This window comes from Caldimonas sp. KR1-144 (assembly GCF_049446155.1).
GTDB lineage: Bacteria > Pseudomonadota > Gammaproteobacteria > Burkholderiales > Burkholderiaceae_C > Rivibacter.
Genome location: NZ_JBMSEE010000001.1, coordinates 1 through 54,270, shown reverse-complemented (window position 1 = coordinate 54,270; position 54,270 = coordinate 1). Strand labels below are relative to the sequence as shown.

The following is a 54,270-nucleotide window of genomic DNA, read 5'->3' as shown; positions in this document are numbered from 1 at the left end:
GATCGACGCCGGCAACATGCTCAAGCCGGCGCTGGCGCGCGGCGAGCTGCACTGCATCGGCGCGACCACGCTCGACGAGTACCGCAAGTACATCGAGAAGGACGCCGCGCTCGAGCGCCGCTTCCAGAAGATCCTGGTCGACGAGCCCAGCGTCGAGGCCACGATCGCGATCCTGCGCGGCCTGCAGGAGAAGTACGAGGTGCACCACGGCGTCGAGATCACCGACCCGGCGATCGTCGCCGCGGCCGAGCTCTCGCACCGCTACATCACCGACCGCTTCCTGCCCGACAAGGCCATCGATCTCATCGACGAGGCCGCGGCCAAGATCAAGATCGAGATCGACTCCAAGCCCGAGGCGATGGACCGGCTCGACCGCCGGCTGATCCAGCTCAAGATCGAGCGCGAGGCGGTCAAGAAGGAGAAGGACGAGGCTTCGCAGAAGCGCCTCGGCCTGATCGAGGAAGAGATCGCCAAGCTCGAGCGCGAAGCGGCCGACCTCGAGGAGATCTGGAAGGCCGAGAAGGCCCAGGCCCAGGGCTCGGCGCACGTGAAGGAAGAGATCGACCGCGCGCGCACGCAGATCGAGGAGTTCAAGCGCAAGGGCGACTTCAACAAGGTCGCCGAGCTGCAGTACGGCAAGCTGCCCGAGCTCGAGAAGAAGCTCAAGGAGGCGCAGGCCACCGAGTCCGGCAAGGACGCCGCGGGCAAGCCGCAGCTGCTGCGCACGCAAGTCGGCGCCGAGGAGATCGCCGAGGTGGTCGCGCGCGCGACCGGCATCCCGGTGTCCAAGCTGATGCAAGGCGAGCGCGACAAGCTGCTGCAGATGGAAACCCGCCTGCACGAGCGCGTGGTCGGGCAGGACGAGGCGATCCGCGCCGTGGCCGACGCGATCCGCCGCTCGCGCGCCGGCCTGTCGGACCCGAACCGTCCGACCGGCTCGTTCCTCTTCCTCGGGCCCACGGGCGTCGGCAAGACCGAGCTGTGCAAGGCGCTGGCCGCGTTCCTGTTCGACACCGAGGAGGCCATGATCCGCATCGACATGAGCGAGTTCATGGAGAAGCACTCGGTCAGCCGCCTGATCGGCGCGCCACCGGGCTACGTGGGCTACGACGAGGGCGGCTACCTGACGGAAGCGGTGCGCCGCAAGCCGTATGCGGTGATCCTGCTCGACGAGGTCGAGAAGGCCCACCCGGACGTCTTCAACGTGCTGCTGCAGGTGCTCGACGACGGGCGGCTCACCGATGGCCAGGGCCGCACGGTCGACTTCAAGAACACGGTCGTCGTGATGACCAGCAACCTCGGCTCGCACATGATCATGCAGATGGCGGGGCAGGACCCGGAGCTGATCCGCGAGGCGGTGTGGGGCGAGGTCAAGCAGCACTTCCGCCCCGAGTTCCTCAACCGCATCGACGAGACGGTGGTGTTCCACGCGCTCGACGCGCAGCATATCGAGGGCATCGCGAAGATCCAGCTGCGTGCGCTCGAGCAGCGCCTGGCCAAGCTCGACCTCGCGCTCGACGTGACGCCGGCGGCGCTGGCGGAGCTGGCCAAGGTGGGCTTCGATCCGGTGTTCGGCGCGCGACCGCTCAAGCGCGCGATCCAGCAGCGCATCGAGAACCCGTTGTCGAAGCTGCTGCTCGAAGGGCGCTTCGTGCCCAAGGACACGGTCCCGGTCGACGTCGATCCGATCCGCGCGCCGGGCGAGTTCCGCTTCGAGAGGATCTGAGCCCCCCACGCTTGCGGCTGCGCCGCTGCGCTGCCCCCGGAGGGGGGCTGGCCGGCCTTGGGGCGGTCCGGCGGCCGGCCGTTGGTTCTCGCTCAGCGCGCGGCGGGGCCGGCGTCGAGCTTGCGCAGCTGATCGCGCAGCGTGTCGATCGGCGGTGCGTGCAGCTTGTCGATCACGAGGTGCAGCATCGCGCCGACCGGCAGGCCGGTCAGCGCGGGCAGCGCGCGCAGCAGCAGGTGGTGCTGGCCCAGGGTGACCAGGCAGTCCGGTGGCGCCGCGCCCAGCCCCATCGCGCGGCTGGCGTTGGCCAGCGCGCCGACGATCGTGGTGCCGTGGCGTGCCAGGTCCTCGGCGCTCGGGCGCGCGCCGGCGTGGCCGAGCGGGCGGCCGCTGCCGGGCTCGAAGGCGCAGGCACTGACGACGCCTTGCAGATGGGCCACCGCGCCGAGGTAGCGCGCCAGCGGCGAGTGGTCGGCCGGCGCCGCGGCGCCGATGGTCGGCATCGGGATCGGCGCGACGGGTGCCGGCGCCGCGGCTGGCACGGCAGGGGTGGCGGGCGTGGCGGGTGTGGCCGGCTTCTGGCTGCTGGTCAGCAACGGCAGCCTGGAGGCGTCGACGCCCGGCTGGCTGCGCCGCTGCAGGTCGTTCCAGGCCACCGCGAGCTGCTGCCAGACGTCGGCCGGCCGCGAGACCGGCGGCGTGACCGAGGCCTCGATCGCGGTGGCGGTGCGAAAAGCCGCGACCTGCGTCGCCAGCGCCGGGTTGGACTGCAGCGGCAGGAAAAGGATTCGCCGGCAGGTCCAGCCGCGCTGCAGCACGGCGCGGTGCCAGGGCTCGAGATGGGTCTGGATCACGTGGCCCGGCAGGTTGCCGACCATCACGATGCCCAGCCGGCTGCGGCTGAACAGCACCTGCGCCATCGCATGGCGCGACGCGGTATCGGCGTCGATCTCGGTGGCGTACAGCCGCACCGTGCTGCCGTTGGCCGCCGGGCAGTCGACGAACTGCAGCGTGGCCAGCGGCGTGCCGACGCCCGAGCGGCGGATCACGAGCTGCTGCACCGAGCGCTGCGCCGCGGCCGCGATGCCGGTCAGGAGCTGGCGCGCCACGCCCGCGGTGCCGAGGTCGTGCACCGCCACGAAGCTGGGCTGCAGGAAGTCGAACTGCTGGACCAGGGCCTCGGCCGGGTCACAGGAGACGAACAGCTCGCGCATGCCGTTGCCGACCGCGCGGCCGATGTCGCGCGCCTCGCCGTCTTCGGTGCTGCCGGCGACCTGCGTCTGGACGCGCGTCGACTCCCAGTTCGCGGCAGGCGTGTTCGGCGGGCGGGAGGTGATCGGGTTCATCGTGCAGCCAGGGTTGGCGGGCCGAAGGCCCGGCGTCGTGCGAGTGTAGGAGCCCGCAGCCGGCGCCGGATCAGGCTCGCTCCCTAGAATGGCCCCATGACCACGACTTCCCGCAACGCCGGCTCATCCGCGCCGGTCGTGATCGTCGGTGCCGGCCTGGCCGGGCTGACGGTAGCCTTGCAGCTGGCCGCCGAGCGGCCCGTCACCGTGCTTGCCAAGCGCCGCCTCGACGAGGGCGCCACCGCCTGGGCCCAAGGCGGCATCGTCGGCGTGCTCGGCGACGACGACAGCGTCGAAAGCCATGTGCGCGACACGCAGGACGCCGGGGCCGGGCTGGTCGACGAGCACACCGCGCGCTTCATCGCCGAGCACAGTGCGCAGGCGATCGAGTGGCTGGTCAAGCGCGGCGTGCCGTTCTCGCCCGACCCGCAAGGACCGCTGGGCCTGCACCTGACGCGCGAGGGCGGCCATGCGGTGCGCCGCATCGCCCACGCGGCCGACGCCACCGGGCGCGCGATCCACGAGGTGCTGCTGGCCGAAGCCCGTGCCCATCCGAACATCACGCTGCGCGAGCGCTGGATGGCGGTCGACCTGATCACCTCGCGCCACCTCAAGCGCGACGAGCTGTCGCGCTGCTACGGCGTCTATGCGCTGGACATCGACTCGGGCCGCGTCGAGACGCTGCCCGCCGCGGCCGTGGTGCTGGCCACCGGCGGTGCCGGCAAGGTCTACCGCTACACCACCAATCCCGACACCGCGACCGGCGACGGCATCGCGATGGCGTGGCGCGCCGGCTGCCGGGTCGGGAACATGGAGTTCATCCAGTTCCATCCGACCTGCCTGTACCACCCGCAGGAGCGCAGCTTCCTGATCACGGAGGCCTTGCGCGGCGAGGGCGCACAACTCAAGCTGCCCAATCACAACGGCGAGGGCACGCGCTTCATGGCCGCGCACGACGAGCGGCTCGAGCTTGCGCCGCGCGACATCGTCGCGCGCGCGATCGACTTCGAGATGAAGAAGCATGGCGTCGACTACGTGCTGCTCGACGCCACCCATCTCGGCGAAGCTTTCCTGAAGGAACACTTCCCGACCATCCATGCGCGCTGCCTGGCGCTGGGCATCGACATCGCCCGCCAGCCGATCCCGGTGGTGCCCGCGGCGCACTACACCTGCGGCGGCGTGGTGACCGACCTCGACGGCCGCACCGACCTGCCGGGCCTCTACGCGGTGGGCGAGACCACCTACACCGGCCTGCACGGCGCCAACCGGCTCGCGAGCAACTCTCTGCTCGAGTGCGTGGTGTTCGGCCAGACCTGCGCGGCGAGCATCCTGCAGGCGCAGTCCGAGCCGCTGCCGTCGCCGCCGGCCTGGGACGAGAGCCAGGTCGAGAACGCCGACGAGCAGGTCGTGATCTCGCACAACTGGGACGAATTGCGCCTGGTGATGTGGAACTACGTCGGCATCGTGCGCACGACCAAGCGGCTGGAGCGGGCCTTGCACCGCATCAAGCTGCTCAAGAGCGAGATCGACGACTACTACGCAGCCTTCCGCGTGACGCGCGATTTGCTCGAGCTGCGCAACCTGGTCGACTGCGCCGAGCTGATCGTGCGCTCGGCACTCGCGCGGCACGAAAGCCGCGGGCTGCACTTCAGCCGCGACTTCCCGCGCACGCTGCCGGTGAGCTTTCCGACGATCCTGTCGAGAAAGCCAAAGAAGAGGGATGCCTGGTTGCCCTAGCGTTTACGACCGCGCATGCATGGCTTCACGGGCCTGCACGAATTCAAAGGCGTAACGTACGGCGGCGTCCAGTTCCTTCTGGGAGCGATCCCGCTCTGTCCCCGACTGGTAGAACGCCAGGTCGGCCATGTGGCGGATGTAGCGCGGCGGCAGGCGGTTGAGCGCGACGCAGGCCACGTCGGGCAGCAGCTCGGGGCGCATCTGGCCGTACTGCGGCGCCAGCGCGGACACGGCCGCGAACACCAGGCGCTCCTGGTGGTTGTGGATCGACGAGAAGTCCGCGCTCATGACATCGGTTTCCTGGCAGGGATGGGCCAGTGTCGACGTGCCGCGCGCGCGGCGATGGGCCGAAGAAGCGCCGTCGGGCGGCGCAGTTCGGCGTTTCCGTGCGTCAGATCGTGTCCAGCACGCGCATCGAGAAGTCGACCGCGCGCACGTCCTTGGTCAGCTTGCCGACCGAGATGCGGTCGACGCCTGTCTCGGCGATCGCGCGCAGCGCGTCGAGCGTGACGCCGCCCGATGTCTCGAGCAGCGCGCGATGTGCGGTGATCGCCACCGCCTCGCGCATCATCTCGAGGCTGAAGTTGTCGATCAGGATGCTGGTCGCGCCGCTGTCCAGCGCCTCCTTCAGCTGCTCGATCGACTCCACCTCGATCTGGATGCCGATGCCTGGCGCCTGCGCCTGCACCAGCGTCTGCGCGGCGCGCAGCGCGGCGGTCACGCCGCCGGCCGAGGCGATGTGGTTCTCCTTGATCAGGATACCGTCGTAGAGCGCCAGCCGCTGGTTGTGGCCGCCGCCGACGCGCACCGCGTACTTCTGCGCCAGGCGCAGGCCGGGCAGGGTCTTGCGCGTGTCGAGCACGGCGCAGCCCTTGGGGTTGGGCGAGGCGCCGTCGATCGCGCGCGCGTACTGGCGCGTGACCGTGGCGGTGCCGGACAGCAACTGCAGGAAGTTGAGTGCCGGGCGCTCGGAGGTCAGCAGCGCACGGGCGTCGGCCTCGATCGTGCAGACGATGTCGTCGGGCTTGAGGTCGCTGCCTTCGGCGTGCAGCCACTCGATGCGGGAACGCGCATCGACGGCGGCGAACACACCGTCGAACCAGTCGCGCCCGGCCAGCACCGCGTGCTCGCGCACGATCACGCGGGCGCGCACGCGCCGTTCGGCCGGCACCAGGCGCGCGGTCCAGTCGGCGACGCCGATGTCTTCCTCGAGCGCGTCGCGCACGTTGCGCGCGCGGGCCTCGGCGAGGCTCTCGTTGTGGTCAAAGCTCAGGCTCATGTTCTGGTTCAGGCGGCGCCGATGTTCTTGACGAAGCCGCGCTGCGGCGTCGCGAGCGAAGACGGGTTCGCCTTCACGAAGTCGAGCATGCGCTCGATGCAGCCCAGCGCCTGGCCGCGCGTCGGCTCGGGCACGAGAATCTCGCCCGTGCCCTGCTCAAGGCAGTCGACCACGCCTTGCAGCGCATTCATCGCCATCCACGGGCAGTGCGCGCAGCTCTTGCAGGTGGCGCTGTTGCCGGCGGTGGGCGCCTCGAGCAGCCGCTTGCCCGGCGCGAGCTGGCGCATGCGGTGCAGGATGCCGTTGTCGGTGGCGACGATGAACTCGTGCCGGTCGCTCTCCACCACGGCCTTGATCAGCTGCGAGGTCGAGCCCACCACGTCGGCGAGCTCGACGACGCGCTTGGGAGACTCGGGATGCACGAGCACCAGCGCATCGGGGTGGTCGCGCTTCATCAGCTCGAGCTCGAGGCCCTTGAACTCGTCGTGCACGATGCACTCGCCGTTCCACAGCAGCATGTCGGCGCCGGTCTCGTCGGCGATGTAGCGGCCGAGGTGGCGGTCGGGCGCCCACAGGATCTTCTCGCCGCGCTCGTGCAGGTGGCGCACGATGGCCAGGGCGCAGGAGCTGGTGACCATCCAGTCGGCGCGGGCCTTCACGGCGGCGCTGGTGTTGGCGTAGACGACGACGGTGCGGTCCGGGTGGGCGTCGCAGAACCTGGCGAAGTCGTCGGGCGGGCAGCCGAGGTCGAGCGAGCAGGTCGCATCGAGGTCGGGCATCAGCACGCGCTTGTCGGGCGACAGGATCTTGGCCGACTCGCCCATGAAGCGCACGCCGGCGACGACCAGGGTCTTGGCTTCGTGGTCGCGGCCGAAGCGCGCCATCTCGAGCGAGTCGGACACGCAGCCGCCGGTCTCGAGCGCGAGGTCTTGCAGGTCGCCGTCGACGTAGTAGTGCGCGACGAGCACGGCGTTGTGCTTCTTGAGCAGCGCCTTGGCGCGCGCCTTCGCGGCCTCGCGTTCGCTGGGCGAGAGCGCCCGGGGCACCTTGGCCCACGCATGCGCGGTGCAGCTCGCGCCGCTGGCGTCCTGGCGGGTGAAGTCGTAGAGAACTTGCTGGGACATGGAAGGCTCCTGAGGGCAATTTTCGCCTGTTCGCCGGAGTGCGCCCCGAACGGGGCCATCCGCGCGCGACCGCGGCCGAATTGCTCCTGGCCGGCCCGGCCATTGAGATCCGCGGCCGAACGCCGCGCAGCGCGCCGATCGCATGCGAACCTCGCCGGCCGGCGTGGAGCGGGGCGGAGGATGCAGTGGTTCGACGAACGACGGTGTGTTGGATGCTGGCCGCGATCGTGGCGTTCGCGGGCTGCGCCCGCCACGAACGGGCGGGAACCGCGCACCCGCTGGGCGCCGAGGTCGCGAGCGCGCAGAAGGCTCTGCTCGACATGCTGGCGACCGACGCTGCCGCGCTTGTCGCCTTCGAATCCGAGCGCGATCGCTTGTTGGCCCTGCGGGCGCAGTTGTGTGCAAGCGAGCATCCCCTCGGCGCCTTGGCGTCGGTCGAGAACCTGCGAGGAACGTCCAGCCCCGAGCGCTGCTTCGCCGAGCAGGACGCGCGGCTGCTGAGCTTCATCCGCTCGCGCGCCATCGAGGCGCGCCTGGCGCCGGGCCAGGCCGTGGCGGCCCCCACGCGCCGGTCCGGGCGGACTGAGCCTCAGCCGGCCGACGCGAAGAAGCGGCTCGGCGGCGCGCCCACCGAGCGCCGCACCATCGCCGAGAAGGCGCTCGGGCTCGCATAGCCCAGCTCGGCCGCGATCTGCGCCATCGGCTGCTTGCGCGCGGCCATCGCGAGCGCGCGGGCCAGCAGCACCTGCTGGCGCCACTGGACGAAGCTGGTGCCGAGGTCCTGGCGGAACAGGCGCGCGACCGTGCGCTCGCTGGCGCCGACGTCGCGCGACCAGTCGGCCAGCGTGGCGTGGCGCGTGGGATCGTCAAGCACCGCTTCGCACAGCGCGCGCAGGCGCTTGTCGCGCGGCAGGTCGACGCCCAGGCGCACCGGGCGGGCGCGCCGCAGCTCGTCGCGCAGCAGGTCGGCGATCAGGCGTTCGCGCTGCAACTCGGCGGCGTCGGGCGGCTCGCCGCCGTCAGGTGCGGTCGGCAGCGCCAGCACCAAGGCGCGCAGCAGGTCGGACACCTCGAGCACGCGGCAGCCGCGCCACGCGGCCTCGTCGGCGCGCGGCACCGCGGGGCCGCAGCGGCCCGCGGCCTGGTGCAGGTAGAGCGTGCGCAGGTGGCAGGTCTCGACCACGGTGATCGCGTGCTCGACCCCCGGCGGGATCCACACCGCGCGCGACGGCGGCACGAGGTAGGTGCCGCGGTCGGCGGTCAGGCGCATCACGCCGGTGGCCGAGAACGCGAGCTGGGCCCAGGGGTGCGAATGCGGCTCGACCTGGGTGTCGGCCTCCAGCCAGTGCGACTTGGCGCGCAGCGGCCGCTCGCGCGTCGGTGCGAACAGCATCGGCGTCAGCGGGCCGATCACCGGGCCGCGCGCGGCCGTCTGGGGGCGTCTTGGCATGATCTCGACAGTGTTTGACGTTCTATCGTAAGCCCGCCGACCGGCCCACGCCTACGATAAGGGCATGAGTTCCACCGCCCCCGCGACCACCCCGGCCATCGCCGTGCCGCTGAAGCAGGATGCCCGCACGATCGGCCTGATCGGCCTCGCGCACGGCACCTCGCACTTCTTCCACATGCTGCTGCCGCCGCTGTTTCCGGCCTTCATCCGGGACTTCGGCCTGAGCTATTCGGAGCTGGGCCTGCTGGTCACGATCTTCTTCGTGATCTCGGGCATCGGCCAGGCGCTGTCGGGCTTCCTGGTCGACCGCGTCGGCGCGCGGCCGGTGCTGTTCGTGGCGCTGTCGTGCTTCGTGTTCGCCGCGCTGGCGGCGGCCAGCGCGAACGGCTTCGCGGGCCTGTTGCTGGCGGCCTCGCTCGCGGGCCTGGGCAACGCGCCGTTCCACCCGGTCGACTTCACCATCCTCAACAAGCGCGTTTCGCAGCCGCGCCTGGGCCATGCGTTCTCGGTGCACGGCATCACTGGCAACCTCGGCTGGGCGGCGGCGCCGGTGTTCTACACCGCGCTCACGGCGGCGACCGGCTCGTGGCGGCTGGCCTACGTCGGCGGCGCCATCGTCGCGGCGGTCGTGCTGCTCACGATGCTGCTGCATCGCGACGCCCTCGACGATCGCCAGGGCGCCTGGGCGCACGAGAAGAAGGCCGGCGCAGGCCTGGCCGACGAGCATCCGATGGCCTTTTTGAAGCTGCCGTCGGTGTGGCTGTGCTTCTCGTTCTTCTTCTGGACCACCGCGGCGCTGAGCGCGATCCAGAGCTTCGCGAGCCCGGCGCTGCAGCAGATGTACGGCCTGCCGCTGTCGATCACCGCCTTCGTGGTCACCGGCTACATGCTGTGCGGCGCGGTCGGCATGGTGATCGGCGGCTTCCTGGTCGCGCGCGTGCAGCGGCTGGAGCGCACGATCGCCGCCGCGATGGCCGTCGCCGCCGGCTTGCTGATGCTGGCCGGCAGCGGCTGGCTGCCAGGCCTCGCGGCGGCCGGCGTCGCGGCCCTCGCGGGCTTTGGCACCGGCCTGGCCGGGCCGTCGCGCGACATGCTGATCAAGCGCGCGGCGCCGCCGGGGGCGACCGGCCGCGTCTACGGCACGGTCTACTCGGGCCTGGACCTCGGCTTCGCGGTCGCGGCGCCGGTGTTCGGTGCGCTGCTCGACCACGGCAGCCCGAACGCGGTGTTTCACGGCTCGGCGCTGGCGCTCGCGCTGGGCGTCGCATCGGCCTCGCTCGTCGGCCTGCGGCTCGCGCGTCGCAGCGTGGTGCCTGCCGCCGCCTGAGCGTCTTCGGGCCGGCTAAAGTGCCGGCATGACCACAAGCCATACCCCCTCGCGCCTTGCCGGCCACGCGCTGGTCGAGGCGCTGATCGCGCAGGGCGTCGACACCTGCTTCGGCGTGCCGGGCGAGAGCTTTCTCGCGGTGCTCGACGGCTTCCACGAACACGCGCAGCGCATCCGCTTCGTCGCCTGCCGCCAGGAGGGCGGCGCGGCCTTCATGGCCGAGGCGGGCGCCAAGCTGACCGGCAAGCCCGGCGTGTGCTTCGTGACGCGCGGCCCCGGCGCCACCAACGCGAGCATCGGCCTGCACACGGCCTTCCAGGACTCGACGCCGATGATCCTGTTCATCGGCCAGGTCGGCTCCGACATGCGCGACCGCGAGGCCTTCCAGGAGCTCGACTACCGCGCGGTGTTCGGCCCCAACAGCCTGGGCTTCGCGAAGTGGGCGACCGAGATCCCGAGCGCCGACCGGCTGCCGGAGTACGTCGCGCGGGCCTTCCACGTGGCGCAGCAGGGCCGGCCCGGCCCGGTGGTGCTGGCGCTGCCCGAAGACATGCTGACCACGCCGACGACGGCGCCGGTGCTGGCGCGCGTCGAGCCGGCGCAAGCCTGGCCCGCGCCCGGCGCGTTGCGCGAGGTGCGCTCGCTGCTGCTCGCATCGCAACGCCCGCTGGTGATCGCCGGCGGCGGCGGCTGGACGCCGGAGGCGACGCATGCGCTGGAGCGCTTCGCCGAGAACTGGCAGTTGCCGGTCGGCTGCGCGTTTCGCCGCCAGGACTTGTTCGACAACGGCCACCGGCTCTATGCCGGCGACATCGGCATCGGCATCAATCCGAAGCTCGCGCAGCGCGTGAAGGACGCCGACCTCGTGATCGCGCTCGGCGCGCGGCTCGACGAGATGACCACCGGTGGCTACACGCTGCTGGCCGCGCCGCGGCCGACGCAGAAGCTGATCCATGTTCACGCCGGGCCCGAGGAGCTGGGCCGCGTCTACGCCGCCGACCTGCTGCTGCAATCGAGCATGGCGAGCGCCGCGAAGGCGCTCGAATCGCTCGCCGCGCCGACGCAGCTGCCCTGGGCCGACTGGGCCGCCGCCGCGCGCGCCGACTACGAGGCCAACCAGGTGCCGCAGCCGGTCGAGCCGCTCGACATGGCGGCGGTCGTACGCTCGCTCACGCGCCATGCGCCCGATGCCGTCTACACCAACGGCGCCGGCAACTACAGCGGCTGGCTGCACCGCTACCACCGCTACGGCGCGCTGCACCGCACGGGCCGCACCCAGCTCGCACCGACCAGCGGCGCGATGGGCTACGGCCTGCCGGCCGCGGTGGCCGCGAGCCTGCTGGCGCCGCATCGCCACGTGATCAACCTCGCCGGCGACGGCGACTTCCTGATGAACGGCCAGGAGCTCGCCACCGCCAGCGCCTACGGCGCCGGCCGCGAAGGCGGCGGGCGGCTGATCTCGATCGTCGTCGACAACGGCACCTACGGCACGATCCGCATGCATCAGGAGCGCGAGTACCCGGCGCGCGTCTCGGGCACCGCGCTGGCCAACCCCGACTTCGCGGCGCTGGCGCGCGCCTACGGCTGGGCCGGCGAGCGCGTCGAGGCGACGGCGGCGTTCGAGCCGGCGCTGGTGCGTGCGCTCGAGCGCCGCGAGCCCACGCTGCTGCACCTGGTGCTCGACGAGAACGTCAGCACCAGTCGCACGACGCTCGCGGCGATCCGCGGCGCCGCGCTTGCCAGGCAAGGCTGATCGGCACGGCAGGACGGAGGGCGCGATGCAATCTTCGATATTTCGCGCGCTGGCGCTGGCTTTCGCGATGCCGGCGCTGGCCGCCTGCAACACCGCGTCGATGATGCCCACCGCATCCGACGGCGCCACGCCCGCGATCACCGGCGACTGGATCGTCGAGCGGATTGGCGACCAGCCGGTCGTGCCCGACAGCCCCGCGCGCCTGAGCTTTGGCGCCGACGGCCGCGTCAGCGGCAACCTGAGCTGCAACCAGGGCGTGGGCCGCTACGCGCAGCAGGGCGCTTCGCTCACGTTCGGCGAGGGCATGGCGATGACCAAGCGCGCCTGCGACGGGCCGCTGGGAGAGCAGGAGAGCCGGCTTGTCGCGGCGCTGGGCAAGGTCGGCAGCGCCGCGGTGGTCGACGACAAGCTGGAACTGCGCGGCAAGGACGGCGCCTTGCTCGTGCGCGCGACCAAGGCCGAACGCACCGCGTCGAAGCCGGCGACGCCGACGCCCGCCTCGCGCTACTGACGACCCCCACGCTTGCGGCTGCGCCGCTGGCGCTGCCCCCCAAGGGGGCTGGCCGGCCTTGGGGCGACCCGGCGGCCGGCCGGCACCTTAGCCTTGGTTGGGGCGCCGCCCCAGCATCAACAGCACCACGCCCGCCAGCACCACCGCCGCCGCGCCCCATTCGGCGCCGGTGACCACCTCGCCGCCGAGCGTGACGCCCAGCAGCATCGCGATCACCGGGTTCACGTAGCAGTAGCTCGATGCCAAGGCGGGCGTCGCATGCGCGAGCAGCAGCATGTAGGCGTTGAACGCGATCAGCGAGCCGGCAACCACGAGGTACAGCCATGCGGCGACGGCGCTCGGCTCGGGCGGCCAGTTCGCGACGACCGTGGGCAGCTCGCCGTCCAGGCCGGCCAGCGCGAGCAGCACGACGCCGCCGCAGATCATCTCGCTGGCAAAGCCCATCGCGCCCGGCGCGAGCGGCGTCACGCGCTGCGACAGCAGGCTGCCGACCGTCCAGGTGATGCAGGCGGTGGCGATCGCGACCAGCCCGGCCGGCGACGACTGGAAGCCCGCGCCTTGCGTCAGCATCAGCACGCCGGCCAGACCGACCGCGATGCCCAGCGCTTCGAGCCGCGTCGGCAGCTCGCGCCAGAACACCAGGCCCAGCGCCATCATCACCGGCACGATCGCAATGAAGGCCACCACCAGGCCCGAGCCGACCGTGACCTCGGCGTAGGCGGTGCCGCCCATGCCGCCGCCCAGCATCAGCGTGCCGACCAGCAGGGCATGACGCCACTGCTTCGCGCTCGGCCACGGCGCACGCCTGACCCAGCGCATCCACGCGGCCAGCAGCACGCCGGCGACGACGAAGCGCGAGCCCATCTGGAAGAACGGCGGAAAGCTGACCAGCGCGAACTTGATCGCGAGGTAGGTGGAGCCCCAGACCAGCCAGGTGGCGGCCAGGCAGGCGATCACCAGTGGCGAAAACGAAGGGCGCGAGAGCGGGATGACGGCGGCGGACATGGCGAAATCGTAGAAGGCGAGAGGTCGATGATCGAGAGGAACCGTTCGAAAAATGGCGGGAGAGTCCGTTGATTCGAAGGACTTTTGGCTGCTACGCTTTCGACATGACCACCGAAACCCTGGACGGCTACGACGCGCGCATCCTCGCCGAGCTGCAGGCCGACGCGCGCATCAGCATGGCCGAGCTCGGCCGCCGCGTGCACCTGAGCCCGCCGGCCGTGACCGAGCGCGTGCGCAAGCTCGAGGCCGCCGGCGTGATCACCGGCTACCGGGCCACGGTCAACCTCGCCGCGCTGGGCTTCGGCATCCGCGCGATGGTGCGCGTCGGGCGCGCCGACTATGCACGCATGGTCAAGCTGGTCCAGCACACGCCCGAGGTCATCAATGCCTACAACGTGACCGGCGAGGACAGCTGGATCCTCGAGATCGCGGTGATCGACGTGGCGCACCTCGATGCCGTGGTCAGCAAGTTCTGCATCGTCACCGAGACCTCGACCGCGATCATCCTCAACGCCGTGCGCGAGCACCAGCCGATGCTGCCGGCGCGGCGCGAGGACGTGAAGCCGCCGACCCGCAAAGTGGAGAACGCCTGATGGCCACCGAGCTCTCGACCTGCGACCTGTGCGACGAGCACAAGGCCGACACCTCCGGCGCCTTTCGCGTGCTGCCGCCGGGCTTTCACAGCTACGGCGGCCGCGTGCGCTTCGGCGGGCCGGTCAGCACCGTCAAGTGCTTCGAGGACAACTCGCTGGTCAAGGCTGCGCTCGACGAGCCGGGCCAGGGCCGTGTGCTGGTGGTCGACGGCGGCGGCTCGCTGCGTCGCGCGCTGGTTGGCGGCAACCTGGCCGCCGCCGCGGCGAAGAACGGCTGGGCCGGCATCGTCGTCAACGGCTGCGTGCGCGACAGCGCCGAGCTCGCCGCCAGCGCGGTCGGCATCAAGGCGCTGGGCCTGATGCCGCTGCCGACCGACAAGCGCAACGAGGGCCAACGCGACGTGGCGGTGCTCGTGCAAGGCGTGCCGGTGCGCCCGGGCGAGTGGCTTTATGCCGACGAGGACGGCGTCGTCGTGATGGACCGCTGCGCCGCCTGAGCCGTTACCCGCTCAGGGGGCGTCGGCCGACGCGGCGCCGCGTCCTGGGCGGCCCGGGATGGGTCCGACTTGCGCCGTCGGAACCTCGGTGCTGACATGGCGAGCGATCTGCCACCAGGCGATCAGCCGCTCGAAGCTGCCGTCGAAGCCGCGCAGGCGCAGCTGTTCCGCGACGAGCGAGCAGAACTCCGCCGAGCCGCGGTCCAGCACGGAACGCGCGGACAGCCTGTCGCAGTGAAGGTAGACGCGCTTGAGTTCGGCGACCGGCATGTGCATCGGCTGCGACGACGTCGCCAGGGCCGCACCGTGCATGGCCACGCAGCTCAGGACGGCCAGGATCCATTGCCTTTTCATGGTGTCCTCCGGTTGCCGTGTTCGTGGCGTAATATATAGACTGGTCTACTGAGTTCTTCAAACCATGGCAGACCCGATTTCCTCCAAAGGTATTGACTCGCGCGCGCGCATGATCGATGCGGCGATCCTGCTCATGCGCCACGGCGGGCTGTCGGCAGCGGGCATCAATGAGATCGTGAAGGCCAGCGGCGCACCGAAGGGCTCCGTCTACCACTTCTTTCCGCAGGGCAAGACGCAGCTCGCGCGCGAGGCGCTGGCCGAGTATTCGCAGCGCCTGCTGGCCGTGTTCGAGCAGGGCCTGCGAGGCGGCCGAACGCCCGGCGGCAAGGTCCGTTCGGTGTTCAGGCTGTTTGCGCAGCGCCTCGAGGACGGCGAGTTCCGCCAGAGCTGCGCGGCCGGCGCCGTCTGCCTCGATCTCGGCCCTGATCTCGAGACCGTGCGCGAGGTGATCGCCACTGCCTTCTCGGCGTGGATCGAGCTGCTGGCTGGCGGGATCGGCTTCGAGGACCGGCGCCGCGCGCGATCGTTCGCCGGCCTGATGCTGACCGCGATTGAAGGCGCCGGCATCCTGGGGCGCGCCGAGCATTCGAGCCGGTCGTTCATTGAGGCGGGCCAGTGGCTTGGCGAACTGGCGGACCGAGAGGCCTCGCGCGGCGCAGCCGGCTGAGCCTCGCGCCGACGCGTGCGGCCCGCGATCGGATGACGTGCGCGATCTGGACGAGCGGCACGACCGCTCCCTAATCTGAGGGCAACGCTGCCGCGGCCGGCAACCAGGCTTCCTCCACCTTGCGCCGCGGCCTTTCGCGACTGCGCGCAGGCGACGCGACGCCGCCGTTCATCGCCGTCCAGACGCGCTCCGGATCTCGTCCGAGCCGGCCGCGGTGTCGATTCATTTGTCCGGAACAAGCCTTCGCCGAGGAAAGACCATGTCCAACAAGGCATTCCAACAACTGGCCGTCGGGGCGGCCTTGACCTTGAGCGCCGTCGCGGCCTGCGCCGACTGCGGCGCGCTGCCGAGCTGGAGCACGCTGAAGAGTGCGTTGACCAACGCTGTCGCAGCCGAGAGCTCAGGCCTCAACTTCCAGATGTGGGCCACGATCGTCGACCGCGACGGCACGGTCTGCGCCGTGGCGTTCTCCGGCGCCAACCGCGCGTCTCAGTGGCCGGGCAGCCGCGTGATCTCGGCGCAGAAGGCGAACACCGCCAACGCCTTCAGCCTCAACGGTCCCATTCCCGGCGGCGGTGCGTTCGCCAACGGCCTGGCACTGTCGACCGCCAATCTCTACTCGGCGGTCCAGCCGGGCGGCAGCCTCTACGGCCTGCAGCACAGCAACCCCGTCAACACCGAAGTCGCCTACGGCGGCAATCCTTCGAACAACGGGCAGGCCAACGACTTCATGGTCGGCAAGAAGATCGGCGGTGTGAACGTGTTCGGCGGCGGACTCGCCTTGTACAGCGCGGACCACAAGGTCGTCGGCGCGGTCGGCGTGAGCGGCGACACCTCGTGTGCCGATCACATGATCGCCTGGCGCCTGCGCGCCGGACTCTCGCTCGACAACCTGCTCGGCGTGGCCGGCGTCAGCGGCGACGCGGCGCGGCCCGACAACATCGTGTTCGACATCACCGGCGGCGTCAGCGCGGGCGGCTTCGGCCATCCGGTGTGCCTGAACAACACCACGGCCCCGGGCTCGCTGCCGGCGGCCAACCACTGAGGCAGCCGCAGCGCACGGCGGGCTGCGGTTGCTAGCTGCCGATGGCGTCGCCGGCCACGAGGTAGTGGCCGCCCGCCACGTGGTGCAGGGTTCGCAGCCCGTCGTGGCCCTCGAAGTGCCAGCGGCCGTTCGAGTGCACGCGCTCGTCGGCCCACGCTGCCGTGACCTCGCCGAGGAACAGGTCGTAGGCCTGCTGGACGTGCGGCTCGGGCAGCAGCCGGCAGGCCAGCCAGGCGACGCAGCCGCCGATCAGCGGCGCGTCGGCGCCGGGCACCTGCTCGAAGCGCAGGCCGTCCAGCGTCGCGAGCTTGTCGACCTCATGGCCGCTGCGGTTGCCGATGGCGGTGACCAACTCGACCTGGGCGCGGCAGGGCACGCTCAGCACGAAGTGCCCCGAGGCTTCGACCAGGCCGCGCGTGAACGTCGCCTTGTCGAGCACCACCGCCACCTTGGGCGGCGAGAAATCCAAAGGCATGTTCCAGGCCGCGGCCATCACGTTGCAGCGTCCGCCGTGCGCCGCGCTCACCAGCACGGTCGGGCCGTGGTTCAGCAGCCGGTAGGCCTTGGGCAGCTCGACCGGCCGGCGCGTCACCGCAGGATCTCCAGCAGGCGGTCGAGGCCGCCTTGCTCGATCGAGACCATGGCCTTCTCGCGCACCGCCGGCTTGGCGTGATAGGCCACCGAGAGGCCGGCCGCGCCCATCATCGGCAGGTCGTTGGCGCCGTCGCCCACGGCGATCGCCTGCGTCGGCGCGATGCCCAGCGTCGCGCAGGTCTGCAGCAGCATGCGGCGTTTCTCGGCACCGTCGCAGATGTCGCCCCAGGGCTGGTCGACCAGGCGGCCGGTCAGGTAGCCGCCTTCGGTGCCCAGCACGTTGCTGCGCGTGAAGTCGAGGCTCAGCCGCTCGCGCAGCCGTTCGGTGAAGAAGGTGAAGCCGCCGGAGACCAGCAGGATCTTCAAGCCCGCGGCCTGGCAGGCGCGCACCAGGGTCTCGGCGCCGGGGTTCAGTTGCAGGCGCCGCTCGTAGACCTCATGCAGCGCCGACACCGGCACGCCCTTGAGCAGTGCGACGCGCTGGCGCAGGCTTTCCTTGAAGTCGGCGATCTCGCCGCGCATCGTGGCCTCGGTGATCGCGGCCACCTCGGCCTTGAGCCCGACGGCATCGGCGATCTCGTCGACGCATTCGATGTTGATCAGCGTCGAATCCATGTCGAACGCGATCAGCTTGAAGTCGGCCAGGCGCAGCGGCGCTGCGATGCCTCGAAGGACGAGGCCGGGGGCGAAGAGGGCGGTCGTGGTCATGAGCGACCGATTATCGCGGGGGCTCGCGCACGGCAGCGCCCAGGCGTAGAGTGCGCGCCCTGTCCCACCGCTTTCTGGAGGGTGCGATGGCAGCCGTTCTTCACCCCGCATGGGAGACGCACGCTCGGCTCAGCCGCCTGCGCGGTTTCGAATCCGGCGCGCGCGAGATCGATGACGCCGCCGTGGAAGTGGAAGGGCATCTGCCCGACTGGCTGCGCGGGCGCCTGCTGCTCAACGGCCCGGCGCTGTGGGAGCTGCCCGGCGGACACTTCGATCACTGGTTCGACGGCCTGGGCATGTGGCACCGGCTGCACCTCGGCGACGACGGCGTGCGCTACCGCAGCCGCTTCGCCCAGAGCGATGCCTACAACCGCACGATGCGCAGCGGCAGCCCGGCCTACGGCGAATTCGGCAGCCGCAACCCGGCGCCGCTGCTGGCGCGCATCAAGGGCGTGCAGGCGACCGACAACCCGGCGGTCGTGATGTCGCGGCTCGGTTCGGGCGCCGGCGCACGCTGGATCAGCGTGACCGAGACGCCGTTCCTGACGGTGTTCGATCCCGATTCGCTCGCGACGCTGGAACGCATCGACCTGGTCGACACCCCCGAGCACCTGCACCTGATGTCGGCGCACGGCATCGCCGCGCGCGACGGCAGCTGGTGGAACGTGGGCATCACGCTGGGGCCCCGGTGCGACCTGAAGCTGTTTCGCGTCGCGCCGGGCGGGCGTGCCGCCGAGGTCAGGGCGCGCATCCGCGTCGCGAAGGCCGGCTACACGCACGCCTTCGCGATGGCCGAGGGCCACGCCATCGTCTGGGAAACCGCGCTGCGCGTGCAGCCCTTGTCGATGCGCTTCAGCTCGCGCGCCTACAGCGACAACTTCCGCTGGGAGCCGGCCGCGGGCTCGATGCTGCACGCGATCTCGCTGTCCGACGGCACGGTGCGCAGCTGGGCGATCCCGCCGATGATGTGCTTCCACGCGGTGCAGGCCTACGCCGACGGCGACGACCTCGTGCTCGAGCTCTGCGAGTTCGAGACGCCGCAGATCTTTTCCGGCCTGCGATTGGCCGAGCGCCGCGCCGGCCGGCCGCTGCCGCTGCCGCGGCTGGTTCGCTACCGGATGTCGCGCGGTCGCGGCGAGGCGGAGCGCGAGGTGATCGGCGAGGGCATCGAGCTGCCGCAAGTGCATCCGCTGCGCGTGGGCGCCGGGCGTGCCGCGGTGGCATTCGCAGCCGGCATGGACCCGGGCTCGCCGTTCTTCGACCGCACGGTGCGCATCGACCTCGACAGCGGCGAGCGCCGCGAATGGCGCCGCGCCCACGCGGTGCAGCTCGAGCCGCTGCTCGTGCCGCGCCCCGGCGCCACGGCGCACGACGACGGCGTACTGCTGGTACCGACGCTGGCCGACACCGACGTCGCCAGCGTCGTCGCGGTGCTCGACGCGCACAGCCTGGAGCCGCTGGCGATGCTGCATGCGCCGCAGGTGGTGCCGTTCGGCTTCCATGCCGCCTGGGACGGCTGAAGTCTGCTTCGCGCGCCTGTGCCGCTCAGTGAGAGAACTCGACGAGCCTGACTCGCTCGTCCGTTTGCGCATTGACCTCGAGGATGAGGCCGATCCCGGGCGCGTAGTACTTGAACTCCGCGTCGCCGGGCGAAAGAGGCGTGGACTCGCGCGTGACGAGGCAGTTGTTGACGCAGCGCGTCGCCGGCGTCTGGGCCGATCCCGTCACGCTGACTACCTTGGCCAAATCCTCGGCCGAGCCGATCGCGAACTCCTGGCGGTAGGTCACGCCGACCATCGGCTGCGCCTTCATCACGATGCCCGGCTTGGCGCCGTCGACGCCGGCCTTCCATGAGCCTTCGAGGCTGATCAGCTCGCCGTCCTCGAACTCGCGCGAAATCTCGCCGAAGTACCAGACATTGCCGTGGATGTCCTGGGCGAACCAGTCCTCGGTGTCCTCGATGACCTCGCCGTCTTCGCGCACGGTGTCGCGCACGACCGCGCAACGCACGCCCAGGATGGTCTTGACCTCGTTCGTGACCGTCACTTCGATCGACTCGCCGCCGCCTGCGTAGCGCCACATGCGCCCGCGCACCAGGGGCATGAAGGGGTTGGGCGCGATCGACCCGCCGATCGACGCCGGATCGACGAAGCGTGCCGGGTCGATCACCGGATCGTAGGCAGCCTCGCCGAGGGCCTGGCACGCCTCGAGCCGCGCGTCGTGCTGTTCGCGGCACTCGTCATGGGCCTCCTTGAGGCCGGACTTCGCTTCCTCGCGGCAGGTCGCGGCGTCGGAGGCGCTGCGCAGGTGGTCGCATTGGGCCTGGGCAATCCAGAAGTCGTCCGCCGCCGCGAAGCCGCATGCCTTCAGTGTGGCCTGGGCGCTGCTCGTACAGGCCCCGGCCGCACGAGCGCCCGGCGATGCGGCGAGGAGCAGGGCCACGAACCAGGGCCAGGCCGAGCGGCCTGTCATGCGGGGCGGCCGCGATGAGAGCCCACGCCGCGAGGTGAGGTCGGAAGCCATCGCTGACCTGCCTTTCTGCGGCCGTGCGGCCGCGAAGACGCGCCCCCTGCACCCGTTCATCGCGGATCTGCAACAAGTCTAGGCAGGCCTGGCCGAGGCGCTCCCTTCAAACAAGGTGCCCCGCGCCAGATCGCGCGGCGCCGTCACGCCGGCTCGGAAGCCTGCGGCGTGCCCAGCGAGCGCAGCAGGTCGCGCACGAACTGCGCGCGATCCTTGGGATCGGGCAGCGCGCGGTCGATGCGCAGCTTCTCGTTGCCGGCCAGCTTGATCTGGCGGTTCTTCTGCACCAGCTCGATGATGCGCAGCGGATCGATCGGCGGGTTGGGCTTGAACGTGATGTTCATCAGCTGCGGGCTGGCGTCGATCTTGACCACGCCGTAGGGGCGGGCCTGCACGCGCAGGCGGTGCACGTCGAACAGCGTCTGCGCCTGCGCCGGCAGCTTGCCGAAGCGGTCGACGATCTCCTCGAGCATCGCGTCGATCTTGTCCATGCGCTCGGTGCTGGCCAGGCGCTTGTAGAGCGACAGGCGCACGTGCACGTCGCCGCAGTAGGCATCAGGCAGCAGGGCCGGCGCGTGCAGGTTGATCTCGGTCGCGGCGTTGACGGGATTGAGCAGGTCGGGCTCGCGGCCGGCCTTGAGGTCACGCACCGCCTGCGACAGCATCTCGTTGTAGAGCTGGAAGCCGACTTCCATCATGTTGCCGCTCTGGTTCTCGCCCAGCACCTCGCCGGCGCCGCGGATCTCCAGGTCGTGCATCGCGAGGTAGAAGCCGCTGCCCAGCTCCTCCATCTCCTGAATGGCCTGCAGGCGCTGCGCGGCCTGCTTGGTGAGGCCTTCGACGTCGGGCACCATCAGGTAGGCATAGGCTTGGTGGTGCGAGCGGCCAACGCGTCCGCGCAGCTGGTGCAGCTGCGCGAGGCCGAACTTGTCGGCGCGCGAGATCACGATGGTGTTGGCGCTCGGCACGTCGATGCCGGTCTCGATGATCGTCGAGCACAGCAGCACGTTGTGGCGCTGGGCGACGAAGTCGCGCATCACGTGCTCGAGCTGCCGCTCGGGCATCTGGCCGTGCGCGACCGCGATGCGCGCCTCGGGCAGCAGCTCCTCGAGCTTCTGGCGCCGGTTCTCGATCGTCTCGACCTCGTTGTGCAGGAAGTAGACCTGGCCGCCGCGCTTGAGCTCGCGCAGCACCGCCTCGCGGATCGTGCCGCTCGATTCGTTGCGCACGAAGGTCTTGATCGCCAGCCGGCGCTGCGGCGCGGTGGCGATCACGCTCAGGTCGCGCAGCCCTTCGAGCGCCATGCCCAGCGTGCGCGGGATCGGCGTCGCGGTCAGCGTGAGCACGTCCACTTCCGCGCGCAGCGCCTTCATCGCCTCCTTGTGGCGCACGCCGAAGCGGTGCTCCTCGTCGATGATGAGCAGGCCCAGGTTCTTGAACTTGGTGTCCTTGCTGAGCAGCTTGTGCGTGCCGACGACGATGTCGATCGTGCCGTCGGCCAGGCCGTCCATCGCGGTCTTGATCTCCTTGGCCGAGCGAAAGCGCGACATCTCGGCGACCTTGACCGGCCACTTCGCGAAGCGATCCGCGATGTTCTGGTAGTGCTGCTCGGCCAGCAGCGTGGTCGGCGCGAGCAGCGCGACCTGCTTGCCGCCGGTGACCGCGACGAAGGCCGCGCGCAGCGCGACCTCGGTCTTGCCGAAGCCGACATCGCCGCACACCAGGCGGTCCATCGGCTTGGGGCTCACCATGTCCTGAATCACCGCGTGGATGGCCGCGTGCTGGTCGGGCGTTTCCTCGAAGCCGAAGCTGGCCGCGAAGGCCTCGTAGTCCTGCGGCGAGAAGCGGAAGGCATAACCCTCGCGCGCGGCGCGGCGCGCGTAGAGATTGAGCAGCTCGGCGGCGGTGTCGCGCACCTGCTCGGCCGCCTTGCGCCTGGCCTTTTCCCACTGGCCCGAGCCGAGCTTGTGCAGTGGCGCCTCGTCGGCCGAGACGCCGGTGTAGCGGCTGATCAGGTGCAGCTGCGCAACCGGCACGTAGAGCGTGGCCTTGTCGGCGTATTCGAGGTGCAGAAACTCGGAGGCGCCGTTGCCGAGGTCGAGGTTGACCAGGCCGACATAGCGGCCGATGCCGTGGTTGGCATGCACGACCGGGTCGCCGACCTTGAGCTCGGACAGGTCCTTGATCAGCGCGTCGACGTCGCTGGTCTGCTCCTGGCGCTTGCGGCGGCGCTGGGTCGGCGCGGCATCGAACAGCTCGGTCTCGGTGACGAGCTGCACGCCGCGCTCGGTCCAGAAGAAGCCGGCGGCCAGCGGCGCGACGCTGATCGCGTAGCGGTGATCGCTGGCGAGGAAGGCTTCGAGCGAGTCGACCGCCGGCGGCTCGAGCTTGTGGTCGCGCAGCAGCTCGAGCAGGCTCTCGCGCCGGCCCGGGCTTTCGGCCAGCAGCAGCACGCGGGTGTCGTTCTCGGCGCTGCGCACGGTGCGTTCGAGATGCTGCTCGAGCTTGCGCAGCGGATCGGGCGTGCCGCGCTCGACCGACAGGTCCGGCAGCGGCCGCGCCCACTCCACCGGCTCGCCGCCACGCACCGCGAGCTGCGCGTGCTCGTTGCAGCGCGTGAAGAAGGCCTCGGGCGTGAGGTACAGCGCGTCGGGCGGCAGGATGGGCCGCTCCGGGTCGTGCTGCAGGAAGCGGTGGCGCTCGCGCGTGTCGGTCCAGAAGCGCTTGAGCGACTCGTCGACCTCGCCGTGCAGCGCCAGGCGCGCGTCGGGCCCGAAGTAATCGAACAGCGTCGCCGTCTCGTCGAAGAACAGCGGCAGGTAGTACTCGATGCCGGGGCCGGCGACGCCGGCGGCCATGTCCTTGTAGAGCCGGCTCTTGGTCGGATCGCCCTCGAGCCTCTCGCGCCAGCGCTTGCGGAACGCCGTGCGCGCGGCCTCGTCGAGCGGAAACTCGCGCCCCGGCAGCAGGCGCACCTCGGGCACCGGGTAGAGGCTGCGCTGGCTGTCGGGGTCGAAGGTGCGGATCGAGTCGACCTCGTCGTCGAACAGGTCGACGCGGTAGGGCACTGACGAACCCATCGGGAACAGGTCGATCAGGCCGCCGCGCACCGCGTACTCGCCGGGCGAGACGACCTGGCTCACGTGCTGGTAGCCGGCCAGCGTGAGCTGGGCCTTGAGCGCGGCCTCGTCGAGCTTCTGCTTCTGCTTGAACTCGAAGGTGTAGGCGGCCAGGAAGCTCGGCGGCGCGACGCGCAGCAGGGCCGTCGTCGCGGGCACCAGCACGACGTCGAGATCGTGCGTGCGGCGCGTCTGCAGGATGCGCCAAAGCGTGGCCAGCCGCTCGGAGATCAGGTCCTGGTGCGGCGAGAAGTTGTCGTAGGGCAGGGTCTCCCAGTCGGGGAACTGCGCGATGCGCAGGCCCGGCGCAAAGAAGGCCAGCTCCTCCTGCAGCCGCTGCGCGTCGGCCGGCTCGGCCGTGACGATCGCGGTGAGCTGCCGTTGCGCCGCGTTCGCCTGTGCGAACGATGCCAGCAAGGCGGCGTCGGCCGACCCGATCGGGCGCGGCAGCGTGAAGCGTTTGCCGGGGGCGAGGGCAGGCAGCTGCATGGGGAGGCGAGAGCGTGGAGGGCGCGCGACAAAAGCAGATCGCCCCGCCGCGAGATCGGGGCGGGGCGCGCGAGAGCGAATTCTAGAATCCGCGTCCCATGCTGATCGCTTCACCGGACTTTCGCCCGCGCTGCGTCGCGCTCGTGCCCTGCGCGGGTGTCGGCGCGCGCGCCGGCGTCGGGGGGCCCAAGCAGTACCACCCGGTGGCCGGACGCGCCGTCGTGGCGCACACGCTGGCCGCGCTGGCCGCCGTGCCGCGCATCGAGGCGACGCTGGTTGTGCTGGCGAGCGACGACGAGACCTTCGAGTCGAAGGTGCCGGGCTTTGCGGGCTGGGCGGCGCGGCGCGGCGGCGCGACGCGCGCCGAGACGGTGGCCAACGGGCTCGACGAGCTGGTCGAGCGCGGCTTCGCGCCGCACGACTGGGTGCTGGTGCACGACGCGGCGCGTTGCCTGGTGACGCCGGCGCTGATCGAGCGCCTGATCGATGCCTGCGGCGACGACGAGATCGGCGGCCTGCTCGCGCTGCCGGTGGCGGACACGCTCAAGGCCGAGCGCGACGGGCGCGTCGCACAGACCGTCGAGCGCCACGGCAAGTGGGCCGCGCAGACACCGCAGATGTTTCGCCTCGGCCTGCTGCGCGCTGCATTGGCGCACGCGGGCGACGCGGTCACCGACGAATCCAGCGCGATCGAGGCGCTGGGCCACGCGCCGCGCCTGGTGCGTGGCGATCTGACCAACTTCAAGCTGACCTGGCCGGAGGATTTCGCGCTGGCCGAGCAGCTGCTTTCATCGAGGACCCTGCCTCATGGCTGACCTGCCCGTACTGCGCATCGGCGAGGGCTGGGACACGCACCAGCTGGTGGCCGGCCGTCCGCTGGTGCTGGGCGGCGTGACGATCCCCCACACGCACGGCCTGCTCGGGCATTCGGATGCCGACGCGCTGCTGCATGCGATCACCGACGCCATCCTCGGCGCGGCGGGGCTGGGCGACATTGGCCGCCACTTCCCGGACACCGACGCGGCCTTCAAGGGCGCCGATTCGCATGTGCTGCTCGCCGAGGCCGCGCGGCGCGTGCGCGCGGCCGGCTGGGAGATCGTCAACGTCGACAGCACCATCGTCGCGCAGGCGCCCAAGATGGCGCCTCACATCGAGGCCATGCGCGCGCGCACCGCGCAGGCGCTGGGCGTCGACACCGAGCGCGTCAACGTCAAGGCCAAGACGGCCGAGAAGATGGGGCCGGTGGGCGAGGGACGGGCGATCGAGACGCGGGCGGTGGCGCTGCTGGTGAAGAGCTGAAAGCTCCCTCGCCCCGAGGGAGAGGGAGCCTGGTTCAAGGCGCCTTCTTGAGCCGGATGTGCGCCACCAAACCGCCATCCGGCGCATTGGCCACCTCGAAGCTGCCGCCCATGCGCTGCACCGCCTTCTCGACGATCGCCAGGCCCAGGCCCGCGCCGGTGGCGGCGGTGCGCGCGGCGTCGCCGCGGAAGAACGGCGTCGTCAACTGCTTGAGCTTCTCGGGCGCGACGCCCTGGCCGTGGTCGCGCACGCTGAGGATCACCCAGGGGCCGGTGCGCGCGTAGGAGATCAGCACGCGCGCGATGCCGGTGTCGGTGCTGCGGCCGTAGCGGCGGGCGTTCTCGAACAGGTTGGCGAGCACGCGGCCGAGCTCGATCTCGTCGGCCATCACCTTGGTGTCGATCGCGACGCGGCTTTCGATGCGGATCTGGCTGGTGTCGCGGAAGGCCGCGATCTCGCGGTCGACGACGCCCGACAGGTGCACCGGAACGAGCTTGACCTCGCCCGGGCGGGCGTAGTCCATGAACTTGTCGATGATGGCGTCGAGCTGGTCGATGTCGGCGGCCATGTTGCGCTTGGCTTCGTCGTCGTCGACGCTCATCTCCGCCTCGAGGCGCAGGCGCGCCAGCGGCGTGCGCAGGTCGTGGCTGATGCCGGCGAGCATCACCGCGCGGTCTTCCTCCACCTTGGCGAGCTCGCGCGCCATGCGGTTGAAGCCCATGTTGACCTCGCGGATCTCGCGCGTGGCGGTGTGTTCGTCCAGACGTGAATCGAACTCGCCGTCGCGGATGCGGCTGGCGGCGAAGGAGAGCTGCTTGAGCGGCCGGTTGATCAGGCCGGCGATCGCCGCCGAGCCGAGCAGGGTGGCGATCAGCGCGATCGCCATCCAGACGAAGTAGGTCTTGCCGGCCACCGGCTGCAGGCGCTGCGGGTCGGCCTGCATCCAGTACGGGTCGTTCTCGATGTTGAAGCCGACCCACAGCCCCGAGGCGCCGTTGACACTGTTGGCGACCACCGTCTCGGGGCCGAGGCGCGAACGCAGCTCGGCGCCGATCGCGCGGGTGAAGCGGTCGACTTCATAGGGCTCGTACTTGTCGCCCGGCTCGCGCGGCAGGATGCGCACCGACTCCTGGTCGGTCATGGCCTTGACCACGGTCACGCGGTTGATCGCGTCGGCATAGCGCAGCGCGGTGCGCGAGAGGTTCACCAGGCTGGCGATCTGCTGGGCCGCCTGCACGGTGCGCGGCTCGAACTCCATCGCGCGAAAGGTCTGCAGCCACGCGAAGATGCCGCCGCCCAGCAGCAGCGCCAGCAGGATGAAGGTGCGCCAGAACAGGCTCAGCGCAAACGGGCTGCGCGCAGAGCGGTTGCGGCGCGGGTCGATCCAGCCGTCGCTGGCCATCGCGCCGTGCAGCGCAGCGCGGCGCTGCGAGCGGCGTGCGGCCGCGGCGGCCTCGGCCGACATGGTCGAGGCGCCGGCGCGCGAACCCGACCTTCCAGCCGGCCGCGTGCCGTCGGGCCGCGTGCTGGGCCGGGTGACGGAGTCGTCCATCAGGCGCTCGATGCGGCCGGGATCAGCTGTTGCCGTCCGGCACGAACACGTAGCCGACGCCCCAGACCGTCTGGATGTAGCGCGGCTGGGCCGGATCCGGTTCGATCATCTTGCGCAGGCGCGAGATCTGCACGTCCAGGCTGCGGTCGAAGGGCTCGAACTCGCGGCCGCGCGCCAGCTGCGCGAGCTTGTCGCGCGACAGCGGCTGGCGCGGGTGGCGCACCAAGGCCTTGAGCATCGAGAACTCGCCGGTCGTCAGCGCGATCTGCTCGCCGTCCTTGGTCAGCCGGCGCAGCGCGAGGTCGAACTCGAACGGACCGAAGGTCACGGTCTGGGCTTCGCGCGCCGGCGCGCCCGGGGCTTCCGGCGCCGGGCGGCGGCGCAGCACGGCGTGGATGCGCGCCAGCAGCTCGCGGGGATTGAAGGGCTTGGGCAGGTAGTCGTCGGCGCCGACCTCGAGGCCGACGATGCGATCGACATCCTCGACCTTGGCGGTCAGCATGATGATCGGCGTCGCGTCGTTGGCCGCGCGCAGGCGGCGGCAGATCGACAGGCCGTCTTCGCCGGGCAGCATCAGGTCGAGCACGATCAGGTCGATGGTCTCGCGCGTCAGCACGCGGTTGAGCGCCTTCGCGTCCTCGGCCAGCAGGACCTCGAAGCCTTCCTGCGTCAGATAGCGGCGCAGCAGGTCACGGATGCGGGCGTCGTCGTCGACCACCACGATGCGATCCGCGCGCGTCTTGGCTTCAGCGTTCATCTGAGAGCTCCATCGAATTTGTAACAGCGGGGGATGTTACGCATGACACCACGGCGAATCCGCCGCCCTGACCCGTTGTTACATCTCTTGCGCCCGAAGCGGATGAGGGAAAGCGCGCAGTCGGCACGCGGCCTCCACCCATCGTTGGAGACAGGCTTCGCTACGATGCCGCGCTCGCGAAGCTACGCCCACTTCAACGCAAAGGGAACTCCATGACGACAAGACGACTGATGCTCGCTGCCATCGCGCTCGCCGCGGCCATGCACGGCGCGCAGGCCGAACCGGCGCGCATCGACAACGTGGTCAGCTTCAGCGCCAGCGCCAACCTCGAGGTCACCAAGGACCTGCTGACCGTGACGCTGCAGGCGGTGCGCGACGGCACCGACGCCGCCACCGTGCAGGCCGGGCTCAAGCAGGCGCTCGACAGCGCGCTGGCCGAGGCGAAGAAATCCGCCGCGCCGGGCCAGATGGAGGTGCGCACCGGCAACTTCTCGCTCAACCCTCGCTATGGCCGCGACGGCAAGATCAACGGCTGGCAGGGCTCGGCCGAGCTCGTGCTCGAAGGCAAAGACCTGCCCCGCGTCGCGCAGACCGCCGGCAAGCTGACCGGCATGAACGTGGTCAACGTGAGCCAGTCGCTCTCGCGCGAGCTGACCGAGAAGCACGACACCGAGGTCACCGCGCAGGCGATCCAGAAGTTCCGCGCCAAGGCCGCGGAACTCGCCAAGCAGTTCGGCTTTGCCGGCTACACGCTGCGCGAGGTGAACGTGCAGTCGGCGGAACAGGGGATGCCGCCGCGGCCGATGTACCGCATGAATGCCGAGGCCGCGGCGATGTCCTCGGCACCGGTGCCGGTGGAGGCCGGCCGCGGCACGCTGACCTCGACGGTCAGCGGCAGCGTCGTGCTGACGAAATAGCGCCCGGGCGGGCACTCGTCATTGGGCGGTCCAGCCGCCGTCCATCGCCCAGGCCTGGCCCTTCACGTTCTTCGCGGCGTCCGAGCACAGAAAGACGGCGAGCTCGCCGAGCTGCTCGGGCGTCGTGAACTGCAGCGAGGGCTGCTTCTCGCCGAGCAGGTCCTTCTCGGCCTGCGCGACGGGAATGCCGTCGCGCGTGGCGCGGTCGTCGATCTGCTTTTGCACCAGCGGGGTCAGCACCCAGCCCGGACAGATGGCGTTGACGGTGATGCCGGTGGTCGCGGTTTCGAGCGCGACGGCCTTGGTGAAGCCGACGATGCCGTGCTTGGCCGCCACGTAGGCGCTCTTGCCGGCCGAGGCGACGAGGCCGTGCGTCGACGCGATGTTGATGATGCGGCCCCAGCCCTTGGCGCGCATCGACGGGATCGCCAGGCGCGTGGTGTGGAACGCCGAGCTGAGGTTGATCGCGATGATCGCGTCCCACTTGGCGGCGGGAAAGTCTTCGACGTTGGCCACATGCTGGATGCCGGCGTTGTTGACCAGCACGTCGACGCCGCCGAACTCGGCGGCTGCGTAGGCCATCATCGCCTCGATCTCGGCGGGCTTGCTCATGTCGGCGCCGTGGTAACCGACCTTGGCGCCGTGCGCGCGGCCGGCCGCGGCCACTTCGGACTTGGGGCCTTCGGCATCGCCGAAGCCGTTGAGCACCACGCTGGCGCCCTGGCGCGCCAGCGTGAGCGCGACGCCCAGGCCGATGCCGCTGGTGGAACCGGTGACGAGCGCCGTCTTGCCCTTCAGAAAGCTCATAAGACCTCCGCGTCTGCGTTTGATGGGGCTTGGTTAGGATGATTATCAGATGAGGATCCCAAGCCCATGAGCACCCACGCCGAACCGCGCCTGAACCACGTGAACTGCCTAGACGCCAGCGGCCTGCACCGCATGGCCTACTGGGAATGGGGCGACGCCGCCAATCCGCGCGTGCTGGTGTGCGTGCACGGCCTGGCGCGCCAGGGCCGCGACTTCGACACGCTGGCGCGCGCACTGAGCGCCGAATGGCGCGTGGTCTGCCCCGACGTGGTCGGCCGCGGCCGTTCGGATCGCCTGCGCGACCCGATGGGCTATGCCTTGCCGACCTACGTGGCTGACATGGTCACGCTGCTGGCGCGACTGGGTGCCGACGAGGTCGACTGGGTCGGCACCTCGATGGGCGGGCTGATCGGCCTGGGCGTTGCGAGTCTGCGCGACGTGCGCGGGCGCTCGCCGGTGCGCCGCCTGGTGCTCAACGACGTGGGTCCGTCGATCCGCGCCGACGCGTTGGCGCGCATCGGCAGCTACCTCGGCCAGCCGGTGCGCTTTGCGTCGGTGGAAGAGGGCGCGGCCCACCTGCGTGGCATCTCGCAAAGCTTCGGCCCGCACACCGACGAACAGTGGCTGCGCTTCAGCGAGCCGCAACTGGTGCGCATCGACGGCGAAGCCTTCGGCCTGCACTACGACCCGGGCATTGCCGTGCCTTTTCGGCTCGTCACGCCGCCGGTCGCCGCGGCCGGCGAGGCACAGCTTTGGGCGCGCTATGACGCGCTCACCTGCCCGACGCTGCTGATCCGCGGCGCCGAATCCGACCTGCTCTCGCACGAGACCGCGCAGGCGATGACGCAGCGCGGCCCGCGTGCCGAGCTGGTGGAACTGCCCGGCATCGGCCATGCGCCGACGCTGATCGCCGATGACCAGGTCGCGCTGGTCGGCGCTTTCCTGCGCCGCGCAAGCCCATGAAGACCGGCGGCTGGAGCGGCACCGGCGGCGTCGACGAGACGGCGCCGATCGTCTGGGTGGCCGGCGGCGTCGAAGCCGGCGAGCCGGCGGCCGAGCAGGGCGTGATCGCCAAGGCGCGCGCCTTCGCGCAGCCCATGCTCGAGGGCGAGCGCTTCGACACCGGCGAGGACGCGCTCGCGCATGCCGACGGCGTGGCGGCGATCCTCGCTGCGATCGGCGCCGCGCCCTCGCTGCGCGCGGCGGCCTACCTGGTCTACGCCGGCGACTACCTCACGCGGCCCGAGGACGTGATCGGCAAGGCCTTCGGCGCCGGCTACGCGGGCCTGGTCGAGCACACGCGCAAGCTGGTGCAGATCCAGCGCAGCGCGCGCGGCGCGCTGGCCGACTCGCCGGTGGACGCCGCCCAGCAGGCCGAGCAGATCGAGCGCGTGCGCAAGATGCTGCTCGCGTTCTCGCGCGACCTGCGCGTCGTGCTGCTGCGCCTGGCCTCGCGCCTGCAGACGCTGCGCTTCTACGCGGCGACCAAGACGCCGTGTCCGCGCGTCCTGGCGCAGGAGTCGATGCAGGTGTTCGCGCCGCTGGCCAACCGGCTGGGCATCTGGGCGATCAAGTGGGAGATCGAGGACCTGGCGTTCCGCTTCCTCGAACCCGAGCAGTACAAGCGCATCGCCGGCTTGCTCGACGAAAAGCGCATCGAGCGCGAGCGCGTGGTCGAGACCGCTCGCCAGCGGCTGGCCGAGGCGCTGAGGCAGGCCGGCCTGCGCGCCGAGGTGCAGGGGCGGCCCAAGCACCTCTACAGCATATGGAAGAAGATGCGCGGCAAGCAGCTCGACTTCCAGCGCGTGCTCGACGTGCGGGCGCTGCGCGTCATCGTCGACAGCGTGCCCGACTGCTACGCCGCGCTGTCGCGCGCGCACGAGCTGTGGCGGGCGTTGCCGGAGGAGTTCGACGACTACATCGCCAAGCCCAAGCCCAACGGCTACCAGTCGCTGCACACCGTGGTGCTCGACGAGCACGAACGCCCGATCGAGATCCAGATCCGCACCCGCGCGATGCACGAGCACGCCGAAAGCGGCGTCGCGGCGCACTGGGCCTACAAGGAGGCGGGCGCCAAGGGCTATGCGGGCGTCAGCGCCGCGGGCGACTTCGACGCACGCGTGGCCGAGGCGCGCAAGGCCGTGCTGCGCCAGCTGCTGGCCTGGGAGCGCGAGCTCGCCGAGCCCGAGGGCGGCGCGGGCGGGCTCGGGCAGGGCCTGTTCGACGATCGCATCTACGTGTTCACGCCGCAGGCCGCGGTGATCGAGCTGCCGGCCGGCGCGACGCCGATCGACTTCGCCTACGTGCTGCACACCGACTTGGGCCACCGCTGCCGCGGCGCGCGTGTCGACGGCGCGATGGTGCCGCTCAACACGCCCTTGAAGAGCGGTCAGACGGTCGAGATCACGTCGATCAAGGAGGGCGGTCCTTCGCTCGACTGGCTCAACGCCGAGCTCGGCTATCTGAAGAGCCCGCGCTCCAAGGCCAAGGTGCGCGCCTGGTTCAATGCGCTGGCTCAGCAGCAGACCATTGCGCGCGGTCGCGAGGCGGTCGAGAAGCTGCTGCAGCGCGAGGGCAAGACGGCGATCAAGCTTGACGAGTTGGCCGCGCAGCTGGGCTTTCGCAGCGCCGACGCGCTGTTCGAGGTGGTGGGCAAGGACGAGTATTCGCTCAAGCCCATCGAGCAGCTGCTGCGCCCCGCGGGGCCGGCGCTCGATGCCGACGAGCTGCTCGTTCAGAAGCTTCAGCGCGGACCCAGCGAAGCGGCGCGCGGCAAGGGCGGCGTGCTGGTGGTGGGTGTCGATTCGCTGCTGACCTCGTTGGCGCGCTGCTGCAAGCCGGCGCCGCCCGACGCGATCGCCGGCTATGTCACGCGCGGCAAGGGCGTGGCCGTGCATCGCGCGAGCTGCTCGAGCTTTCGGCAGATTGCCGGGCGCCATCCCGAGCGCGTGATCACGGTCGAGTGGGGAACGCCGCGTGCGGCAGGCAAGGGCGAGGGCGCGCTGTATCCGGTCGACGTGGCCGTCGAGGCCAGCGACCGGCACGGCCTGCTGCGCGACATCTCCGAAGTGTTCGCGAAGGAGAAGATGAACGTGGTGGGCGTGCACACGCAAAGCGTGCGCGGCACGGCATGGATGACCTTCACGGTCGAGATCGCCGATTCGGCGCGGCTTGCCAGCGTGCTGGCGATCGTCAAGCAGGTGAGCGGCGTGCGCAACGCGCGTCGTCGATGAGCTGCTTCGCGCGCCGCATGAAGACGGCTCGAAAACATCTGCTATAGTTGCGGGCTCAACAGGCGCGTAGCTCAGCTGGTTAGAGCACCACCTTGACATGGTGGGGGTCGTTGGTTCGAGTCCAATCGCGCCTACCAAATTCGGTAGAAGAAGAAAGCACCTGGCGCAGACGCCAGGTGCTTTTTTATTGCGGGTGCCGCGGGCGCGGGTTCGCCCAGGTTGTTGACCAAGGCAGCCGCGTTCAGGCCACTCGTACCACCACCTTGCCAAGGTTGCGCCCCTCGAGCAGGCCTTGCATTGCCGCTGGCGCGTTCTCGAGGCCGTCGACCACGTCTTCGCGCAGTGTCACCAGGCCGCGTTCCACCCATTCGCTCATCTCGCGGCGAAAGGCCTCGAAGCGCTCGCCGTAGTGGTCCAGGATGATGAAGCCCTGCAGGTGCGCGCGCTTTTGCAGCACGGTGGCCAGCAGTTGGGGCCGCAGGTCTACGCCCACCGGCGGTTCGCCGTCGTTGTAGTGCGCAATGAAGCCGCACACGGGGATCCGCGCGCCGATGTTCAGCAACGGCAGCACCGCGTCGAGCACCTCGCCGCCCACGTTCTCGAAGTAGACGTCGATGCCCCGAGGGCAGGCTTCGGCCAGGTGCTGCGCCAGGCGCGGGTCGTGGCGGTCCAGGCAGGCGTCGAAGCCCAGCACGTCCACGGCATGACGGACCTTGTCGGCGCCGCCGGCGATGCCAACGACGCGTGCGCCTTTCAGTCTGGCGATCTGGCCCACCATCGAGCCGACCGCGCCGGTGGCCGCGGCCACGACCACGGTTTCGCCGGGCATCGGCCGACCGATGTCGAGCAGGCCCACGTGTGCGGTGAACCCCGGCATGCCCAGGCCGCCCAGGGCGTGCGAAGGATGCGCCATCTCGCCCAAGGGCTGCAGGTCGCTGCCATCGGACAGCGCATAGTCCTGCCAACCCGCCTGGGCCAGCACCAGGTCGCCCTCGCGGAAGCTCGGGTGCCGTGATGCAGCCACGCGGCTGACCGTGCCGCCCACGATGGGCGCGCCGATCGCAATGGGCGGCGCGTAGCCCGGGCCGACCTCGTCCATCAGGTTGCGCATGTAGGGGTCGAGCGACAACCACAACGTGCGCAGCAGCACCTGGCCATCGGCGGGTGTGGGGACGGGTTGGGCGTCCAGTCGGAAGTCACTGGCCACGGGGCGGCCTTTCGGCCGCGCCGCGAGGAGAATGCGCCGGTTCACGGTGGTGTTCGTCATTGCGTGCCTTCGGTTCAGTCATGAATGGGCCGGGGGCCGCAGCGAAGCGTGAGCAGGGTTCCCAGCGTGATGCTGGCGAGCGCGAAGCCCGGGCCTGCGAGCGCACCGACGTGGTCGACCAGCAGCCCACCGCCCATGGCCCCAGCGGCGATGGCGATCTGGAAGGCCGCGACGAGCAGGCCGCCGGCGCCTTCCGCCTGGTCGGGTGCGGCCCGCACGATCCAGGTCTGGAAGCCGACCGGGAACGCGCCGAATGCAAAGCCCCACAGCGCCACTGCCACGGCAGTCACCGTTGCCGACTCACCGGCAATCAGCAGGCTCAGCGCCAGGAGCGCGATCAGCGCACCGCCGGCCACGATGGCGTGCCGCTCGCTGCGCCCGGCGATGGCCCCGCCGGCGAAGTTGCCGAAGAAGCCGCCGATGCCGTAGCCGAGCAAGATGGCCGAGATGGCGCTCACCGGCAGGTTCGTCACCTGTTCCATCAGCGGGCGGATGTAGGTGAAGCCTGCGAAGTGGCCCGAGATCACCAGCACCACGGCCAGCAGTGCGACACGCACGTTGGGCCGTGCCAGCAACTCACCGAGGATGCGCAGGCTGGGGTTGTCGCGCGGCGGCAGGGACGGCAAGGTGGCCGCTTGCGCCACGAGCGTGAGCACGCTCACCACGCCGGCGGCGACGAAGGCGCTGCGCCATCCCCACAGCTCGCCCATCCACGCGCCGACCGGGGCGGCGCACACGGTGGCAATCGATACGCCGGTGAGGATCACCGACATCGCCCGCGCGAACAGGTTCTGCGGCACCAGCCGCATGGCCAGCGCCGCGGCCATCGACCAGAAGCCGCCCAGTGCCACGCCCAGCATCACCCGCGCGACGAGCAGCGCGCTCAGGCTGGCAGCCGTCGCGGCGGTCGCGTTCGACAGCACCAGCAGCACCGTCAGCGCGAGCATCACCAGCTTGCGGTCGAAGCGCCGGGTGAGCAGCGGAATCGACGGCGCCGCGACCGCGCCGACCAGCGCCGTGGCGGTGACAGCCTGCCCGGCCGCGCCGTCGCTGACGCGAAGGTCAGTGGCGATGGCGGTCAGCAGGCTGGCTGGCAGGAACTCGGCCGTGACGAGGCCGAACACGCCCAACGACAGCGCACCGATGGCGGGCCAGCGGGCCGCCGTGGGCGAATCGTCGAGGGAAGAGGGCGCCAAGCCGTCCGGGGCAGCGAGGCAATCGGGGCAGGTCGTTGCAGACACGGGATGGAGGGTGCGAAGAGGAAGGGCCGCCAGCTTATGGATAGGATTCAGGCGTTTGAATGCCGAACAATCCAAAATGCTTGACGTTTCGTCCGAAACTTCGCCAGGCACGGCGAGCGCTGATCCAGGCCTGCCCGGCGGCCCCGACGCGCTGACCAAGATCCTGCTCGGGCTGCGACTCGACGGCGTGGAGTACGGTCGCTGCGTGATGAACGCTCCTTGGGCCGTGGCCTTTCCGGCGCAGCGCTCGGCGCGCTTTCACTTCGTGGGCAACGGTGGCTGCTGGCTGCGTACGCCGTCCACCGAGTGGACGCGATTGAAGCCCGGCGATGCGGTGCTGTTGCCGCGCGGCAGTTTCCATGTGCTCGCCAGCGCGCCCGATGTGCCGAGCGTCGACATCGACTCGCTCGCACGCGTGGCGGTGTCGGAGAACATCTATCTCGTGGACGGTCGGGTGGCCTGCGGCACCACGACCACCGCGGCCGACACCCGCCACGGCGGGCCGTTCGACACGATGTTCTGCGGGGCCATGCGCTTCAACCTCGACCCCCTGCACCCGCTGGTGGCGATGATGCCGGAGGTGATGCTGGCCGGTGACCTCGCTCAGCGCGATGCGACGGTGCCGGCATTGCTGGAAGCGATGGAGCGCGAGGTTTCGCTCGATCGCATCGGTGCCTGCGGCATCCTCGCGCGCCTGGCCGATGTGCTGGCCGCGAGCATCATCCGCGCCTGGGTGGAATGCGGATGCAACGACGCCACGGGCTGGGTGGCGGCGGTGCGTTGCCCCAAGGTCGGCAAAGTGATTGCCGCCATCCATGCCGCGCCCGAGCGCGACTGGACGGTGCCGGAACTGGCCGACGTGATGGGCGCCTCGCGTTCCAGCTTCGCCGAAGCCTTCACCCGCACCATGGGCGAGAGTCCCGCGAAGTACGTGGCCAAGGTGAAGATGTTCCAGGCGCGCCAATGGATCGCCCGCGACCACTTGCGCATCGCCGTCGTCGCGCAGCGCCTGGGCTACGAGTCGGAAGCCTCGTTCAGCCGAGCCTTCAAGCGCATCATCGGCCACCCGCCCAGCGCGGAGAGGGCCGACGCCGCTTCGGTGCGCTGAGCGCTGCTCGATGCGTCACGCCGCCTTGGCCAGGCCGCGCGGCTCGCGTGGGTCAACTGGCAAGCGGTTCTTGCCGATCGCGCCTTCTCCATCAAATGCAGGACGCTTCCCCCATAAAAACCCCACGGCGGTGCATCAGAGGCGACTCCTAGAATGCCCCGATGACCTCGCAGGAGCGCACAGCATGACGCAGTCGCGGGCCCGGGCCGCCAAGAGCGGCCCCGCCACCGGCACCACGGCGCAGGCCAATGGAACCCATCCCACTGGCGAAGCCGATCTGAGAGTGCTGAAGAAGTACCCGAACCGCCGCCTTTACGACACACGCACCAGCGGCTACATCACGCTGGCCGACGTCAAGCAGATGGTCCTCGAAGGCGAGCACTTCATCGTGCGCGACGCCAAGACCGGCGAAGACCTCACGCGCAGCATCCTGCTGCAGATCATCCTCGAGGAGGAGTCGGGCGGCGTGCCGATGTTCTCCACGCAGATGCTGGCGCACATCATCCGCTTCTACGGCCACACGATGCAGGGGCTGATGGGCTCCTACCTCGAGAAGAACATCCAGGCCTTCATCGATATCCAGAACCGCTTCGCCGAGCAGTCGGGCATGGGCAGCTCGGGCAGCAAGGGCTTCAGCCCTGAAGTCTGGGCGCAGTTCATGAACGTGCAGGCGCCGATGATGCAAGGCCTGATGTCGAGCTACCTCGACCAGTCGAAGAACCTCTTCGTGCAGATGCAAGAGCAGATGCACAAGCAGGCCGAGACGCTGTTCCCGCCGGGCTTCGGCGTGCCGCCCAAGCGCTGACGCGCTTGCCCCTGCACGGGCGGTCGAGCGTGGATCGGCGAAAATCGCCGGATGTCCACCGTGTCCTCCTCGACCGCCGCGCCCGATTCGTCGGCCGCGCCGAAGATCGGCTTCGTCAGCCTGGGCTGCCCCAAGGCGCTCACCGACTCCGAACTCATCCTCACGCAGCTCGCGGCCGAGGGCTACCAGACCAGCAAGTCCTACGCGGGCGCCGACCTGGTGATCGTCAACACCTGCGGCTTCATCGACGCCGCGGTGCAAGAGAGCCTCGACGCGATCGGCGAAGCGCTGTCCGAGAACGGCAAAGTCATCGTCACCGGCTGTCTGGGCGCGAAGGCTGCGGCCGACGGCGGCAACCTGGTGCGCGAGGTGCACCCCAAGGTGCTGGCCGTGACCGGCCCGCACGCGACGCAGGAGGTGATGGATGCGGTGCATGCGCACGCGCCCAAGCCGCACGATCCCTTCGTCGACCTGGTGCCGGCCGCGGGCATCAAGCTGACCCCCAAGCACTACGCCTATCTCAAGATCAGCGAGGGCTGCAACCACCGCTGCACCTTCTGCATCATCCCGAGCATGCGCGGCGACCTCGTCTCGCGCCCGATCGGCGACGTGCTGGGCGAGGCGCGGGCGCTCTTCGAGTCGGGCGTGAAGGAGCTGCTGGTCGTGAGCCAGGACACCTCGGCCTACGGCGTCGACGTCAAGTACCGCACCGGCTTCTGGGACGGCAAGCCGGTCAAGACGCGCATGCACGACCTCGTCGAGCAGCTCGGCCGCCTGGCCGAGCCCTACGGCGCCTGGGTGCGGCTGCATTACGTCTACCCGTATCCGCACGTCGACGACATCGTGCCGCTGATGGCGCAAGGCCGCGTGCTGCCTTACCTCGACGTGCCGTTCCAGCATGCGCACCCCGACGTGCTGCGCCGCATGAAGCGCCCCGCGAGCGGCGAGCGCAACCTCGAGCGCATCGCGCGCTGGCGCGAGCTGTGCCCGCAGATCGTGATCCGCTCGACCTTCATCGCGGGATTCCCGGGCGAGACCGAGGCCGAGTTCGAAGCGCTGCTCGAGTTCGCGCGCGAGGCGCGCATCGACCGCGCCGGCTGCTTCTCGTACTCGCCGGTCGAGGGCGCCACGGCCAACGAGCTGCCCGGCGCGCTGCCCGACGACGTGCGCGAGGAACGCCGCGCGCGCTTCATGGCCGTGGCCGAGGAGGTCTCGGCCGCCAAGCTCGCCGAGCGCGTCGGCGCGACGATGCAGGTGCTGGTCGACCGCGCGGTGGCGCTGGGCCGCAAGGGCGGCGTCGGCCGCAGCTATGCCGACGCCCCCGAGATCGACGGCACCGTGCAGCTGCTGCCGCCGGCCAAGGCCTCCAAGACCTACAAGGTCGGCGATTTCGTGCGCGCGCGCATCGTCGGCACGCAGGGCCACGATCTCGTCGGCGAGGTGGTCTGATGGGCCGGGCGCCCGAGCAGCGCGCGACCGCGCTGATCCACCACGACTACCAGCCGCCCGAGGACTTCGAGTCGCCGGCGGTGGCGGTGCACAAGGCCTCGACGGTGTTCTTCCGCGACACGGCCCAAATGCGCAGCCAGCGCTGGGTCGACAAGAGCGGCTACACCTACGGCCTTCACGGCACGCCGACCACCTTCACGCTCGAGCAGCGCATTGCCACGCTCGAGGGCGCGACGCATGTGCTGCTGGCACCGAGCGGGTTGGCGGCAGTCACCACGGTCGATCAGGCCTTCCTGAAAAGCGGCGACGAGCTGCTGCTGCCTGACAACGTCTACGCGCCGAGCCTCAACTTCGCGCGCCACGAGCTGGCGCGCTGGGGCATCGCGCACAAGCTCTACGACCCGATGGATCCGGCCTCGCTGGCACAAGCCATCACGCCCGCGACGCGGCTGGTGTGGCTGGAGGCGCCGGGCTCGGTGACGCTGGAGTTCCCCGATCTGCGCGCGCTGGTCCGAACGGTGCGCGCGGCGCGCGCCACGGGTGAGGGCGCGCCGATCGTCGCGCTCGACAACACCTGGGGCGCCGGACTGGCCTTCAACGCCTTCGACCTCGGCGACGGGCTTGCGGTCGACCTCACCGTGCACGCGTTGACCAAGTACCCCTCGGGCGGCGGCGACCTGCTGATGGGCTCGATCGCCACACGCGACCGCGCCTTGCACGACACGCTGGCGATGACGCACAGCCGCCTGGGCCTGGGTGTCGGCGCCAACGATGCCGAGGCCGTCCTGCGATCGCTGCCGACACTGCCGCTGCGCTACGCGGCGCAGGACGCGGCCGCGCGCCGCGTCGCGCAGTGGTGCCGGCAGCGGCCCGAGGTCGCGCGCGTGCTCCATCCCTCGCTGCCCGATTCGCCCGGCCATGCGCACTGGGCCGCGCTGTGCGATGCCGCCGCGGGCCTGTTGACGCTGGAACTCGATGCGCGCTTTGCGCCGGCGCAGGTCGACGCGGTGGTCGATGCGCTGCGGTTGTTTCGCATCGGCTGGTCGTGGGGCGGACCGGTCAGCCTGGCGGTGCCGTACCAGGCCACGGCCATCCGCAGGCTGCCGCAGCCCTACCGCGGCACGCTGCTGCGCCTGAGCATCGGGCTGGAGTCGGTCGACGACCTGATCGCCGACCTCGAGCAGGCGCTGCAGCGGCTGCCCTGAGATGCACGCCGCGGTGAACCGCCGCCTCGACGGCGTCGACGCCCTCAAGGCCGTCGCCTCGCAGCTGATCGTGCTGCACCACCTGGCGTTCTACGGCCCGATGTCGGACCACGCGTCGGCGCTCGCGCCTGTCGTGTTCGACTGGCTGGCGCAGCACGGGCGACTCGCGGTGCAGGTGTTCCTCGTCGTCGGCGGCTTCCTTGCGGCGCGGCGGCTGGAGCCGGCGCTCTTTCGCGATGGCGGGCCCTCGATCGGGCGGCTGCTGCTCGACCGCTACCTGCGCCTGGCGATCCCGCTCGCGGCCATGCTCGTCATCGCGATTGCCGCTGCGGCGCTGGCGCGCGGCTGGATGACGCATGACTCGGTGCCGGGCGCGCCGCAACCGGGGCAGGTCATCGCGCACCTGCTGTTGCTGCAGGACCTGCTGGCCGTCGAGGCCTTGTCGGCCGGCGTCTGGTACGTGTCGATCGACTTCCAGCTGTTCGCGCTGCTGGTGCTGCTGCTGGCGGTCTGCGGCGCCCTCGAGCGCAGCTTCGGGTGGCGCCGGCCGATCGCGCCCTGGGCGGTGCTGGCGTTGATGGGCGCTGCGCTGTTCCACTTCAATCGCGATGCCGACTGGGACGTCGCGGCACCGTACTTCTTCGGCAGTTACGGACTTGGCGTGCTCGCGGCCTGGTGGGGCAGGGCGCCTAACCGTCGCGTCGGCGGGCTCCTGTTGTGCGCTGCGCTGGTGGGCGCGGCGCTTGCGTTCGAGTTCCGCTCTCGCATCGCGCTGGCCGGCATCGTCGCGCTGGTGCTGGTGATGTGGTCCGACGCGCGGCTGCCGATCGGCGAGGCCGGGCGCGCGCTGGTGAACTGGCTCGCGCGCATCAGCTACGCGGTGTTCCTGGTGCACTTCCCGGTGTGCATGGTGGTCAATGCCGCGTTCGATCGATTTGCGTCGGATGCGGTCGCGGTGCAGGGGCTGGGCGTGCTGCTCGCATGGGCGGCGAGCGTTGGCGCCGGCGCGCTTTTTCACCGCCACGTCGAGCAGCGCGCAGCTCACTGGCTGGGCCGCGCGGCCCGCCCGGCGACGGTCTGAGCGGGCGGCCGACAGTCCGGACCTCAGATCAGCCTTTGGGGTTGGACGCGACCTTGGTGCGCATCAGGCGGCCCTTTTCGCGCTCCCAGTCGCGCTTCTTCTCGGTCTCGCGCTTGTCGTGCTCGGCCTTGCCCTTGGCCAGCGCGATCTCGACCTTCACGCGTCCGCCCTTGTAGTGCAGGTCCAGCGGCACCAGCGTGAAGCCGCGCTGCTCGACCTTGCCGATCAGCCGGCGGATCTCGTCGCGGTGCATCAGCAGCTTGCGCGTGCGGTCGGCTTGCGGATGCACGTGGGTTGAAGCCTCGCGCAGCGGATTGATGCGGCAGCCGATCAGGAACAGCTCGCCGTCCTTGATCACGACATAGCCGTCGGTGAGCTGCACCTGCCCGGCGCGGATCGCCTTGACCTCCCAGCCCTCGAGCACGATGCCGGTCTCATGGCGTTCTTCGAGGTGGTAGTTGAAGCGGGCCTTCTTGTTCTCGGCGATCGACATGTCGTCTCTCAATAGAATCCCCGATTCTAAGAAGCCATGAAGCACGTCAAGAAATCGGTCCTGCTTTGGTATTCGGCGCGCGAGATCTACGACCTCGTGACCGCCGTCACCGACTACCCGCGGTTCCTGCCGTGGTGCGACAGGGCAGAGGTCCTCGAGATGCACGACGACGGCATGACCGCGCGCCTGCATCTCCACTACCACGGCGTTCGCCATGCCTTCACCACACGCAACACGCACGTGCCGGGCGACTCGGTGCTGATGGCGCTGGTCGATGGCCCGTTCTCCCGTCTCGAAGGCAGCTGGCGCTTCATTGCGCTGGGCACGCCGGCCGGTGCCGACGAGAGTGCGGCCGCGTCGCCGGCGGCGTGCAAGATCGAGTTCGACCTGCGCTACGCGTTCAACAGCACGGCGCTGGAGGCCGTGGTGAGCCCGGTGTTCGACCGCATTGCGCATACCTTCGTCGACGCCTTCGTGAAGCGCGCCGAGCAGGTCTACGGGCCGCGATGAGCCGCGTGGTGGGGGTTATCGTCGTCGAGGTGGCATACAGCCCGGCGGCCGGCGAGATTGAGCTGGTCAGGCTGGAGCTCGCGGCGGGCAGCAGTGCGCTGCAGGCGTTGCGCGCGAGCCGCCTGATGGAGCGCCATCCGGAGATCGATCCGAGCGTGATGGCCCTGGGCGTCTGGGGCCGAGCCTGCGCGCCAAGCGCCATGCTGTGCGACGGCGACCGGCTCGAGGTCTACCGTGCGTTGAAGGTCGATCCCAAGGAAGCGCGCCGCCAGCGCTATCAAAAACAGCCGAAGGAGAAGCTGTCGAAGACACAGCGCGCGCTCAGGCGCCGCTGATCGAGGCCGCGCTCAGCGGCACTCGCTGGCGATGGTCTGGCGTGCGGCCGCCATCTCGCGTGCGCGGCCGGCGTCGTCGAGGTACTCGCGCTCGCCCTTGTCGTTCATGCGCTGGATGCGGCCGCCATCTTCCAGCAGGCGCAGATTGGCGCGGGCCTTCTGGCAGTTCTCCGCACGCACGGCGGCGAGCTTGTCTTCCTCGGCCTTCTGCTCCGCCTTGCGCTTGGCGGCCTCCTGCTGCTCGGCCTGCTTGCGCTTGGCCTCGAGCTGCGGATCGACGCCCGCGGGCGCCGAGGCGGCCGCCGGGGCGCTGGCCGCGGCCACCGGCACGACGCGTGCGGCCTGCACCGGCGGACGCTGGAGGATGTCCTTCTCGGGCACCGTCTTGGGCGGCGGCAGGTCGCTGTACTGAACTTGGCCGCCGGCGTCCTTCCATTTCCACTGTGCTGCCGCAGGCAGGCTCCAGGCGCCCAGCGCCAGGGTGAGTCCGATCAGCGGGGCAAGGGCAGGAACGCGCTTCATGCGGGCCAGTGTAGCGGCGCACCCCTTGATGGCCTACCCGGATTGGCGTGAACTCTGTCGCGCGGGCACGTCGGGTGGGTGGCGGTCCGTATAATTCGCTTTTGCGTCTGGAGCTTTCCCATGCGCCTACTCGGCAAAGCGCTCACCTTCGACGATGTGTTGCTGGTGCCCGCGTTCTCCCAGGTCCTGCCGCGCGACACCTCGCTCGCGACCCGCCTCTCCCGCAACATCACGCTGAACCTGCCGCTGGTGTCCGCCGCGATGGACACCGTGACCGAGGCGCGACTCGCGATCGCGCTGGCGCAAGAAGGCGGCATCGGCATCATCCACAAGAATCTCACGCCCAAGCAGCAGGCGGCCGAGGTCTCGCGCGTGAAGCGCTACGAATCGGGCCTGCTGCGCGACCCGATCACCATCTCGCCCGGCGTGCGGGTGCGCGACGTGATCGAGCTGTCGCGCCAGCATGGGATCTCGGGCTTCCCGGTCATCGAGGAAGGCCGCGTGGTCGGTATCGTCACCGGCCGCGACCTGCGCTTCGAAACGCGCCTCGACGCCCCGGTGCGCGAGATCATGACGCCGCGCGAGCGCCTGGTCACCGTGAAGGAGGGCGCCTCGCTCGCCGAAGCCAAGGCGCTGATGCACACGCACAAGCTCGAACGCGTGCTGGTGCTCAACGACCGCGACGAGCTTCGCGGCCTGTTCACGGTCAAGGACATCACCAAGCAGACCAGCTTCCCCAACGCCGCCCGTGACGCACAAGGCAAGCTGCGCGTCGGCGCCGCCGTCGGCGTGGGCGAGGGCACGGAAGAGCGCGTCGAACTGCTGGTCAAGGCCGGTGTCGACGCCATCGTCGTCGACACCGCGCACGGCCACAGCAAGGGCGTGATCGACCGCGTGCGCTGGGTCAAGCAGAACTTCCCGTCCATCGACGTGATCGGCGGCAACATCGCCACCGGCGCGGCGGCGCTGGCGCTGGCCGAAGCCGGCGCCGACGGCGTCAAGGTTGGCATCGGCCCGGGTTCGATCTGCACCACGCGCATCGTCGCCGGCGTGGGCGTGCCGCAGATCATGGCGATCGACAACGTCGCCACCGCGCTCAAGGGCAGCGGCGTGCCGCTGATCGCCGATGGCGGCATCCGCTACTCGGGCGACATCGCCAAGGCCCTGGCGGCTGGTGCGCACACGGTGATGATGGGCGGCATGTTCGCCGGCACCGAAGAAGCGCCGGGCGAGGTGATCCTCTACCAGGGCCGCAGCTACAAGAGCTACCGCGGCATGGGCTCGATCGGCGCGATGCAGCAAGGCAGCGCCGACCGCTACTTCCAGGACAACACCGGCGCCAACCCCAACGCCGACAAGCTCGTGCCCGAGGGCATCGAGGGCCGCGTGCCCTACAAGGGCTCGGTGATCGCGATCCTGTACCAGATGGCCGGAGGCCTGCGCGCGTCGATGGGCTACTGCGGCTGCGCGACGGTCGAAGAGATGCGCGAGCGGGCCGAGTTCGTCGAGATCACCGCGGCCGGCATCCGCGAGAGCCACGTTCACGACGTGCAGATCACGAAGGAAGCGCCGAACTACCGCATGGAGTGAGGCTTGGCTATAATTCTGGCCAGTTCATGATGAGCTGGCCAGAATGAAAGTCACCGGCATCTTCGACGCCAAGCGCAACTTCTCCGCCCTGATCGACGAGGTCGAGGCCGGCGAGGAAGTGCGCATCACGCGCCACGGCAAGGAAGTGGTGCGCATGCTGCCGGTGAAGCGCACGCCGGTCATCACGGCCGAACAGATCCAGCGCGAGCTGGCGGCCATTCACGAGCTGCATCGGCGCGTGAAGCCGGGGCCGGGCTGGCGCGAGCTCAACGGCGAGGGCCGCGAATGAAGGTCGACGCCGTCGTCATCGACGCCTCGGTCACCGCGGCCTGGCTCCTGCCCGACGAGCACGACGCGGCTGCCGCCGAGGTCTACGCCCGCGTGCGCAGCAGCACGATCGACGTGCATGCGCCCGAGTCGTGGCTGTGGCAGTGCGGCGACCTGATCGCCAATGCGGTGCGCCGCCGCCGCGTTGGTGCCGACGACGCGATGCTGATGTGGAGCGTGCTCGATGCGGTGCGCACGCGCGTCGAGCTGGCCACGCCCGAGCCGAACCAGATCCGCGCCTGCCTCGCGCTGGCCGTCGATCATTCCCTCACGCTGCACGACGCGGCCTATCTGTGGCTTGCGTTGTCGCTCAAGCTTCCGCTGCTCACGCACGACGAGCGGATCGCCGCTGCCGCCGCCCGGCAATCGGTGCCGACGCTGCGCCTGCAGGACCTGACATGAGTTCCGAGCTGTCTTCGAGCACCACAGCCCCGCGCCAGGCGGCGATGCCCTTCATCCTGATCGCGGTGCTGATCGACATGGTGTCGATCGGTCTGATCATCCCGGTGTTGCCGCCGCTCGTGGGCACCTTCACCGGCAGCCAGGCCGACCAGGCGTTCTGGTTCGGCGCGGTGACCTTTGCATTCGGCGTCGCCAACTTCTTCGGATCGCCCGTTCTCGGTGCGCTGTCAGACCGCTTCGGCCGCCGCCCGGTGCTGCTGATCGGCTTCTCGGGCCTCGCGCTGAGCTTCTTCGTCACCGGCCTGGCCACGGCGCTGTGGATGCTGATCGTCGTGCGGCTTTTCAGCGGTGCAATGCAGGCCAACGCGGCGGTCGCCAACGCCTACGTGGCCGACATCACGCCGCCCGAACAGCGCGCCAAGCGCTTCGGGCTGCTGGGCGCGATGTTCGGCATGGGCTTCATCCTCGGGCCGGTGATGGGCGGTCTGCTGGGTGCCATCAACCTGCACCTGCCGTTCTTCGTGGCCGGCTCGCTGGCCCTGGCCAACTGGTGCTACGGCTTCTTTGTGCTGCCTGAGTCGCTGCCGGTCGAGCGACGCCGGCCCTTCGACTGGAAGCGTGCCAATCCCGTCGCCTCGCTCAAGGGCCTGACGCGGCTCCACGGCGTCGGCCCGCTGGTCGCGGTGATCGGACTGAGCGGGCTGGCGCAGTTCACGCTGCACACCACCTGGGTGCTCTACACGCAGTTCAAGTTCGGCTGGGGCCCGCTGCAAAACGGCTGGTCGCTATTCGCGGTGGGCGTGATGTCGGCGCTGGTGCAGGGGTTCCTGCTCGGACGCCTTCTCAAGCGCTTCACGGCGCAGCGCCTCGCGGTGATGGGCCTGATCTCGTCGACGATCTGCTTCGCGCTGTGGGGCGCGGCGACCGAGGGCTGGATGATGTACGCGGTGATCGTGCTCAACGTGCTGGGCTTTGCCTCGGCCGCGGCCGTGCAGAGCATCGTCTCGAACGCCGCCGACGCGCGCACCCAGGGCCAGACGCTGGGCGCGGCGGCCTCGATCAACAGCCTGATGGCCGTGCTCGCGCCGCTGATCGGCGCACCGCTGCTGAGCATGGTCTCGCACCTGCCGCACGGCGACTGGCGCATCGGCGCGCCGTACTACTTCTGTGCCGCGCTGCAGGCGACGGCGACCTTCCTCGCGATCCGCCATTTCCGCGCAATGCGCGCGCAGCGCCTGGCCGAGCGGGCCGGCGCCGCGGCCACCTGACCCGCCCCAGGACCTTCATCATGGCTCACGACAAGATCCTCATCCTCGACTTCGGCTCGCAGGTCACGCAGCTGATTGCCCGGCGCGTGCGCGAAGCGCATGTCTACTGCGAGATCCACCCGAACGACGTCTCCGACGCCTTCATCCGCGAGTTCGCGCCCAAGGGCATCATCCTCAGCGGCAGCCACGCCAGCACCTATGAAGACCACGAACTGCGCGCGCCGCAGGCGGTGTGGGATCTTGGCGTGCCGGTGCTGGGCATCTGTTACGGCATGCAGACCATGGCGGTACAACTCGGCGGCAAGGTCGAGTGGAGCGACCACCGCGAGTTCGGCTATGCCGAGGTGAGGGCGCATGGCCACACCAGGCTGCTCGACGGCATCCAGGACTTCGGCAGCACCGAGGGCCACGGCATGCTCAAGGTCTGGATGAGCCACGGCGACAAGGTCACCGAGCTGCCGCCGGGCTTCAAGCTGATGGCCTCGACGCCAAGCTGCCCGATCGCCGGCATGGCCAACGAGGCCAAGGGCTACTACGCGCTGCAGTTCCACCCCGAGGTCACGCACACGCTGCAGGGCACCGCGATGCTCACGCGCTTCGTGCGCGAGATCTGCGGCACCAAGGCCGACTGGATCATGGGCAACTACATCGACGAAGCGGTGGCGCGCATCCGCGAGCAAGTCGGTGACGAGGAGGTGATCCTCGGCCTGTCGGGCGGCGTCGATTCGAGCGTGGCCGCCGCGCTGATCCACCGCGCGATCGGTGACCAGCTGACCTGCGTCTTCGTCGACCATGGCCTCTTGCGTCTCAACGAAGGCCGCCTGGTGATGGACATGTTTGCCGGCCGCTTGCACGCCAAGGTGGTGCACGTCGATGCGAGCGAGCAGTTCCTCGGCCATCTGAAGGGCGTCACCGACCCCGAGCAGAAGCGCAAGATCATCGGCCGCGAGTTCGTCGAGGTGTTCCAGTCCGAGGCCAAGAAGCTCAAATCGGCCAAGTGGCTGGCGCAGGGCACCATCTACCCCGACGTGGTCGAGTCCGGCGGCACCAAGACCAAGAAGGCGACGACGATCAAGAGCCACCACAACGTCGGCGGCCTGCCCGAGACGCTGGGGCTCAAGCTGCTCGAGCCGCTGCGCGAGCTGTTCAAGGACGAGGTGCGCGAGCTCGGCGTCGCGCTGGGCCTGCCGCCGGAGATGGTTTATCGCCATCCTTTCCCCGGCCCCGGCCTGGGGGTGCGCATCCTCGGGGAAGTGAAGCGCGAGTACGCCGACCTGCTGCGTCGCGCCGATGCGATCTTCATCGAGGAGCTGCGCGCCGCGATCGACACGCCCAGCGGCAAGAGCTGGTACGACCTGACGAGCCAGGCCTTCGCGGTCTTTCTGCCGGTCAAGAGCGTCGGCGTGATGGGCGACGGCCGCACCTACGACTACGTCGTCGCGCTGCGCGCCGTGCAGACCAGCGACTTCATGACGGCCGACTGGGCCGAGCTGCCCTACAGCCTGCTCAAGAAGGTCAGCAGCCGCGTGATCAACGAGGTGCGCGGGATCAACCGCGTGACCTACGACGTCTCGTCCAAGCCGCCGGCGACGATCGAGTGGGAGTGACGTTGCTGGCTGCCTGAAAGGCCCTTGGCGCCGCTCCTTCGATACTGTATAAAAACACAGTATCGAAGGAGGCAGTCATGGACCCGATGGAATGGACCGCTCGCTGCGCCGCACGCCTGCGCGAGCAATGGCCGCACGCACCCGAAGACGAGCTGCGCGATGCCGCGGCCGAGCTGTGGCAAGACTTGAGATGGCGGCGGCTGGCGCCGGAAGTGGCCGCAACGGCGTGGCTGCGCCTGGGCGTGCTGGCACGATGAAGCGCCGCTGGCGATGCGCGTTTCCGTGGTCCGACTGCGCCGTGGCGGCGTGCGCCTGGGGCCTCACGAGCTGGAGCCGCCTGTGATCGGCGAACTCATCGTCGGCGACCGGCCGACGAGCAGCTTCGTGCGCAGTCTGCGGGCCGCCGAGGTGGTCGAGATCGATGGGCGAGGGCGCCCGGGCCGTGGCCTGTGCGGCCCGTTGTTCGAGCCGGTGCTGGTGGGCGTCGATGTCGACGGCTTCTCGCTCGTCGGCCTGGAGCTCGATGTCGAGCATGGCCGCGTGAGGGAACTCTCGCAGGTCTGGCGCTGCTCGCTGATCGGACGCTGATCGCCGGCGCCTTGGTGCGCGGTGCGCGTCTATGATCTGGTGATCGACGCGCCAACCAGCTTGGCCGCACCCCGCAACCCCCAACACGATGACGCCATGCGCATGATCTTCGGCGTGCTCGGCCTGCTGGTCGTGCTTGCCATCATCGGATCGGTCGCCAAGAAGCAGCTGCAGGCGGTCAAGGCGATCCCGAGCAGCCTGCCCGCGGCCACGTCGACGGCCACCACGGACGGCGGCGCTGCGGCGCCCGCCGGCGACCGCGCGGGCCGGCTCGATGCCTTTCCCGGCGCCGTGGCGGCCGATCCCAACGCGATGACGGTTCCGCAGCAATCGCAGAACCTGCAGAACCAGGTGAAGCAAGACGTCAACCGCGCGCTGCAGCAAGGTGCCGCGCGCGGCGATGGCGGGCAGTGAATCGATGACGTCCTTGCCTCTTTCGAACGCCGAGGAGCAGGCCCAGCGCGACGGCATGTACATGGCCCAGGCGCTGAGCCAGGCGCTCAATGCCCAGCTCGTCGGCGAGGTGCCGGTGGGCGCGGTGATCGTTCGTCACACCGACGCCGGCCCGCAGCTGATCGCCACGGGCTACAACCGGCCGATCACCACCAGCGATCCGACCGCGCATGCCGAGATCGTCGCGCTTCGGCATGCCGCGCAGCTGGTCGAGAACTACCGCCTGCCGGACTGCGAGCTCTACGTCACGCTTGAGCCCTGCGCGATGTGCGCGATGGCGCTGATGCACGCGCGCTTCAAGCGCATCGTGTTCGGTGCGGCCGATCCCAAGACCGGAGCGGCAGGATCCGTCGTCGACCTGTTCGCGCAGCGCGAGCTGAACCACCACACCGAGGTCGTCGGCGGCGTGATGGCGACCGAGTGCGGTCAGCTGCTGCGAGACTTCTTTGCCGAGCGCCGCATCCATGCGCGCGCCGAGCGCGACGCACGGCGTGCGGTCGCCGAGGTCGAGCCCGACCCGGCCAACGACGAACCCCTGCCCATTCCCGAGACGGTCGAGCTGCCGGTGGAAGCCGAGCTGCCGGCGACCGGCGAGGCCCAACCCCGCTGAGCCGCCGCATGCCCGAGCGCCACGATCATCATCTTCACGACCACCAGCACACGCATCCGAGCCAACAGCGCATGACGCTGTGGTCGCCGGCGGGCGTCGTGGCCCAGCCGGCGGCGCTGCGCCGCGCGGCGCGCTACCTCGGCCGCCACGGCTTCGAGGTCGAGATCGACGAGGCCGCGCTCGCGCGCCACCAGCGCTTCGCGGGCGACGACGACACGCGCCTGGCCGCGCTGTATCGCATCGCCGATGCGCGGCCGGACATCGCGATGGCCAGCCGCGGCGGCTATGGCCTGACGCGATTGCTCGATCGCATCGACTGGACCCGCATCGGCCGCAGCACGGCGGCCGGCACACGCTGGGTCGGCTACAGCGACGTGACCGCGCTGCACCTGGGCGCGATCGCGCACAAGGCCTGCGGCCCGGACGCACCAATGTGGGCCGGACCGCTGGCCTGCGACGACTTCGGCCGCACGGCGGAGCAGGGCGGCGTCGACGACATCACCGAAGCCTGCTTCGTCGAAGCCATGACCGGCGAACTCGAAGCGGTGGGCTTTCGCACCGAAGCCGGCTTCGACGGCCTCGAAGCGCGCGGCACGCTGTGGGGCGGCAATCTCACGGTGCTTGCCGCGATGCTCGGCACGCCGCATTTCCCGAAGCTCAAGGGCGGCATCCTCTTCCTCGAGGACGTCAACGAGCACCCCTATCGCACCGAGCGCACGCTGCTGCAGCTCGCGCAGGCCGGCGTGCTCGACGCGCAGCGCGCCGTGCTGCTGGGTGACTTCAGCGGCTGGAAGAAGTCGCCGCTGGACCGCGGTTATTCGCTCAAGACGGCGATCGCGCACGTGCGCTCGGCGACCCAGGTGCCGGTGCTCACCGGCCTGCCGTTCGGCCACGTGGCCACCAAGGTGTGCCTGCCGGTCGGCCATCGCGTCGACCTCGTCGCCGAGGGGCGCGACGTGCTGATCGCGTGGGGTTAAGGGCGCCGCGGCCGCCTTCAGATGAAGGCGTGCACCACGTCGCGATCAACGCTGGTGCATTCGCACCGCGGCGATACGCCGCCGACGATGGGCACGCGGCTGTTGTGCGATGCCAACGTTGAAGCGCCTCGCCTTAGGGCCGCGGGCCTAGTAAGGCTTAGCACAGCGACGACGCGCATCTCGATAGCGCTCGCCGCAAACCCGCATGAATGCTGGCTTTGCGGGACGTTGAGGGTTGCATTGCACGAGCGAGCACTGCTGCAACCCATTCCTGATCGGGGAACTCCCTAGCCGCCCCGCCGTGGGGCGCGCCGTGACAATTTATTTACATGTATGCGCAGGCGTGTCGCGCTGGTGAACAACATCGGCACGTGGCTTGCAGGCAGGCACATGGTTGCGGTCATGAGCATGGCGTCGCTGACCCGGCGATCGACACAGGCTCGGCCCGCAGCAAGGTTCATCCTTCAACCTTCCCTTTCAGGAGTCTTGGAATGCTCAAACCCACGAAGCTGGCGGCCGGCGTGCTGGTCGCTTGCGGTGGCGCGCTGCTCTCGGCAGGCGTCTACGCGCAAGCGCAGCCCCAGCAACAGCTCGAACGCGTGACGGTCACGGGTTCGAACATCAAGCGCACGGACGCCGAGACGGCGTCGCCGGTGCAGGTGATCACGCGCGACGAGATCGAGAAGACCGGCAAGCAGTCGATCCAGGAGGTCCTGCGCAATCTGACCGCCGACGGGGGTGGCTCGATCCCCTCGTCGTTCAGCAACGGCTTCGCTTCCGGCTCCGCTGCCGTGTCGCTGCGTGGTCTGGGCGTCAACTCGACCCTGGTGCTAGTCAATGGTCGCCGCATGACCACCTATGGTCTGGCGGACGACGGCACGCGCAACTTCGTCGACCTGAACTCGCTGCCGCTCGAAGCGGTGGACCGCATTGAAGTCCTGAAGGACGGTGCCTCGGCGATCTACGGCGCGGATGCCGTGGGTGGCGTGGTCAACGTGATTCTGCGCAAGCAATACACCGGCGCGTCGATCGGCGGTTCATACGGCCAGAGCGGCCGCGCGGACGGCGAGACGGGACGCGTGTTCGGCTCGTTCGGCTTCGGTGATCTCGACGCCGACAAGTACAACGTCTTTCTGAGCCTGGAAGCGTCGAAGCAGAAGAACATCTGGTCGGTCGACCGCGGTTACATCGGCCAGAGCGATCTGACGTCGCGCGGCTACTTCGACACTACCAACGGCGCACCCCGTCCGTACTTCGGTCTGGCCACTCCCACCGGCAACTCGCCGTATGGCGTGGTTCGCGCAATCGATCCGGTCACCGGCGCCCTCGGCCCGCGCACGAACGTGATCTCGTGCGATGCCAGCCTGATCGATCCGGATACCGGCCTGTGCCGCTTCAATCCGCTGACTCACCAAGAGGTCCAGCCGCAGCTCGAACGCCTCAACCTGTTTACCCGCGGCACGGTGCAGATCACCGAGTCGATGACCGGCTACGCGGAGATCGGCTACTTCAACACCAAGTCGAAGGCAAACGGCACGCTGGGCGCCAATAACGACACCGGTGTCTACCTGCCGGGCGATCCGCTGAATCCGCTCGTGACGCACGGCCCGATGACGCTGCCGGGAACCCATCCTGACAACCCTTTGGGCGTGGACTCTCAGTTCCTGTACCGCCCGCAGGAACTCGGCGGGCGTGACCAGCACACCGACAACAAAGTGTTCCGCTTCGTCACCGGCCTGCAGGGCACCGGCTTTGGCTGGGACTATGACGTTGGCGCTTCGTACATCAAGAGCAAGCTGACGAACCGCAACTTCGGCTTCATCCGCTACGACCTGATGCAGGAGGCGCTGAACAACGGCACCTATCGCATCAACAATCCGAATACGACGGATCCCGCCGTCCTCGCGGCAATCTCGCCGGTGCTCGAGAACAAGCCGACCAGTTCGATCAAGGCGATCGATTTCAAGGTTACGCGTGACCTGATGGCGCTGGCGGGCGGCAGCATGGGCTTGGCCATCGGTGGCGATTACCGCTGGGAAGATGCCGACACGCCGCCGGTGCCGTTCACCGACACGGCCGAGATCGTCGGTCTCGGCTACTCGGCCTTCAGCGCCAAGCGCAAGGTCTACGCGCTGTACGGCGAGTTGAGCGCGCCGGTCACCAAGTGGCTCGAGCTCGGCGGTGCGCTGCGCTACGACCACTACTCGGACTTCGGCAGCACGACGAACCCGAAGGTGACGTTCAAGCTGAAGCCGATTGACCAAGTGGCGATCCGCGGAACCTACGCCGAGGCGTTCCGTGCACCCGGCCCGGCTGAAACCGGCGGTTCGAGCTTCGGCTTCACGACCTACGGCATCCTGTCGCAAGGTACCCCGGACATCAAGCCGGAAGAAGCCAAGAGCTATAACCTGGGTCTGGTCCTCGAGCCGATGCCCGGGCTCAGCGCGACTGTCGACTTCTGGAAGGTCGATCGCAAGAATGAGATCGTCCAGGCTGATCCGAACGCGATCATCGGTGACAACCCGACCACGGGCGGCACGCCGCTGTCACAGGTTCCGGGCGCTCAGCCGGGGTCGTTCATCTACTACGATTCGGACGGCAACATCGCCACGGTCACTGGCTTCTATCGGAATGCCGCGAAGACCAAGACGGACGGTGTCGACCTCGAGCTGCGCTACCGGATGAACCTCGGCGAAGCGGGGCGACTCACCTCGCAGTTGAACTGGTCGCACACGAAGAGCTTCGAGCGCACCGACGCGGATGGCAACACGTTCGAGTACGCGGGAACGCACGGCCCGCTGGTGCAAAGCGCAGGTGGCGGCACTCCGAAGGATCGCGCCAGCTTGTCGCTGACCTGGGACCGTGGTCCGGTCGCGCTAACTCTCGGTGCCAACTATGTGGGCAAGATCAAGTTGATCGACCACGTTGGCGATACGTCGCCGTCGGACGGCGAGGGTTCGATCTCCAACGCCAACACCGGCGTGATCTACCCGGACAACGGCCAGTACAACTGCGGTGCGTTCGACGTGAACGGCAACGTCTACAACGGCTGCAAGCTGGGTGGCTACACGACGTTCGACCTGTTCGGTCGCTGGTCGCCGACGAAGAACCTGGACCTGAACTTCTCGATCCAGAACCTCTTCGACAAGAAGGCCCCGTTCGATCCGTACCTGGTGCTCACGTACGGCATCAACTACAACCAGACCTGGCACCAGTCGGGCGCGGTTGGCCGCTTCTTCACGGTCGGCGCGAAGTACTCGTTCTACTGACCTAATGAGCGCGTCTGAGTCCTGGCGGCAAGAGGGGCAACCCTCGAACCGCTAGGCGCAGACGTCTAAGAAACCGCTCTATCCCCCGCCTGCGAGCGTTCAGCTCGCAGGCTTTTTTTGTTAGCCTCCCGCGCGGCCCGCCGACACAGCCAAGCGTGCTGCATCTGCTTGCCATACCTAGGGCTTACCGGCCCCTGTGATTCGCCGTACCTACCCGTCGTGCGGCGATAATCCTCGGCTTGATCCATCAAGCCCGCTCTCCAGACCCACGGAGTACAGAAGTGTCGCAATCGAGTGCCTCCCTCCGGTCTTCGCGCGTTGTCGTACGCGCGGCGCGACCCGGCTGGCCTTGCCTCCTCTGTGCTGAGGGGACTTAAGGACCGCCAGCCTCGCGTCCGTCGGCCCGCCGCAGCTTCGCGTCGGCGTCAGACGGTTTCATCGAAACCCCGTTCTTCGCCTGACCGGAGACCTCATGTTCCGTAAGCTCACGCATTCCTTCGCGGCTCTCGCTGCTGCGCTTGCCCTGATCACTGCCGCCGGCACGTTCGCGCCGGCCGCCCAGGCCCAGACCCCCGCCGCCCCCGAAGCCTCGGCCCCGGCCGCCGCGCCGGCGGCCGTGGAAGCCGCCCCCAACCTCGCCAGCGCGCCCGCTCCCGCGGCCGCCAAGGTCGACAACCCCTACGGCCTCGAAGCGCTGTGGAAGGGCTCCGACGCGGTTGCCAAGGCGGTGCTCATCATCATGGTGATCATG

At 69.7% G+C, this 54,270-nt stretch carries 52 protein-coding genes, 1 tRNA gene and 1 pseudogene (1 of these 54 only partly in view); 36 read left to right on the top strand and 18 right to left on the bottom strand.

From position 1 onward, the window contains the following. Positions 1–1,726, top strand: partial view of an ATP-dependent chaperone ClpB gene (gene clpB / locus ACO2TI_RS00270; protein WP_423281399.1) — the 3' portion only. Its footprint begins 869 nt before the window's first position; only the last 1,726 of its 2,595 coding nucleotides appear in the window; its start codon lies beyond the left edge, outside the window; it ends in the stop codon at positions 1,724–1,726. A 92-nt stretch (positions 1,727–1,818) separates the two neighbouring features. On the opposite strand, the gene ACO2TI_RS00265 is transcribed toward clpB, so the two are convergent. Beyond that, the gene (locus ACO2TI_RS00265) at positions 1,819–3,072 is read right to left on the bottom strand and encodes a hypothetical protein (protein WP_423281398.1); all 1,254 of its coding nucleotides are present in this window, start codon (positions 3,070–3,072) and stop codon (positions 1,819–1,821) included. Between the two features lie 96 nt (positions 3,073–3,168). Between ACO2TI_RS00265 and nadB the strand changes: the two genes are divergently transcribed. After that, a complete protein-coding gene (gene nadB / locus ACO2TI_RS00260) occupies positions 3,169–4,809 on the top strand; it encodes an L-aspartate oxidase (protein WP_423281397.1) in 1,641 nt (546 codons plus the stop codon). Between the two features lie 3 nt (positions 4,810–4,812). On the opposite strand, the gene ACO2TI_RS00255 is transcribed toward nadB, so the two are convergent. The 3 genes from ACO2TI_RS00255 to nadA all read right to left on the bottom strand — a co-directional run bounded on the left by ACO2TI_RS00255 (position 4,813) and on the right by nadA (position 7,212). Beyond that, on the bottom strand, positions 4,813–5,097 hold the full coding sequence (locus ACO2TI_RS00255; protein ID WP_423281396.1) for a late competence development ComFB family protein: 285 nt from the start codon (positions 5,095–5,097) through the stop codon (positions 4,813–4,815). Positions 5,098–5,200: 103 nt separating this feature from the next. Next, positions 5,201–6,088 (bottom strand): carboxylating nicotinate-nucleotide diphosphorylase, encoded by an 888-nt coding sequence (gene nadC / locus ACO2TI_RS00250; RefSeq protein WP_423281395.1) that lies wholly within the window; start codon positions 6,086–6,088, stop codon positions 5,201–5,203. A gap of 8 nt (positions 6,089–6,096) precedes the next feature. Continuing rightward, positions 6,097–7,212: a quinolinate synthase NadA gene (nadA, locus tag ACO2TI_RS00245; protein WP_423281394.1), complete on the bottom strand. Its 1,116-nt coding sequence runs from the start codon at positions 7,210–7,212 to the stop codon at positions 6,097–6,099. 212 nt (positions 7,213–7,424) lie between these two features. Here nadA and ACO2TI_RS00240 point away from each other — a divergent pair, with 212 nt between their 5' ends. Beyond that, entirely contained in the window at positions 7,425–7,886 is a 462-nt protein-coding gene (locus tag ACO2TI_RS00240) for a hypothetical protein (protein WP_423281393.1), read from the top strand. On the opposite strand, the gene ACO2TI_RS00235 is transcribed toward ACO2TI_RS00240, so the two are convergent. Then, on the bottom strand, positions 7,802–8,662 hold the full coding sequence (locus tag ACO2TI_RS00235; protein ID WP_423281392.1) for an AraC family transcriptional regulator: 861 nt from the start codon (positions 8,660–8,662) through the stop codon (positions 7,802–7,804). The genes ACO2TI_RS00240 and ACO2TI_RS00235 overlap by 85 nt on opposite strands. Before the next feature lie 64 nt (positions 8,663–8,726). Here ACO2TI_RS00235 and ACO2TI_RS00230 point away from each other — a divergent pair, with 64 nt between their 5' ends. The 3 genes from ACO2TI_RS00230 to ACO2TI_RS00220 are packed head-to-tail and all read left to right on the top strand — an operon-like array spanning position 8,727 to position 12,253. After that, a complete protein-coding gene (locus ACO2TI_RS00230) occupies positions 8,727–9,989 on the top strand; it encodes an MFS transporter (RefSeq protein ID WP_423281391.1) in 1,263 nt (420 codons plus the stop codon). A gap of 28 nt (positions 9,990–10,017) precedes the next feature. Next, a complete protein-coding gene (locus ACO2TI_RS00225) occupies positions 10,018–11,742 on the top strand; it encodes a thiamine pyrophosphate-binding protein (RefSeq protein WP_423281390.1) in 1,725 nt (574 codons plus the stop codon). Positions 11,743–11,767: 25 nt separating this feature from the next. After that, positions 11,768–12,253 carry an META domain-containing protein gene (locus ACO2TI_RS00220; protein ID WP_423281389.1) on the top strand — a complete coding sequence of 162 codons (486 nt, stop codon included), beginning with the start codon at positions 11,768–11,770 and terminating at the stop codon, positions 12,251–12,253. Positions 12,254–12,340: 87 nt separating this feature from the next. On the opposite strand, the gene ACO2TI_RS00215 is transcribed toward ACO2TI_RS00220, so the two are convergent. Continuing rightward, positions 12,341–13,258: an EamA family transporter gene (locus tag ACO2TI_RS00215; protein WP_423281388.1), complete on the bottom strand. Its 918-nt coding sequence runs from the start codon at positions 13,256–13,258 to the stop codon at positions 12,341–12,343. Positions 13,259–13,362: 104 nt separating this feature from the next. Here ACO2TI_RS00215 and ACO2TI_RS00210 point away from each other — a divergent pair, with 104 nt between their 5' ends. Next, positions 13,363–13,851: an Lrp/AsnC family transcriptional regulator gene (locus tag ACO2TI_RS00210; protein WP_423281387.1), complete on the top strand. Its 489-nt coding sequence runs from the start codon at positions 13,363–13,365 to the stop codon at positions 13,849–13,851. Then, positions 13,851–14,348 carry a ribonuclease E activity regulator RraA gene (rraA, locus tag ACO2TI_RS00205; RefSeq protein WP_423281386.1) on the top strand — a complete coding sequence of 166 codons (498 nt, stop codon included), beginning with the start codon at positions 13,851–13,853 and terminating at the stop codon, positions 14,346–14,348. Before ACO2TI_RS00210 ends, rraA begins: the two co-directional genes overlap by 1 nt. A gap of 12 nt (positions 14,349–14,360) precedes the next feature. On the opposite strand, the gene ACO2TI_RS00200 is transcribed toward rraA, so the two are convergent. Next, positions 14,361–14,702: a hypothetical protein gene (locus ACO2TI_RS00200; RefSeq protein ID WP_423281385.1), complete on the bottom strand. Its 342-nt coding sequence runs from the start codon at positions 14,700–14,702 to the stop codon at positions 14,361–14,363. Between the two features lie 64 nt (positions 14,703–14,766). Here ACO2TI_RS00200 and ACO2TI_RS00195 point away from each other — a divergent pair, with 64 nt between their 5' ends. Together ACO2TI_RS00195 and ACO2TI_RS00190 are read left to right on the top strand one after the other, a co-directional pair. Beyond that, on the top strand, positions 14,767–15,369 hold the full coding sequence (locus tag ACO2TI_RS00195) for a TetR/AcrR family transcriptional regulator (protein WP_423281384.1): 603 nt from the start codon (positions 14,767–14,769) through the stop codon (positions 15,367–15,369). Between the two features lie 259 nt (positions 15,370–15,628). Continuing rightward, positions 15,629–16,414 carry a GlcG/HbpS family heme-binding protein gene (locus tag ACO2TI_RS00190; RefSeq protein WP_423281382.1) on the top strand — a complete coding sequence of 262 codons (786 nt, stop codon included), beginning with the start codon at positions 15,629–15,631 and terminating at the stop codon, positions 16,412–16,414. A gap of 31 nt (positions 16,415–16,445) precedes the next feature. On the opposite strand, the gene ACO2TI_RS00185 is transcribed toward ACO2TI_RS00190, so the two are convergent. Continuing rightward, the gene (locus tag ACO2TI_RS00185) at positions 16,446–17,006 is read right to left on the bottom strand and encodes a flavin reductase family protein (RefSeq protein WP_423281381.1); all 561 of its coding nucleotides are present in this window, start codon (positions 17,004–17,006) and stop codon (positions 16,446–16,448) included. Then, complete coding sequence (gene serB / locus ACO2TI_RS00180; RefSeq protein ID WP_423281380.1) at positions 17,003–17,716, bottom strand: phosphoserine phosphatase SerB; 714 nt, start codon at positions 17,714–17,716, stop codon at positions 17,003–17,005. Before serB ends, ACO2TI_RS00185 begins: the two co-directional genes overlap by 4 nt. 86 nt (positions 17,717–17,802) lie before the next feature. Here serB and ACO2TI_RS00175 point away from each other — a divergent pair, with 86 nt between their 5' ends. Beyond that, positions 17,803–19,236, top strand: a complete 1,434-nt coding sequence (locus ACO2TI_RS00175) for a carotenoid oxygenase family protein (protein ID WP_423281379.1) — start codon at positions 17,803–17,805, stop codon at positions 19,234–19,236. Positions 19,237–19,261: 25 nt separating this feature from the next. On the opposite strand, the gene ACO2TI_RS00170 is transcribed toward ACO2TI_RS00175, so the two are convergent. Then, entirely contained in the window at positions 19,262–20,188 is a 927-nt protein-coding gene (locus tag ACO2TI_RS00170; RefSeq protein WP_423281378.1) for a hypothetical protein, read from the bottom strand. Between the two features lie 194 nt (positions 20,189–20,382). Further along, complete coding sequence (gene mfd / locus ACO2TI_RS00165) at positions 20,383–23,847, bottom strand: transcription-repair coupling factor (protein ID WP_423281377.1); 3,465 nt, start codon at positions 23,845–23,847, stop codon at positions 20,383–20,385. Between the two features lie 98 nt (positions 23,848–23,945). Here mfd and ispD point away from each other — a divergent pair, with 98 nt between their 5' ends. Beyond that, positions 23,946–24,662 (top strand): 2-C-methyl-D-erythritol 4-phosphate cytidylyltransferase, encoded by a 717-nt coding sequence (ispD, locus tag ACO2TI_RS00160; RefSeq protein ID WP_423281376.1) that lies wholly within the window; start codon positions 23,946–23,948, stop codon positions 24,660–24,662. Beyond that, positions 24,655–25,146, top strand: coding sequence for a 2-C-methyl-D-erythritol 2,4-cyclodiphosphate synthase (gene ispF / locus ACO2TI_RS00155; RefSeq protein WP_423281375.1), 492 nt, complete (start codon positions 24,655–24,657; stop codon positions 25,144–25,146). The genes ispD and ispF overlap by 8 nt, the downstream gene beginning before the upstream one ends. A gap of 34 nt (positions 25,147–25,180) precedes the next feature. Here ispF and ACO2TI_RS00150 read toward each other — a convergent pair whose 3' ends face one another. Then, positions 25,181–26,548: an ATP-binding protein gene (locus ACO2TI_RS00150; RefSeq protein WP_423282130.1), complete on the bottom strand. Its 1,368-nt coding sequence runs from the start codon at positions 26,546–26,548 to the stop codon at positions 25,181–25,183. Between the two features lie 172 nt (positions 26,549–26,720). Beyond that, positions 26,721–27,455, bottom strand: a complete 735-nt coding sequence (gene ompR, locus ACO2TI_RS00145) for a two-component system response regulator OmpR (RefSeq protein WP_423281373.1) — start codon at positions 27,453–27,455, stop codon at positions 26,721–26,723. A gap of 212 nt (positions 27,456–27,667) precedes the next feature. Between ompR and ACO2TI_RS00140 the strand changes: the two genes are divergently transcribed. Further along, positions 27,668–28,372, top strand: a complete 705-nt coding sequence (locus ACO2TI_RS00140) for an SIMPL domain-containing protein (RefSeq protein WP_423281372.1) — start codon at positions 27,668–27,670, stop codon at positions 28,370–28,372. A gap of 18 nt (positions 28,373–28,390) precedes the next feature. On the opposite strand, the gene ACO2TI_RS00135 is transcribed toward ACO2TI_RS00140, so the two are convergent. Then, on the bottom strand, positions 28,391–29,179 hold the full coding sequence (locus ACO2TI_RS00135) for a 3-hydroxybutyrate dehydrogenase (protein ID WP_423281371.1): 789 nt from the start codon (positions 29,177–29,179) through the stop codon (positions 28,391–28,393). 66 nt (positions 29,180–29,245) lie between these two features. Here ACO2TI_RS00135 and ACO2TI_RS00130 point away from each other — a divergent pair, with 66 nt between their 5' ends. The 3 genes from ACO2TI_RS00130 (at position 29,246) to ACO2TI_RS00120 (ending at position 32,549) form a co-directional block, all read left to right on the top strand. Beyond that, complete coding sequence (locus ACO2TI_RS00130; protein ID WP_423281370.1) at positions 29,246–30,142, top strand: alpha/beta fold hydrolase; 897 nt, start codon at positions 29,246–29,248, stop codon at positions 30,140–30,142. Continuing rightward, the gene (locus ACO2TI_RS00125; RefSeq protein WP_423281369.1) at positions 30,139–32,412 is read left to right on the top strand and encodes a RelA/SpoT family protein; all 2,274 of its coding nucleotides are present in this window, start codon (positions 30,139–30,141) and stop codon (positions 32,410–32,412) included. Before ACO2TI_RS00130 ends, ACO2TI_RS00125 begins: the two co-directional genes overlap by 4 nt. Positions 32,413–32,472: 60 nt before the next feature. Beyond that, positions 32,473–32,549: transfer RNA gene (locus tag ACO2TI_RS00120), tRNA-Val, on the top strand. A gap of 104 nt (positions 32,550–32,653) precedes the next feature. Here the strand turns inward: ACO2TI_RS00120 and ACO2TI_RS00115 are convergent. Together ACO2TI_RS00115 and ACO2TI_RS00110 are read right to left on the bottom strand one after the other, a co-directional pair. Beyond that, complete coding sequence (locus ACO2TI_RS00115) at positions 32,654–33,679, bottom strand: NADP-dependent oxidoreductase (protein WP_423281368.1); 1,026 nt, start codon at positions 33,677–33,679, stop codon at positions 32,654–32,656. Positions 33,680–33,693: 14 nt separating this feature from the next. Continuing rightward, entirely contained in the window at positions 33,694–34,875 is a 1,182-nt protein-coding gene (locus tag ACO2TI_RS00110) for an MFS transporter (RefSeq protein WP_423282129.1), read from the bottom strand. 121 nt (positions 34,876–34,996) lie between these two features. Between ACO2TI_RS00110 and ACO2TI_RS00105 the strand changes: the two genes are divergently transcribed. From ACO2TI_RS00105 to ACO2TI_RS00085, 5 genes are all read left to right on the top strand, one after another. Continuing rightward, positions 34,997–36,028: an AraC family transcriptional regulator gene (locus tag ACO2TI_RS00105; RefSeq protein ID WP_423281367.1), complete on the top strand. Its 1,032-nt coding sequence runs from the start codon at positions 34,997–34,999 to the stop codon at positions 36,026–36,028. Between the two features lie 184 nt (positions 36,029–36,212). After that, a complete protein-coding gene (phaR, locus tag ACO2TI_RS00100; protein ID WP_423281366.1) occupies positions 36,213–36,833 on the top strand; it encodes a polyhydroxyalkanoate synthesis repressor PhaR in 621 nt (206 codons plus the stop codon). A 51-nt stretch (positions 36,834–36,884) separates the two neighbouring features. Next, entirely contained in the window at positions 36,885–38,282 is a 1,398-nt protein-coding gene (gene rimO, locus ACO2TI_RS00095) for a 30S ribosomal protein S12 methylthiotransferase RimO (RefSeq protein ID WP_423281365.1), read from the top strand. Further along, positions 38,282–39,487 carry a PLP-dependent transferase gene (locus ACO2TI_RS00090; protein ID WP_423281364.1) on the top strand — a complete coding sequence of 402 codons (1,206 nt, stop codon included), beginning with the start codon at positions 38,282–38,284 and terminating at the stop codon, positions 39,485–39,487. Before rimO ends, ACO2TI_RS00090 begins: the two co-directional genes overlap by 1 nt. 13 nt (positions 39,488–39,500) lie before the next feature. Beyond that, positions 39,501–40,568: an acyltransferase family protein gene (locus ACO2TI_RS00085; protein WP_423281363.1), complete on the top strand. Its 1,068-nt coding sequence runs from the start codon at positions 39,501–39,503 to the stop codon at positions 40,566–40,568. A gap of 28 nt (positions 40,569–40,596) precedes the next feature. Here the strand turns inward: ACO2TI_RS00085 and smpB are convergent, their stop codons facing one another. Further along, on the bottom strand, positions 40,597–41,061 hold the full coding sequence (gene smpB / locus ACO2TI_RS00080) for an SsrA-binding protein SmpB (RefSeq protein WP_423281361.1): 465 nt from the start codon (positions 41,059–41,061) through the stop codon (positions 40,597–40,599). Between the two features lie 36 nt (positions 41,062–41,097). Here smpB and ACO2TI_RS00075 point away from each other — a divergent pair, with 36 nt between their 5' ends. Both ACO2TI_RS00075 and ACO2TI_RS00070 read left to right on the top strand, forming a co-directional pair. After that, positions 41,098–41,571 carry a type II toxin-antitoxin system RatA family toxin gene (locus tag ACO2TI_RS00075; RefSeq protein WP_423281360.1) on the top strand — a complete coding sequence of 158 codons (474 nt, stop codon included), beginning with the start codon at positions 41,098–41,100 and terminating at the stop codon, positions 41,569–41,571. Beyond that, positions 41,568–41,906, top strand: coding sequence for an RnfH family protein (locus ACO2TI_RS00070; RefSeq protein ID WP_423281359.1), 339 nt, complete (start codon positions 41,568–41,570; stop codon positions 41,904–41,906). The genes ACO2TI_RS00075 and ACO2TI_RS00070 overlap by 4 nt, the downstream gene beginning before the upstream one ends. 12 nt (positions 41,907–41,918) lie before the next feature. Here the strand turns inward: ACO2TI_RS00070 and ACO2TI_RS00065 are convergent, their stop codons facing one another. Then, entirely contained in the window at positions 41,919–42,428 is a 510-nt protein-coding gene (locus tag ACO2TI_RS00065) for a DUF4124 domain-containing protein (RefSeq protein WP_423281358.1), read from the bottom strand. Between the two features lie 120 nt (positions 42,429–42,548). Here ACO2TI_RS00065 and guaB point away from each other — a divergent pair, with 120 nt between their 5' ends. From guaB to ACO2TI_RS00005, 12 genes and pseudogenes are all read left to right on the top strand, one after another. Continuing rightward, positions 42,549–44,018, top strand: coding sequence for an IMP dehydrogenase (guaB, locus tag ACO2TI_RS00060; protein ID WP_423281357.1), 1,470 nt, complete (start codon positions 42,549–42,551; stop codon positions 44,016–44,018). A gap of 43 nt (positions 44,019–44,061) precedes the next feature. Beyond that, positions 44,062–44,307 (top strand): type II toxin-antitoxin system Phd/YefM family antitoxin, encoded by a 246-nt coding sequence (locus tag ACO2TI_RS00055; RefSeq protein ID WP_423281356.1) that lies wholly within the window; start codon positions 44,062–44,064, stop codon positions 44,305–44,307. Further along, positions 44,304–44,747 (top strand): type II toxin-antitoxin system VapC family toxin, encoded by a 444-nt coding sequence (locus ACO2TI_RS00050; RefSeq protein WP_423281355.1) that lies wholly within the window; start codon positions 44,304–44,306, stop codon positions 44,745–44,747. Before ACO2TI_RS00055 ends, ACO2TI_RS00050 begins: the two co-directional genes overlap by 4 nt. Next, positions 44,744–46,015 (top strand): MFS transporter, encoded by a 1,272-nt coding sequence (locus ACO2TI_RS00045; RefSeq protein WP_423281354.1) that lies wholly within the window; start codon positions 44,744–44,746, stop codon positions 46,013–46,015. Before ACO2TI_RS00050 ends, ACO2TI_RS00045 begins: the two co-directional genes overlap by 4 nt. A 20-nt stretch (positions 46,016–46,035) precedes the next feature. Beyond that, positions 46,036–47,622: a glutamine-hydrolyzing GMP synthase gene (gene guaA / locus ACO2TI_RS00040; protein WP_423281353.1), complete on the top strand. Its 1,587-nt coding sequence runs from the start codon at positions 46,036–46,038 to the stop codon at positions 47,620–47,622. A gap of 77 nt (positions 47,623–47,699) precedes the next feature. Continuing rightward, positions 47,700–47,879: a hypothetical protein gene (locus ACO2TI_RS00035; protein WP_423281352.1), complete on the top strand. Its 180-nt coding sequence runs from the start codon at positions 47,700–47,702 to the stop codon at positions 47,877–47,879. 13 nt (positions 47,880–47,892) lie between these two features. Continuing rightward, entirely contained in the window at positions 47,893–48,210 is a 318-nt protein-coding gene (locus ACO2TI_RS00030; protein WP_423281351.1) for a hypothetical protein, read from the top strand. A 96-nt stretch (positions 48,211–48,306) separates the two neighbouring features. Next, positions 48,307–48,624 (top strand): hypothetical protein, encoded by a 318-nt coding sequence (locus ACO2TI_RS00025; RefSeq protein ID WP_423281350.1) that lies wholly within the window; start codon positions 48,307–48,309, stop codon positions 48,622–48,624. A 4-nt stretch (positions 48,625–48,628) separates the two neighbouring features. Further along, positions 48,629–49,273: a tRNA adenosine(34) deaminase TadA gene (gene tadA / locus ACO2TI_RS00020; protein WP_423281349.1), complete on the top strand. Its 645-nt coding sequence runs from the start codon at positions 48,629–48,631 to the stop codon at positions 49,271–49,273. Positions 49,274–49,281: 8 nt separating this feature from the next. Beyond that, the gene (locus tag ACO2TI_RS00015) at positions 49,282–50,250 is read left to right on the top strand and encodes an LD-carboxypeptidase (RefSeq protein ID WP_423281348.1); all 969 of its coding nucleotides are present in this window, start codon (positions 49,282–49,284) and stop codon (positions 50,248–50,250) included. Positions 50,251–50,741: 491 nt separating this feature from the next. Beyond that, positions 50,742–53,519, top strand: a complete 2,778-nt coding sequence (locus ACO2TI_RS00010) for a TonB-dependent receptor (protein ID WP_423281347.1) — start codon at positions 50,742–50,744, stop codon at positions 53,517–53,519. Between the two features lie 472 nt (positions 53,520–53,991). Then, positions 53,992–54,270: pseudogene (locus ACO2TI_RS00005) on the top strand (MotA/TolQ/ExbB proton channel family protein); the annotation flags it as partial.

Coding starts and splice junctions, on each gene's coding strand:
- ACO2TI_RS00265 (WP_423281398.1), bottom strand. CDS start 3,072: ATGAACCCGATCACCTCCCGCCCGCCGAACACGCCTGCCGCGAACTGG.
- nadB (WP_423281397.1), top strand. CDS start 3,169: ATGACCACGACTTCCCGCAACGCCGGCTCATCCGCGCCGGTCGTGATC.
- ACO2TI_RS00255 (WP_423281396.1), bottom strand. CDS start 5,097: ATGAGCGCGGACTTCTCGTCGATCCACAACCACCAGGAGCGCCTGGTG.
- nadC (WP_423281395.1), bottom strand. CDS start 6,088: ATGAGCCTGAGCTTTGACCACAACGAGAGCCTCGCCGAGGCCCGCGCG.
- nadA (WP_423281394.1), bottom strand. CDS start 7,212: ATGTCCCAGCAAGTTCTCTACGACTTCACCCGCCAGGACGCCAGCGGC.
- ACO2TI_RS00240 (WP_423281393.1), top strand. CDS start 7,425: ATGCTGGCCGCGATCGTGGCGTTCGCGGGCTGCGCCCGCCACGAACGG.
- ACO2TI_RS00235 (WP_423281392.1), bottom strand. CDS start 8,662: ATGCCAAGACGCCCCCAGACGGCCGCGCGCGGCCCGGTGATCGGCCCG.
- ACO2TI_RS00230 (WP_423281391.1), top strand. CDS start 8,727: ATGAGTTCCACCGCCCCCGCGACCACCCCGGCCATCGCCGTGCCGCTG.
- ACO2TI_RS00225 (WP_423281390.1), top strand. CDS start 10,018: ATGACCACAAGCCATACCCCCTCGCGCCTTGCCGGCCACGCGCTGGTC.
- ACO2TI_RS00220 (WP_423281389.1), top strand. CDS start 11,768: ATGCAATCTTCGATATTTCGCGCGCTGGCGCTGGCTTTCGCGATGCCG.
- ACO2TI_RS00215 (WP_423281388.1), bottom strand. CDS start 13,258: ATGTCCGCCGCCGTCATCCCGCTCTCGCGCCCTTCGTTTTCGCCACTG.
- ACO2TI_RS00210 (WP_423281387.1), top strand. CDS start 13,363: ATGACCACCGAAACCCTGGACGGCTACGACGCGCGCATCCTCGCCGAG.
- rraA (WP_423281386.1), top strand. CDS start 13,851: ATGGCCACCGAGCTCTCGACCTGCGACCTGTGCGACGAGCACAAGGCC.
- ACO2TI_RS00200 (WP_423281385.1), bottom strand. CDS start 14,702: ATGAAAAGGCAATGGATCCTGGCCGTCCTGAGCTGCGTGGCCATGCAC.
- ACO2TI_RS00195 (WP_423281384.1), top strand. CDS start 14,767: ATGGCAGACCCGATTTCCTCCAAAGGTATTGACTCGCGCGCGCGCATG.
- ACO2TI_RS00190 (WP_423281382.1), top strand. CDS start 15,629: ATGTCCAACAAGGCATTCCAACAACTGGCCGTCGGGGCGGCCTTGACC.
- serB (WP_423281380.1), bottom strand. CDS start 17,716: ATGACCACGACCGCCCTCTTCGCCCCCGGCCTCGTCCTTCGAGGCATC.
- ACO2TI_RS00175 (WP_423281379.1), top strand. CDS start 17,803: ATGGCAGCCGTTCTTCACCCCGCATGGGAGACGCACGCTCGGCTCAGC.
- ACO2TI_RS00170 (WP_423281378.1), bottom strand. CDS start 20,188: ATGACAGGCCGCTCGGCCTGGCCCTGGTTCGTGGCCCTGCTCCTCGCC.
- mfd (WP_423281377.1), bottom strand. CDS start 23,847: ATGCAGCTGCCTGCCCTCGCCCCCGGCAAACGCTTCACGCTGCCGCGC.
- ispD (WP_423281376.1), top strand. CDS start 23,946: ATGCTGATCGCTTCACCGGACTTTCGCCCGCGCTGCGTCGCGCTCGTG.
- ispF (WP_423281375.1), top strand. CDS start 24,655: ATGGCTGACCTGCCCGTACTGCGCATCGGCGAGGGCTGGGACACGCAC.
- ACO2TI_RS00150 (WP_423282130.1), bottom strand. CDS start 26,548: ATGGCCAGCGACGGCTGGATCGACCCGCGCCGCAACCGCTCTGCGCGC.
- ompR (WP_423281373.1), bottom strand. CDS start 27,455: ATGAACGCTGAAGCCAAGACGCGCGCGGATCGCATCGTGGTGGTCGAC.
- ACO2TI_RS00140 (WP_423281372.1), top strand. CDS start 27,668: ATGACGACAAGACGACTGATGCTCGCTGCCATCGCGCTCGCCGCGGCC.
- ACO2TI_RS00135 (WP_423281371.1), bottom strand. CDS start 29,179: ATGAGCTTTCTGAAGGGCAAGACGGCGCTCGTCACCGGTTCCACCAGC.
- ACO2TI_RS00130 (WP_423281370.1), top strand. CDS start 29,246: ATGAGCACCCACGCCGAACCGCGCCTGAACCACGTGAACTGCCTAGAC.
- ACO2TI_RS00125 (WP_423281369.1), top strand. CDS start 30,139: ATGAAGACCGGCGGCTGGAGCGGCACCGGCGGCGTCGACGAGACGGCG.
- ACO2TI_RS00115 (WP_423281368.1), bottom strand. CDS start 33,679: ATGACGAACACCACCGTGAACCGGCGCATTCTCCTCGCGGCGCGGCCG.
- ACO2TI_RS00105 (WP_423281367.1), top strand. CDS start 34,997: ATGCTTGACGTTTCGTCCGAAACTTCGCCAGGCACGGCGAGCGCTGAT.
- phaR (WP_423281366.1), top strand. CDS start 36,213: ATGACGCAGTCGCGGGCCCGGGCCGCCAAGAGCGGCCCCGCCACCGGC.
- rimO (WP_423281365.1), top strand. CDS start 36,885: ATGTCCACCGTGTCCTCCTCGACCGCCGCGCCCGATTCGTCGGCCGCG.
- ACO2TI_RS00090 (WP_423281364.1), top strand. CDS start 38,282: ATGGGCCGGGCGCCCGAGCAGCGCGCGACCGCGCTGATCCACCACGAC.
- smpB (WP_423281361.1), bottom strand. CDS start 41,061: ATGTCGATCGCCGAGAACAAGAAGGCCCGCTTCAACTACCACCTCGAA.
- ACO2TI_RS00075 (WP_423281360.1), top strand. CDS start 41,098: ATGAAGCACGTCAAGAAATCGGTCCTGCTTTGGTATTCGGCGCGCGAG.
- ACO2TI_RS00070 (WP_423281359.1), top strand. CDS start 41,568: ATGAGCCGCGTGGTGGGGGTTATCGTCGTCGAGGTGGCATACAGCCCG.
- ACO2TI_RS00065 (WP_423281358.1), bottom strand. CDS start 42,428: ATGAAGCGCGTTCCTGCCCTTGCCCCGCTGATCGGACTCACCCTGGCG.
- guaB (WP_423281357.1), top strand. CDS start 42,549: ATGCGCCTACTCGGCAAAGCGCTCACCTTCGACGATGTGTTGCTGGTG.
- ACO2TI_RS00055 (WP_423281356.1), top strand. CDS start 44,062: ATGAAAGTCACCGGCATCTTCGACGCCAAGCGCAACTTCTCCGCCCTG.
- ACO2TI_RS00050 (WP_423281355.1), top strand. CDS start 44,304: ATGAAGGTCGACGCCGTCGTCATCGACGCCTCGGTCACCGCGGCCTGG.
- ACO2TI_RS00045 (WP_423281354.1), top strand. CDS start 44,744: ATGAGTTCCGAGCTGTCTTCGAGCACCACAGCCCCGCGCCAGGCGGCG.
- guaA (WP_423281353.1), top strand. CDS start 46,036: ATGGCTCACGACAAGATCCTCATCCTCGACTTCGGCTCGCAGGTCACG.
- ACO2TI_RS00035 (WP_423281352.1), top strand. CDS start 47,700: ATGGACCCGATGGAATGGACCGCTCGCTGCGCCGCACGCCTGCGCGAG.
- ACO2TI_RS00030 (WP_423281351.1), top strand. CDS start 47,893: ATGCGCGTTTCCGTGGTCCGACTGCGCCGTGGCGGCGTGCGCCTGGGG.
- ACO2TI_RS00025 (WP_423281350.1), top strand. CDS start 48,307: ATGCGCATGATCTTCGGCGTGCTCGGCCTGCTGGTCGTGCTTGCCATC.
- tadA (WP_423281349.1), top strand. CDS start 48,629: ATGACGTCCTTGCCTCTTTCGAACGCCGAGGAGCAGGCCCAGCGCGAC.
- ACO2TI_RS00015 (WP_423281348.1), top strand. CDS start 49,282: ATGCCCGAGCGCCACGATCATCATCTTCACGACCACCAGCACACGCAT.
- ACO2TI_RS00010 (WP_423281347.1), top strand. CDS start 50,742: ATGCTCAAACCCACGAAGCTGGCGGCCGGCGTGCTGGTCGCTTGCGGT.